The organism is Marinilabilia salmonicolor JCM 21150, from assembly GCF_000259075.1.
Lineage (GTDB): Bacteria > Bacteroidota > Bacteroidia > Bacteroidales > Marinilabiliaceae > Marinilabilia > Marinilabilia salmonicolor.
The window spans coordinates 173,015-229,621 of sequence record NZ_AJKI01000010.1; the positions used below are offsets into that span (position 1 = coordinate 173,015).

General features: G+C 41.9%; 37 protein-coding genes (1 of these 37 running past the window's edge). 11 read left to right on the top strand and 26 right to left on the bottom strand.

Translation table 11 applies throughout. From position 1 onward, the window contains the following. From W7W_RS0106800 to W7W_RS0106855, 10 genes are all read right to left on the bottom strand, one after another. Positions 1 to 1,583 carry the 5' portion of a TonB-dependent receptor gene (locus W7W_RS0106800; protein WP_010663054.1) on the bottom strand. It extends 1,756 nt beyond the left edge of the window, so only the first 1,583 of its 3,339 coding nucleotides appear in the window; it begins with the start codon at positions 1,581 to 1,583; the stop codon falls past the left edge of the window. A 143-nt stretch (positions 1,584 to 1,726) separates the two neighbouring features. Then, positions 1,727 to 2,752 carry a FecR family protein gene (locus W7W_RS0106805; RefSeq protein WP_025006879.1) on the bottom strand — a complete coding sequence of 342 codons (1,026 nt, stop codon included), beginning with the start codon at positions 2,750 to 2,752 and terminating at the stop codon, positions 1,727 to 1,729. 250 nt (positions 2,753 to 3,002) lie between these two features. Next, on the bottom strand, positions 3,003 to 3,572 hold the full coding sequence (locus W7W_RS0106815; RefSeq protein WP_010663056.1) for an RNA polymerase sigma factor: 570 nt from the start codon (positions 3,570 to 3,572) through the stop codon (positions 3,003 to 3,005). Positions 3,573 to 3,878: 306 nt separating this feature from the next. Further along, positions 3,879 to 5,423, bottom strand: coding sequence for an alpha-N-arabinofuranosidase (locus tag W7W_RS0106820; RefSeq protein ID WP_010663057.1), 1,545 nt, complete (start codon positions 5,421 to 5,423; stop codon positions 3,879 to 3,881). Positions 5,424 to 5,814: 391 nt separating this feature from the next. Then, positions 5,815 to 7,149, bottom strand: coding sequence for a family 43 glycosylhydrolase (locus W7W_RS0106825; RefSeq protein ID WP_010663058.1), 1,335 nt, complete (start codon positions 7,147 to 7,149; stop codon positions 5,815 to 5,817). A gap of 80 nt (positions 7,150 to 7,229) precedes the next feature. Further along, the gene (locus tag W7W_RS0106835) at positions 7,230 to 8,900 is read right to left on the bottom strand and encodes a ribulokinase (RefSeq protein WP_010663059.1); all 1,671 of its coding nucleotides are present in this window, start codon (positions 8,898 to 8,900) and stop codon (positions 7,230 to 7,232) included. A gap of 146 nt (positions 8,901 to 9,046) precedes the next feature. Next, positions 9,047 to 9,736, bottom strand: a complete 690-nt coding sequence (araD, locus tag W7W_RS0106840; RefSeq protein WP_010663060.1) for an L-ribulose-5-phosphate 4-epimerase — start codon at positions 9,734 to 9,736, stop codon at positions 9,047 to 9,049. Positions 9,737 to 9,750: 14 nt separating this feature from the next. Next, on the bottom strand, positions 9,751 to 11,541 hold the full coding sequence (locus W7W_RS0106845; protein ID WP_010663061.1) for a sodium/sugar symporter: 1,791 nt from the start codon (positions 11,539 to 11,541) through the stop codon (positions 9,751 to 9,753). A 24-nt stretch (positions 11,542 to 11,565) separates the two neighbouring features. After that, complete coding sequence (gene araA, locus W7W_RS0106850) at positions 11,566 to 13,071, bottom strand: L-arabinose isomerase (protein WP_234408606.1); 1,506 nt, start codon at positions 13,069 to 13,071, stop codon at positions 11,566 to 11,568. Between the two features lie 22 nt (positions 13,072 to 13,093). Beyond that, on the bottom strand, positions 13,094 to 13,786 hold the full coding sequence (locus W7W_RS0106855; RefSeq protein WP_010663063.1) for an NUDIX hydrolase: 693 nt from the start codon (positions 13,784 to 13,786) through the stop codon (positions 13,094 to 13,096). A 636-nt stretch (positions 13,787 to 14,422) separates the two neighbouring features. Here W7W_RS0106855 and W7W_RS0106860 point away from each other — a divergent pair. Next, entirely contained in the window at positions 14,423 to 15,535 is a 1,113-nt protein-coding gene (locus W7W_RS0106860; protein ID WP_010663064.1) for an aldose epimerase family protein, read from the top strand. A gap of 83 nt (positions 15,536 to 15,618) precedes the next feature. Here the strand turns inward: W7W_RS0106860 and W7W_RS0106865 are convergent, their stop codons facing one another. From W7W_RS0106865 to W7W_RS0106880, 3 genes are all read right to left on the bottom strand, one after another. Next, complete coding sequence (locus tag W7W_RS0106865; RefSeq protein WP_010663065.1) at positions 15,619 to 17,475, bottom strand: right-handed parallel beta-helix repeat-containing protein; 1,857 nt, start codon at positions 17,473 to 17,475, stop codon at positions 15,619 to 15,621. Between the two features lie 32 nt (positions 17,476 to 17,507). Beyond that, positions 17,508 to 19,373 carry a right-handed parallel beta-helix repeat-containing protein gene (locus W7W_RS0106870; RefSeq protein ID WP_010663066.1) on the bottom strand — a complete coding sequence of 622 codons (1,866 nt, stop codon included), beginning with the start codon at positions 19,371 to 19,373 and terminating at the stop codon, positions 17,508 to 17,510. 538 nt (positions 19,374 to 19,911) lie between these two features. Continuing rightward, a complete protein-coding gene (locus W7W_RS0106880) occupies positions 19,912 to 20,112 on the bottom strand; it encodes a hypothetical protein (RefSeq protein ID WP_010663067.1) in 201 nt (66 codons plus the stop codon). 283 nt (positions 20,113 to 20,395) lie between these two features. Between W7W_RS0106880 and W7W_RS0106885 the strand changes: the two genes are divergently transcribed. Further along, positions 20,396 to 23,293 (top strand): helix-turn-helix and ligand-binding sensor domain-containing protein, encoded by a 2,898-nt coding sequence (locus tag W7W_RS0106885; RefSeq protein ID WP_010663068.1) that lies wholly within the window; start codon positions 20,396 to 20,398, stop codon positions 23,291 to 23,293. Positions 23,294 to 23,379: 86 nt separating this feature from the next. On the opposite strand, the gene W7W_RS0106890 is transcribed toward W7W_RS0106885, so the two are convergent. The 8 genes from W7W_RS0106890 to W7W_RS0106925 form a co-directional block, all read right to left on the bottom strand. After that, complete coding sequence (locus W7W_RS0106890; RefSeq protein WP_025006878.1) at positions 23,380 to 24,714, bottom strand: DUF5125 domain-containing protein; 1,335 nt, start codon at positions 24,712 to 24,714, stop codon at positions 23,380 to 23,382. Between the two features lie 11 nt (positions 24,715 to 24,725). After that, positions 24,726 to 26,225, bottom strand: coding sequence for a glycoside hydrolase family 30 protein (locus W7W_RS0106895; RefSeq protein ID WP_025006877.1), 1,500 nt, complete (start codon positions 26,223 to 26,225; stop codon positions 24,726 to 24,728). Between the two features lies 1 nt (position 26,226). After that, a complete protein-coding gene (locus W7W_RS0106900; RefSeq protein ID WP_010663071.1) occupies positions 26,227 to 27,624 on the bottom strand; it encodes a hypothetical protein in 1,398 nt (465 codons plus the stop codon). Positions 27,625 to 27,658: 34 nt separating this feature from the next. Continuing rightward, the gene (locus W7W_RS0106905) at positions 27,659 to 29,197 is read right to left on the bottom strand and encodes a RagB/SusD family nutrient uptake outer membrane protein (RefSeq protein ID WP_010663072.1); all 1,539 of its coding nucleotides are present in this window, start codon (positions 29,195 to 29,197) and stop codon (positions 27,659 to 27,661) included. Between the two features lie 11 nt (positions 29,198 to 29,208). Then, complete coding sequence (locus W7W_RS0106910) at positions 29,209 to 32,187, bottom strand: SusC/RagA family TonB-linked outer membrane protein (protein WP_010663073.1); 2,979 nt, start codon at positions 32,185 to 32,187, stop codon at positions 29,209 to 29,211. A gap of 653 nt (positions 32,188 to 32,840) precedes the next feature. Further along, the gene (locus W7W_RS0106915; protein WP_025006876.1) at positions 32,841 to 33,224 is read right to left on the bottom strand and encodes a response regulator; all 384 of its coding nucleotides are present in this window, start codon (positions 33,222 to 33,224) and stop codon (positions 32,841 to 32,843) included. Positions 33,225 to 33,463: 239 nt separating this feature from the next. Further along, positions 33,464 to 35,440, bottom strand: coding sequence for a sensor histidine kinase (locus tag W7W_RS22835; protein ID WP_025006875.1), 1,977 nt, complete (start codon positions 35,438 to 35,440; stop codon positions 33,464 to 33,466). A 455-nt stretch (positions 35,441 to 35,895) separates the two neighbouring features. After that, the gene (locus W7W_RS0106925) at positions 35,896 to 36,702 is read right to left on the bottom strand and encodes a M48 family metalloprotease (protein WP_010663074.1); all 807 of its coding nucleotides are present in this window, start codon (positions 36,700 to 36,702) and stop codon (positions 35,896 to 35,898) included. A gap of 225 nt (positions 36,703 to 36,927) precedes the next feature. Here W7W_RS0106925 and larE point away from each other — a divergent pair, with 225 nt between their 5' ends. Continuing rightward, positions 36,928 to 37,764, top strand: coding sequence for an ATP-dependent sacrificial sulfur transferase LarE (gene larE / locus W7W_RS0106930; RefSeq protein ID WP_010663075.1), 837 nt, complete (start codon positions 36,928 to 36,930; stop codon positions 37,762 to 37,764). Positions 37,765 to 37,839: 75 nt separating this feature from the next. On the opposite strand, the gene W7W_RS0106935 is transcribed toward larE, so the two are convergent. Both W7W_RS0106935 and W7W_RS0106940 read right to left on the bottom strand, forming a co-directional pair. After that, complete coding sequence (locus W7W_RS0106935) at positions 37,840 to 38,679, bottom strand: T9SS type A sorting domain-containing protein (RefSeq protein ID WP_010663076.1); 840 nt, start codon at positions 38,677 to 38,679, stop codon at positions 37,840 to 37,842. A 147-nt stretch (positions 38,680 to 38,826) separates the two neighbouring features. Then, positions 38,827 to 39,642 (bottom strand): class I SAM-dependent methyltransferase, encoded by an 816-nt coding sequence (locus tag W7W_RS0106940; RefSeq protein WP_010663077.1) that lies wholly within the window; start codon positions 39,640 to 39,642, stop codon positions 38,827 to 38,829. A gap of 287 nt (positions 39,643 to 39,929) precedes the next feature. Here W7W_RS0106940 and W7W_RS0106945 point away from each other — a divergent pair, with 287 nt between their 5' ends. Further along, a complete protein-coding gene (locus W7W_RS0106945; protein WP_010663078.1) occupies positions 39,930 to 41,096 on the top strand; it encodes an ATP-grasp domain-containing protein in 1,167 nt (388 codons plus the stop codon). A gap of 16 nt (positions 41,097 to 41,112) precedes the next feature. Here W7W_RS0106945 and W7W_RS0106950 read toward each other — a convergent pair whose 3' ends face one another. Further along, positions 41,113 to 42,060, bottom strand: a complete 948-nt coding sequence (locus W7W_RS0106950; RefSeq protein WP_157202451.1) for an alpha/beta hydrolase family protein — start codon at positions 42,058 to 42,060, stop codon at positions 41,113 to 41,115. Between the two features lie 531 nt (positions 42,061 to 42,591). On the opposite strand from W7W_RS0106950, the gene W7W_RS0106955 reads away from it, so the two are divergent. Then, positions 42,592 to 43,653 (top strand): endo-1,4-beta-xylanase, encoded by a 1,062-nt coding sequence (locus tag W7W_RS0106955; RefSeq protein ID WP_025006874.1) that lies wholly within the window; start codon positions 42,592 to 42,594, stop codon positions 43,651 to 43,653. Positions 43,654 to 44,019: 366 nt separating this feature from the next. Here W7W_RS0106955 and W7W_RS0106965 read toward each other — a convergent pair whose 3' ends face one another. Further along, complete coding sequence (locus W7W_RS0106965) at positions 44,020 to 45,534, bottom strand: peptide MFS transporter (RefSeq protein ID WP_010663081.1); 1,515 nt, start codon at positions 45,532 to 45,534, stop codon at positions 44,020 to 44,022. 308 nt (positions 45,535 to 45,842) lie between these two features. Here W7W_RS0106965 and W7W_RS0106970 point away from each other — a divergent pair, with 308 nt between their 5' ends. The 6 genes from W7W_RS0106970 to W7W_RS0107005 all read left to right on the top strand — a co-directional run bounded on the left by W7W_RS0106970 (position 45,843) and on the right by W7W_RS0107005 (position 55,813). Then, complete coding sequence (locus tag W7W_RS0106970; protein ID WP_010663082.1) at positions 45,843 to 47,348, top strand: bifunctional ADP-dependent NAD(P)H-hydrate dehydratase/NAD(P)H-hydrate epimerase; 1,506 nt, start codon at positions 45,843 to 45,845, stop codon at positions 47,346 to 47,348. 479 nt (positions 47,349 to 47,827) lie between these two features. After that, positions 47,828 to 48,919, top strand: coding sequence for a DUF4831 family protein (locus W7W_RS0106980; RefSeq protein WP_010663084.1), 1,092 nt, complete (start codon positions 47,828 to 47,830; stop codon positions 48,917 to 48,919). A gap of 414 nt (positions 48,920 to 49,333) precedes the next feature. Further along, positions 49,334 to 50,794, top strand: coding sequence for an aminoacyl-histidine dipeptidase (locus tag W7W_RS0106990; RefSeq protein WP_010663085.1), 1,461 nt, complete (start codon positions 49,334 to 49,336; stop codon positions 50,792 to 50,794). A 667-nt stretch (positions 50,795 to 51,461) separates the two neighbouring features. Further along, positions 51,462 to 53,159, top strand: a complete 1,698-nt coding sequence (locus W7W_RS0106995) for a chloride channel protein (protein ID WP_234408603.1) — start codon at positions 51,462 to 51,464, stop codon at positions 53,157 to 53,159. Between the two features lie 238 nt (positions 53,160 to 53,397). Continuing rightward, complete coding sequence (glyA, locus tag W7W_RS0107000) at positions 53,398 to 54,678, top strand: serine hydroxymethyltransferase (RefSeq protein ID WP_010663087.1); 1,281 nt, start codon at positions 53,398 to 53,400, stop codon at positions 54,676 to 54,678. A gap of 322 nt (positions 54,679 to 55,000) precedes the next feature. Next, on the top strand, positions 55,001 to 55,813 hold the full coding sequence (locus W7W_RS0107005) for a sulfite exporter TauE/SafE family protein (protein ID WP_010663088.1): 813 nt from the start codon (positions 55,001 to 55,003) through the stop codon (positions 55,811 to 55,813). Between the two features lie 48 nt (positions 55,814 to 55,861). Here W7W_RS0107005 and W7W_RS0107010 read toward each other — a convergent pair whose 3' ends face one another. After that, positions 55,862 to 56,428, bottom strand: coding sequence for a YdeI/OmpD-associated family protein (locus W7W_RS0107010; RefSeq protein WP_010663089.1), 567 nt, complete (start codon positions 56,426 to 56,428; stop codon positions 55,862 to 55,864). Positions 56,429 to 56,607: the final 179 nt, after the last annotated feature.

The window sequence follows — 56,607 nt, forward strand, 5'->3', positions numbered from 1 at the left end:
AGCCAGGCAATAGGGTTACCATCAGATATGGTAGCATATGTACCATCTTCATTTTTATAGGGAATCCATGGAGCAATACGGTACGCCTGACGAATAATCTGATCCAGTCCTCCGCCAACATAAGCATTATTAGGCTGTGTCAAGGTCTGACGGGTATAAGAAAGATTGACATTTGTTGTCAGCCATTCATATGGATCATTCTTCAGATTGGTACGTACATTATATCGTTCTTTTCCTGTATGTTCCACAATACCATCCTGCTTCTGATAATCAACGGAAGAACGGTATTGAGATGTTTCTGAACCTCCGGAAACAGATACATTATGCGATGTCTGAAAGCCTGACCCGGAATAAAGTAAATCGAGCCAATCGGTATTTGGATGGCCGTAAGGATCCTGCCCGTTACGAAAAAGTTCAATATCTGCATCTGTAAACCGTGGATCTTTCCCTTCGACCTGCAGGGCCTTATTGTACAACGAAGCATATTCTGCAGACCCCAGATATTCAGGCAAATCGGTGGGAGCCTGCCAACCGAAGTCACCGGAGTATCGCACCATTGGCTCCCCGCTTTTTCCGGTTTTTGTCGTAATCAGGATAACTCCGTTAGCAGCTTTTGAACCATAAATAGCAGCAGAAGCCGCATCTTTCAACACAGAAATGGAAGCAATATCCTCGGATGAAAGCTCATCCATACTTGATTCCACTCCATCCACAATAACCATTGGGGCAGCATTGTTTAAGGTACCTACTCCGCGCACCCGAATGGTACCTCCGTCACCTCCGGGCATACCACTTCCCTGATTCACATACACTCCCGGAAGCAAACCTGATAAGCCGGAGGAGACATTACTCATGGGACGATTTTCCATCAACTTGCTATCAACGCTGGCCACAGAACCAGTAAGGTTGACTTTCTTCTGTGTCCCGTATCCGACAACAACAACCTCATCCAGGCCTACCATGTCTTCTCTCAGGGAAACGTCGATCTGGCTTTTATCGCCTATGGCAACTTCTCTGGATTCCATACCAACAAAAGAAAACAACAAAACATCAGCATCACCAGGAATTTTAAGCGAATAATTCCCTTCTACATCAGTAATGGTACCCTGAGTAGTTCCTTTAACAGAAACGGTTGCTCCGGGAATCGGTTCCCCCTGACCATCAACCACTCTTCCAGTAATAATTTTCTCAGATTGCGGGACATCTTCCGAAGAAGCTTTTCTCTTTGAAAGAATAATCTGGTTATCGACTACTTTATATGAAATATCCCGACCATAAAAAAGAGCATCAAGAACTTCAAAAATATTCTCTTTTGAACACTTCACAGAAGTGTCAAAATCCATGTCAACAAATTTTTCATTATACAGAAAATAAAACTGACTTTGATTTTCAATCTCATCAAGAACAGTTTCGGCATTTACATTCTCAAGATCAATAGTAAGCATTTTAACCTGAGCGTAAGATTCCTCTGCAAACAACTGGGTAACACCGACTAGTAGAAAGAAGAGTGTGATTCGCATAATACGATAGATTTTAGTAAGGGCACACTTGTTCCCTATTCCTCTCTTAGGAATTTTTTTCATAGCTTTGTAATGATTTTAAGTACAACATTGGGGATTTGGAAGTTGCCGCTTCCTCTTCCCCTTTTTTTAAAAAACAAATCTTTTAAAAGTTCACGAAATTAACTACTGTTCAACTTTGAAGTTACATTCATAAAATTTTCAATTTATTGATGTTGAATGATTACTTTCTTTCTCGAAAAATTGCCTGCACTATCTTGCTTATTATCTTCAATTACATAATCTATTGGAGAAGTCAGTTTTAACAACCTCAAAACATCTTCAAGTTTTTCATCCTTGAACGTCCCCCTGAAAGTGTAATCATAAATGGTGCTATCCTCCACAACCACATCCACATTAAACCAGCGTGACAATTCTCTGGCTGTTCGAACCATATTTTCTCCCCGAAGCAATAACTTTCCATCAATCCAGGAGGAATATATTTCAGGCTCAACCTGTTTCCGGGTTAGCTTTCTTTTTTCATTATCAAAGACCAGTTGTTCACCAGGTGTCATTTGAAATGATTGTTCGCACCTATCAGGTTTAAATTCCACGACACCTTCTTCCAGAACTACCTCTACAATATCTTCTCCGGGCCACATTTCCACGTTGAAACGTGTCCCAAGAACTTTCACTTCAGCATTGTTTCCTCTGACTGTAAAGGGGTGTAACGAGTCACTTTTCACATCGAAAAAGGCATTTCCTTTTACATTGACATTCCGTTTTTTAAATGGGATATAATAACTTAATTCAGAACCACTATTCAGCCACGTAATGGTTCCATCAGGCAATTCAGTTCTAACTCTGGCTCCCATAGGGGAAATAATTTCCACCAATGTTGGTTCCGATTCAGGCTTCTCAGCAAAAAAGAATAGTAAAGCATTTATGACCAGAAGTGGAAGGACCAGAACTGCAGCTATTCTGCCAAGTAATTTCAACGTCCTTGTCATTTTTTTACCACCTGAAGCGTTCTCCGAATCAGATCTAATCAAAAAATGAATTTTCTGCAGGATGGGAGATAAATCTTTATGAGGGTTCACAAAGGAAGTTGTATCCCAGTCCTGCGCCATGCGCTTCTTCAGATCAGGAATGCCTGCCTCCTCCCTGAACAACTGAAAAAACTTACGCTTTGATGATTTGTCGCCTCTGCCAGCCAGATAATCATCAAATATTTGTTGTTGCTTTTTATTCATCAGCATAAAAATCATCTAAGTTATTGGTCTGATGGAACTCGTCCCGGACAATCGAACCTCGTTTCATTCGGAAAATCTCCAGGTCTTTAAAAGTAATACCATTTTAAAACCAAAATCTCCCGAAAAAAAATCACATTTTTTTTATTCTTTTAAGAAATGTGTTGTTCAACAAGAAGAATTGAAGCTGATGTAAACAGCCTAAGCACCTGAGAGCAATAGCCATGACTAACCTCCAGGGCTTAGAAGTACCCTAAAGCAGAAATAAATAGAAGAAAAGCCATGACAAAAAACCGGATTTCTTAAGATGAAGTTTCAAAAATCCTATCACTTCCGAAATCTGGTTATCTACTGTCTTGGAGGTAACACCAACAATCTCAGCAATTTCCTTAGATGATTTACCTTCAAATCTACTTAGATGAAAAATACGTTGCTTCTTTTCCGGAAGTCTTTGGAGTAGTTGAGTAATCTGGTCCAGAACTGAGCGAAAAGTAAGGGAAGTCTCCGTAGTATTATCCTGATATTCAAAATATTGAAATTCCTCTACATCCAGATAAACACTTTTATACTTAAAATAATCTCGTATCTGGTTAAAGGCAATGGTAAAAAGGTAAGCACGAAAGTTTTCCTCCTCATTAATTTTCTCCCGGTTTTTCCAGATCTTAAGAAAGACGTCCTGAACCAGCTCTTCGGCATCAGTATCTGATTTCAGGTATTTATAGCCAAAACCATACAACCGAGATGAATAAAGATAAAACAACTCATTGAAAGCTTGAATACTTCCTTGTTTGAGCTGTTTAATAAAAATCTGTTCCTGAGTCATTCATTCACCTATTTACACTGCAAAAATGTAAATTTAAATTAAAGAACCCAAAAAGAAATATTCCCTCTGAACTATGTTTAAGAGGAGACCGGAAGCCCCAATAACCACACATACTCCTAATAAATAGATGCTTACATCAGGAAAAATCCTCCATTAAAAAATCATTCAAAAACAATAATATTCCACAGAAGAAGAGCGACCGGGCTGAAACATATTACTTAATACAAATTTTCAGATAACTCTCCATACTAAAAAAAGCCTCCCCGGATAATCCGAAGAGGCTTTTTTCACGTTTTACTAAAAATCTTATTGCAGTTGCAGTGTGGCAACTGAATGTGCAGGCAGTGTTACTGTCAGCACGCCTTTTTTAATTTTAAAATCAGAGAACTCAACAGGTTTCACCGTTTCCGGTTCATCAAATGAGTTGTAAGAATTAAAGTCCGGGGCGGTCAACACAGAAGCAGACAATACCTTCGTCAGATTTCCGTCTTCCACATCCACTTCAATTACCTGCTCTTTTGTTGCATCCAGGTTACTAAGACTGATGTTCACTTTTCCGTCCTTCCTTGAAGCGGTTCCACTCACAGCCGGAATTGCTTCTCCACCCATCTTATAGCTGCCGGTTTGAAGCAACTCAGGAATATACGTTGCATCCTGATGCACCTTGTACATATTAAAAACATGGTAGGTTGGCGTCAGCACCATCTTATCCTCTTCAGTAAGGATCATGGCCTGCAAAACATTTACAACCTGGGCAATATTAGCCATCTGGACACGCTCTGCATGCTGATGAAAAATATTAAAAGTTACCGCAGCAATCAAGGCATCACGCATGGAGTTTTGCTGAAATAAATGACCAGGTTCGGTGCCGGGTTCCACATCGGTCCAGATTCCCCACTCATCAACCAAAAGCGGAAGATTTTTTTCGGGATCATACTTATCCATGACATTAGAGTGCTTTGTAACCAGCTCATCCATGAACAAAGCATTTTTCAGACCGCTAAAATATAGATCTTCACCAAACCCGGTAGCAGCAGACTTATTGTTCCAGTCGCCTGTAGCAATGGTATAATAATGCACCGAAAGCGCATCCATATTTCTGGCAGCCCTCTCCATCAGCACATCTGTCCAATTGTAGTCGCCACCATTGGCACCACAACCGACGCGGTCAAATTTTCCACCACCATAAAGTCCGGCATAGAGTGAATACTGGCGCAGGAGATCACTGTAATATTCGGGACGCATATCTCCGCCGCAGCCCCAACTTTCGTTACCAATTCCAAGGAATTTTACATCCCAGGGCTCTTCACGACCATTTTCGCGACGCCAGTTGGCCATTGGAATATCCTCATCAGAGGTCATGTATTCAATCCATTCTACCATTTCGGTAACTGTTCCACTTCCCACATTTGCAGAGATATATGGGTCGGCACCAATCATCTCACAAAGGTTCAGAAATTCATGTGTACCAAAACTGTTATCTTCAATGGAGCCACCCCAGAAATAGTTCTTAATTTTAGGACGCTCACCCTTCGGCCCTACACCATCTTTCCAGTGATACGTATCGGCAAAACAACCACCGGGCCAGCGAAGAACCGGAATATTCAGTTCTTTCAGAGCATCCAGGATATCTTTACGATAACCGTTAACATTGGGAATGTCAGAATCGGGTCCCACCCAGATTCCATCATAAATACAACGGCCGAGGTGTTCGGCAAAATGACCATAAATATTTTTATTGATGGTCTGTTCTGCATTGTTAAAATCCAGATTCATTTTATTCTGGGCACCAGCAGGCAAGGCCAAAACAAAAGCGAAAAACAATGCAATGAATAGATTCTTTCTGTTCATCTCGAATTGGTTTTAATTAGAAATATCTTGTTTTGTGTAATTCTACTTAGTGTTTGTCTATAAAGTCCAACTTCTGCGTTGTTGCTCAAAATCTAAATCCTCAAACACATTAGTATTCTGCGGTTTAGATTTTTCACACGCCTTGAATTTGAACTTTCTAATTCAAACACGTGAAAATCGCTTAGTTTATGGACAGGCACTTCTTAGTGTCGGTCTATAAACTAAGCAAAATTTGTTTCTAGTCTTGTGTTTGTCAAGAAAGTGCCAGTTACAAAGCCTGCCCCGATTTTTCTTTGGGGGCTTGTGAAGCCTTAAAATACGCAGTTTACTTGAGTAAATGAGGAATTTTCGGGCAAACGTAACGCAGTAATTGGTAATTTATGGACAAACACTACTTAAACTGAATCCAATCTAATACTAATTCCGAATCTCCGGTATTGAAAATGTATAGATCATGAATCCCTTTCGGACCGTCGGAAAGCGTTACCTTTTTTAACTGAGATTCATCCGCATTGTCAAACCCGACACCTGTCAAAAGAGGACCATCCGGTGCATTCAAACGAATTTCAAAGTCTCCGCCTTTTCCTGCATATCCTTTAACAATGAGTTCTTCAAATTCGCCTTTGCCAAAGTCCACTTTATTGTAACTAATCCAGTTGCCTTCTTCAGGCAAAAGCACTTGCCAGCCCTGGTGAGGATCTGTATCATCTACAAACTCATAACTGACATTCTCTCCTTCAGCCAGGCTGTAGCGGTCTGTCTGAATACGGGCCGAAGCAGGTGTAATACCAACTCCGCGTAATGTAGGGACAACCTCCTGAATGGTTCCATCGGCATTAAAAAACAGACTATCCGCTTTGATCGAACGATTTTTATCAAAATCAGGAGACAAATCATTGTGATGATAAAATAAATACCATTGGTCACGATATTCAATAATGGAGTGATGATTGGTCCAGCACTCAATAGGAGATTCTTTCATAATCACTCCCTTAAATTCAAAGGGGCCCATCGGACTGTCTCCCATGGCATAAACCAAGCGTTCGGTTGTTTCGGGCACATGAGGAAAAGTAAAATAATACTTCCCGTTGCGCTCGAAGAGATACGGTCCCTCCTTAAATTTTGCAGGAAGATCCACTACTTCCTGCGGTTCGGTGGCCAGTTCCAACATATTATCCTTCAACTTTGCCATGTACAGCTTTTCGCCACCTCCCCAGTAGAGGTACGCCTGACCATCCCTGTCGATAAATGGATTGGGATCAATGCCAAATACACCTTCCATTGGTTGCTCCTGAGGGATAAAAGGCCCTTCCGGGGAGTCAGCAACAGCCACGCCGACCCTTCGGCCTCTTCCCTCGGACTTATCTTTGGCAGTGGATGGGAAATAGAAATAATACTTACCATCTTTCTCAATGCAATCGGGAGCCCACATACTATAGGTTGAGGGATCCACCCAGGGCACATCATACTGACTAAGAATAACTCCGTGATCTTCCCATTGAGTCAGATTTTCGGAAGAATAAACATGGTAATCTTCCATACAAAACCAGTTGGCAAACCGTCCGGAATCAAGCCTGATATCATGCGAAGGATAAACATATACCTTATCATTAAAAACCCGGGCTGAAGGGTCAGCAGTAAACTCATCCATTATCAGTGGATTTTGTGCCCATGCCATCGCTATTGATAAAACAGTAAAAATCAGAAGAAGAGTTGCCTTTTTCATGATCAAAAAAGTATTAAGTGAATATGGGGTGCGACCTGAGAAACAGGCCAACACCCTTATCAGTATTATAAAGAAAGCTCTTACAATTCTTTCTCGGTAAATGCCCCGAGTTTCTCATATTTCCTGTAAATAGCTTCATACTTCTTCACATTCTCTGCATTGGGGGTATATTCTTTCTCAAATCCCTGTCCCATCTGCTTTTGCGCTTCCTCCACATTATCGTAAATGCCTGCCACAACAGCTGCAAACATACCGGCACCTACTGCACAGGTTTGCTCGGTTGCAGCAACTTTAATGGGCATATTCAATACATCAGCCAGCGTCTGCATCACAAACGGAGATTTGCGGGCAACTCCACCAAGACCAATCACAGCCTTGAGTTCAACACCCTCTTCCCGGAAACGATCCACAATAGCTTTGGACCCAAAAGCCGTAGCTTCAACCAGAGCTCTGAAAATACGTGGCGCCGATGATCCCAGTGTCAACCCGGCTATGGAACCTGTCACTTCCTGACTGGCATCAGGTGTACGGCGTCCATTCATCCAATCTACTGCAAGAATAGTGGATTCGTCAACCGAAATTTTCATGGCCTCTTCACTCAACTCTGGAATAATCTTATCGATGGTTTCCTCAATGAGTTTTTCCCGGGTTTCAGCATCTACCAATTCAGTTTTGCTCAGAATATTATTAAGCGGCCAGGCAACAACATTCTTAAACCAGGCATAGATGTCACCAAAACCAGACTGACCGGCTTCCAACCCCACATAGCCCGGAACCACAGAACCATCAACCTGTCCGCAAATTCCTTTTACCAGCTTATCTCCCATTTGCTCGTAATCAGCAATCATGATATCGCAGGTAGAAGTACCAATGGCACGTGCAAGTACATTGGATGTGGCACCTCCGCCAACAGCTCCCATGTGGCAATCAAAGGCACTGACACCAACCACTACGTCAGTGGATAACCCAAGCCTTTCTGCCCATTCGGGAGTAAGATTGCCCACTTTGGTATCGCTGGCATATGTATCTTTAAACAAACGATCGCGGAAACCTTTCAGCAAAGGATCCAGTTCTGTAAGAAACTCTTCGGGGGGAAGTCCGCCCCAGCTTTCATGCCACATAGCCTTGTGACCGGCAGCACAACGACTGCGCACAACCTTATCGGGCTGTTCTGTCCCGGTTATAAGGGATGGCATCCAGTCGGCATGCTCAATCCACGAATATGCAGCCTTGCGTACTGTCTCATCTTCGCGCAATACATGCAACGCTTTAGCCCATACCCATTCGGAAGAATAAACACCACCTTCGAACTGGGTATAATCAACCTCCCACTTACGGGCAAGTTCATTAATCTCAGCAGCCTCTTTTACTGCTGTGTGATCTTTCCAAAGAATAAACATGGCATTGGGATTCTCTGCAAACTCGGATTTTAAAGCCAGAGGTGTGCCTGACTCATCCACAAACACAGGAGTACTACCGGTGGTATCGAAAGACATACCTGCCACATTTTCGGCCACACCGGCTCCTGCCTCTTTTAGAGCGGTCTTTACAGTATATTCCAATACTTCAATATAATCCAAAGGATGCTGCCGGTAGCGGTTGGCCGCAGGATCACAATATTTACCCTCTATCCAGCGGGGATAATGTTTTACTGCCTGGGAGACTTCCTCTCCGGTTTGGGTATCCACCACCACGGCACGGGCAGAATCAGACCCGTAATCCAGTCCTATAACATATTTTTTTGAACTCATCTTTTTAGTTTTTAGTAAGCAGTTTTTAGCCAATGGTACATCCTTTAACTAAAAACATACTATTTCACAACCAGATAATCTTTATTGAAGAAAAGAACCGGGCCGCGAGTTGGGCCCGGGAGAGAGAAATGGCACCACCACGGAGATTATTTCTGCCCGTAATAGGCATTGGCACCATGTTTACGATCGAAATGCTTTTTTGTAAGAAGCGGATTCATGGTAACATTGGGATTTACAGACTTACTAACAAAAGCCATTTTAGCAACAGCTTCCATTACCACGCTGTTGTGCACAGCCTCGTGTGCATCTTTCCCCCAGGTAAAAGGTCCGTGATTCTTGACAATCACCCCAGGAATATGATTGGGGTTTTTATCTGCAAAAGCCTCCACAATAACTGTTCCTGTCTCCTTCTCATATTCTCCTTCCACCTCCTCTTTTGTCATATCGCGTGTACACGGGATATCACTGGCAAAATAGTCGGCATGAGTCGTCCCTATAATCGGAATATTCACACCGGCCTGTGCCCAGGCAGTAGCATAGGAAGAGTGGGTATGCACCACTCCTCCTATTTCAGGAAAATTCTTATACAATTCAATATGTGTCGGAGTATCCGAAGAAGGTTTCAGTTTACCTTCCACCACGTTGCCTTCCAGATCCAGCACCACCATATCGTCGGCTTTCATATCGTCATAAGCCACTCCGCTGGGCTTGATCACCACCAACCCTTTTTCACGATCAATGGCACTTACATTTCCCCATGTAAAAATTACCAGATTGTGCTTTACCAAATCGAGGTTGGCTTGAAAAACTTCCTCTTTTAACTGTCTTAAATCCATCTTCTTAATGTTTTTTACCAGAATACACCATAAAGCAATGCCAGAATCACAACAACTCCGACAGCACCAATATTAAAGGTTGTTCCTGTTTTGAAGCTTTCTGGATTAATCTCAAGCGCTTTTTTGTCGGCTGCAATAATTTTCTCATTGGTAATAAGAATAATACCAACAAAAATAAAGGCAGCAGCTGTCATAAAGATACTTTCAATTCCAAGATTATTCAGGAAATAAATATTAACTCCTACTCCACCAATCACAGCCGCAATAATTCCAATAATCAACATCACCTGACCTGCACGTATGTATGCTGGCCGAACTGTATGTTTGGTATCGGTAGTCCACGACTTCTTATCAATAAAAGTAACAATAGTAGCTACAAACACAAGCACTAGAAACACATATCCCATGCGCATCATCCAGGGCATCTCGGGGAAGCCGAATTTAAAAGCAAATCCGAGCGGCAATGTCAGCAGGGCAGTCCAGAGAGCAGCTCTGTTGGTTGCCTGACGCCAGAAAAGTCCCATAAAGAACACGATAACCACACCGGGATAGATAAATCCTGTGTATTCCTGAATATACTGGAAGGCCTGCTCCAGATTTTGTAACATAGGAGCAATAAACACAGCGATGGTCAGTGCAACAAGGGCAGTGATACGTCCTACCAGAACCTGAGATTTATCGCTGGCATTCTTGTTGAAATAGGGCTTATAGATATCAACCGTGAAAATTGTCGATGTAGAATTGATCATAGATGCCAGTGATGAAACAATTGCTGCGGAAAGAGCTGCGAATGCGAGTCCGCGAACACCAATTGGCATATAGTTGGCCAACAGATAAGGATAAGCCTGGTCAGCTATTTCCAGATCATTCTTCAGGTAAAAGGCAGCAATACCTGGAATAACCACAATTAAGGGAATCAGCATTTTCAGGTAAGCCCCGAACAACAATCCGCGTTTGGCTTCGGTAACAGATTTAGCTGCCAGACCTTTCTGGATAATATATTGGTTAAAACCCCAGTAACCAAAGTTGGTCAGCCAAATTCCACCAAGAATAATTCCCAGACCGGGCAGATCAAGAAATACATCAGGTCTTGCATCCTGCTCGGCAATCATGTGGAAATGGTCGCGGGCACCATCAAACAAGGTTTGAAAACCCTTTAACGGTCCGGAACCTACGCCACCTACTGCATCTAGGGCCACATAAGTTGTAACCAAACCACCTACCACCAGGAAGAACACCTGAATTACATCCGTCCAGGCAACAGCTTTAAGTCCCCCATAGATAGAATAAATACCGGAAAAAACTGCCAGTCCAATGATGCCGTACATCAACGGTATTCCAAGAATGGTTTCCATGGCAAGAGCTCCCATGTATGTCACCGATGTCAGGTTTACAAAAACATATACCAGCAACCAGAAAATAGCAAACGCTGTACTCACTCCGCGTGAATAGCGCTCAGCAAGAAACTGAGGCATGGTATAAATCTTCTTCTCAATAAAAATGGGAATAAAATACTTGGCGATTACAATCAGTGATGCTGCTGCAATCCACTCATAACAAGCGATTCCGATTCCCAGCGCATATCCGGAACCGGACATACCAATAAATTGCTCAGCCGAAATGTTAGCGGCAATCAAAGAAGCACCAATGGCCCACCATGTCAGCGACTTATTGGCAAGAAAGTAATCCTGAGCGGTTTTTTCAACTCCTTTTTTTCCTCTCGAAATAAAAAGCCCCATCCCCAGGATAACAAAGGCATAGACTGCAAAAATTATCCAGTCCAGTGTTGCGAAAGCTGATTCCATAATTTAATTTATTTTAAATAGATTTTAAATTCCACGATTCAACTTATAAAACATGTCATTCCAACGCAATTCTTTCTTAAACTCAGGAATGGTTGTGGCCTCATCAATCAGCAAAAACTCAATTCCCGCGATTTCAGCAAAATCTTCCAGATATTCAGGAGTCAGGTCATAAGAGAAGCTGGTATGATGTGTTCCTCCTGCCAGAATCCAGGCAGCAGCACCGACCTCAAAGTTCGGTTTAGGCACCCACAATGCACTGGCAACAGGCAATTTGGGGAGTGGTTTAGACTCCACGCATTCCACCTTATTGACAATCATTCGGAAACGGTTGCCCATATCGACAACGGTAGCAGCCACACCTTCGCCAGGCTTACTCGTAAATACCAGACGGGCAGGATCATTTTTACCCCCAATACCCAGCGGATGTACCTGCAATTTGGGTTTGTGCTCTGCAATCAGAGGACAAACTTCCAGCATATGTGCCTGAAGGATAGTACTGTTTTCGCCATCAAAGTTGAGGGTATAGTCTTCAAGGAAAGAGCAACCTTTAGGCAATCCTTGTCCCATAAACCACATGGTACGATAAAGAGCGGCTGTTTTCCAGTCTCCTTCTGCACCAAATCCGTATCCATCAGCCATCAGACGCTGAGATGCAAGTCCCGGTAACTGATCAACTTCATTCAGATCATCAAAATTAGAAGTAAAAGCTTTAGCTCCTTTCTCTTCCAAAAAGCGACGCAACGCAATCTCTATGCGAGCCGCATGTTCTACCTGACCTCTGTTGACACCTCCGGCTTTGCAGTCATCTGCAAAATTGTAATCGCTCTCATAAACCTTTACCAGATCTGCTACCTCTTCATCAGTAACTTTATCTTTAACGGCTACCAGATCAGCAATAGGATAATAATCCACATGATATCCCATTACCATTTCAGCATCCACTTTATCACCATCAGTTACTGCTACATTGTTCATCTGATCGCCAAAACGGATGATGCGAAGATCCTGTGCATCGGCCCAGGCAGCAGAAACACGCATCCATACAGCAATACGCTCCTGAGCTTTCGGATCCTGCCAATGCCCAACGACCACTTTTCGGGGTTTCTTCAGGCGAGCCAAAATATGTCCGAACTCGCGATCGCCATGAGCACTCTGATTCAGATTCATAAAATCCATGTCAATATCATTCCATGGAATTTCCTTATTGAATTGGGTATGGAAATGCAGTATTGGCTTACGCAACTCCTGCAAACCGTGTATCCACATTTTGGAAGGAGAAAAAGTATGCATCCAGGTGATTACCCCCACACACTTATCGTCATTATTAGCTGCTTTCATGGTGGCAGTAACCTCTTTGGCAGAGTTAACTGTACCTTTGTAAACAATCTTAACCGGCAGGTTTCCGGAAGCATTCATACCCTTCACCATCTCATTGGAATGTCCGTCAACTGCCACTACAGCATCCCCACCGTACAATAACTGGGCGCCGGTTACAAACCAAACTTCATAATCTTTAAAATTTTCCATCATCAAACTCCTTTTAAGTATTAGTTCAGATTTTAATTATACGTTCATGTCCGTTCAACTCATCAGAATTGGGCCTAAAACGATAATTAAAAGCTCCTTTTTTTGACTCCTCAGTATTCTTGGTATTCAATCTTTCCAAAACATTCAGTCCCAAAACCTTTTTCCTAAAGTTACCCGGGTCGAGTTCTCTTTGATAAATAGCCTCATAAAGTCGTCTCAACTGTGTAAGCGTAAATTCATCAGGTAACAACTCCTTCCCAACCAATTCGAGGCTTGCCTTCATTTGCAATCTTTCTTTGGCTTTTTCCACAATTTCCGAATGATCAAAAATCAATTCCGGAACCTCATCCAAAGAACACCATGTGGCCCCCATTTCATCTACCTTCCCTGCATCATGTTTATCAATACGAATCAGCGCATAAAACGGCACCGATATCACACGGGCTGCAGGATCCCTGTCGGGGACTGAAAAGGCCTGAACCTGCTCAAGAAAAATATCTTTCAGTCCGGTACTCTGACGGAGCACCCTGTTCGCAGCAGTCTCCAGAGCCTCTTTCTCTCCACAAAAACCCCCCATCAGGGACCATCCCCCAATCTGAGGTTCAATCGGCCTTTTGTGTAAAAGAAGCTTGAGTTCGTAACTTTCATATCCGAAAATCACACAATCAACAGCCAGATAATGTTTCGGAGCATTTTTATAGTGTCCCTGATACTGCATTTTTATCTAAATTTTAATATATTACGGTTAAGATGATTTTCTCCTTTGGTTATTTTCATTTCCTCTATCTCAATTAATTCACAAATCACCGATTACAATGTCCAACTATCTATCTGCGAAATAAAAAGTGTCCTCATAAAATTTGATTGCGGTTACTTGTATTTCTTAATATTTGAACATCTCACGACGATCATTCATGAATCGAAGATCGACGAAGTCAATAAATCAGGCTAAAAAATGACCTCTTTCAAAAAAATATTAAATTTTATGCTCCAAAATTAAAAAGTAATTTCTACTTTTAAAATGTTTTTAGAGTTTTTTTTAAGAATTGTCAAAAACCTGTTATTTTACAATGGTTCCATAAAGAGTCCAATGTTCTATGAGTTATATCGGCATTTTTCCCAAATAATCTTTATCTGATGAGGGCATGACAAGAAGTTCGATAAAAGTGAATAAAGCAGATTAGCGAGGTAGTCAATCGAAAACAAAATAAACCAGCCCACGCTTTCAGAGCACATTAAGGGACTGCTCTCATTGATATTAAAGCACTTTTGCCATACATTTGGCAATTTACAAAAAAAGCATTACAAATGTTTAACATACTCTTATTACAAAAAACGAAAAATTAAACCATTTATGAAAAGAAAATCATTTCACACTCTGATTGCAGGCATTTTGGGATTGAGTATCCTCAGCTGCAACGCCCCGGCTGAACAAGCCATCAAAAAGGAAAGCTGGGGCCAGACTCCGGATGGCAAAGCTGTTAACCTCTACACATTAAAAAGCAGCTCCGGACTGGAAGTAAAAATAACTGATTTTGGAGGAGTCATAACCGCAGTAAACGCTCCTGACAAATCAGGTAAAGTGGACAACGTAGTACTTGGTTTTGATGATTTGTCGCTCTATCTGGAAAAAAGAAGTTTTTTTGGAGCCATCATCGGACGATACGGAAACAGGATTGACAAAGGACAATTCACCCTCAATGACAGCACCTATCAGTTATCGTTAAATGATGGCCCCAACCATCTGCACGGAGGCACCAACGGTTTTGACCAAAAAGTTTGGGACGCAACGCCCATTGATGCACCTGAAGGGCCTGCACTGAAACTCACTTATCTCAGCAAAGATGGCGAGGAAGGATATCCCGGAAACCTGGAAGTCACAGTCACTTATACCCTTAAGGGGGACAGTCTGATTGTGGACTACCTGGCAAACACAGACAAAGCTACGCCTGTAAACCTCACCAATCACTCATTCTTCAATCTGGCTGGCCGGGGAAGCATTCTTGACCATGAACTCACCATTGAGGCAAACGCATACACTCCGGTAAACGAAACTTTAATCCCTACCGGTGAAATTAAAGCAGTAGAAGGTACCCCTTTCGATTTTACAGAACCACATCTTATCGGTGAGCGTATAAATCAGGTTCCCGGCGGATATGATCACAATTATGCACTGAATAAATCCGAAAAGGGAGCAATGACCTTTGCCTCTAAATTAAAAGACCCGGAATCAGGACGTACCATGGAAATTTACACTGAAGAACCCGGATTACAGTTCTACTCCGGAAATTTCCTCGATGGTTCACAAAAATCCGGAGACTGGGCTTTCGAGCAATACAACGGCCTTTGTCTGGAGACCCAGCATTTTCCTGATTCTCCAAATCATGAAAACTTCCCGTCAACAATTCTGAATCCTGACGAAACTTACCAAACCAGAACCATTATGGTATTTGGGGTAGAAAAATAAAATCTTTTAATCAACGCAAAAAGGCCTGCCGGATTGGTTCCCGACAGGCCTTTTCTATTTATACGTTGTTCTGCGAGCGCTTGCTACCTTGCTCCGATAAAACTGATTTGAGAATCACTCCATCCTGCAAGTTTTTTTACATTATCAGGAATATCAAAAGCGACCTGATGTCCCTCAAAACCGGGAGCAATTTGTGCATCTCCGGAAAACAATGATCCGTCAAACCCATTGTAGAACTTACTATTCGTCTCAAAAGGTTCATACAAAGCATTAAGATCAGCAGGATCTGAAATCCGCGCCTGACAATCGTCGTTCTGCGTAGGGCTCCATAAAGCCAGCAATGGTGACTCTTCTTTCTCCACCTTCACATACACATTATTGTTGATGGCTTTAAGGGTGGATTTACTGAGTCGATCACACATTTCGGAAGGTTGCCACACATATAGCATGGGCGTTTCCATCCCCACTGTATCTATCATCAGGTTATTCACAAACACATGATTCTCCCGCTCTTCAACTCCGGGGCCACTGGTAACATGCCATCCAAAATGATCGGAACCATCACCACGGGCGGTACGCCCAAAACTGGCACGGCTGTTGATAAAAGTATTGTTATACATCTCGGCTCCGGCAGCATTAAGAATGAGAATACCCTGATTGTTATTAACAAATTCGTTTCCGGCAACAATAACACCCTCAGAAATTTCAAAGAAGAAGCCACTGCGTCCAACCCAAACTTTATCTCCCAGGGCAGCCTGATCAACCTGACCTACATTCTCAACACGATTGTTTACAAAAATACCGTCCACATTGCCTACATCGTACCAGATTCCGTTAGAATTAGGCTGATTGGTTACCAGATTCTCGCGGCAAACAACACGGTGACTCTGATTAAAGATCTTAACGGCAGCAGGGAAATATCCCCGCCAGTTTTCGATGTTGTTATGCGCAAAAATATTACGCTCCAGCAGCACATCATCCGAAGCAACAATATAAAGCCCTTCAGTATTGGTGTCTTCAATTTTACAGTTGCGCATCACCATACTGTCGCCATGAGCAAAGACAGCCACTCCCAAAGCCTTGGTAAAAGAACAATTTTCAAAAACAGTCCCAACAGCATCATTACCATGTGCCTCCTCCGGAGATATTTCCTCAGGGAAAAGCCCGTCAATCAAAACACTGATGTCGGCATACTGAGTAACCTCCAGACCTTTGATCACCGGCCCTCGCTTGTCTGTTTTTTTACCATGTACATCTTCAGGTGTCCTGATAATGGCATTATTGAATGCGGTAATCTCAACCAACTGACCGGATGGATCAGTCCCCAAATATATCTTCTTTGCATCATAATCTACAAAGAAAGTCCCTTCGTTCAGCTCCTCTTTGCTCCCGGCTGATTGCAAGAATTCTCCATTTACAAAAACACAATCGTTGTTAAAACGATGCATCGGAGTGCTCTCTATGTTTCGCTCTTTATTCCACCACGACTGAGGCTCCCCTGGGAAAAATCGCTCCCATTCAGTAACCCAGACTCCCTGGGAATCCTTTTGCCAGTTATCGGCTATGTATGTTCCGTTGAGCACAGGCTTTTCATCCTGATAAGGCTGAATGGTTATCCCCTGATTAAAGGTAAGATCTCCGGCACGATAGGTTCCGCCGCGCATAACAATTGCATCGTTCGTAACCACACGTGTGATGGCAACCTCAATGGTTGTGGGGTGTTCCAGCGTGGTACCATCCGCATTGGCGTCTCCATCAGGAGCAACATAATAGATGGTTCCTGATACGTCAGGAATTTCATAAGTTGTATCATAAGGTCCGTAAACGACCTCCTCTTTCTCTGCACCTTTATCAGCCGGGGCAGGCGTTTGGCATGCAAACAACCCTGCAACTGCCAAAGCTGCAAAACCCAATGGAGTAATAAATGAACGTGTCTTCATTACTTTAAATTTTTAAAATTTGAGAAACCGTATTACCTGGCACCAACAAAAGAAGCATCTTCGCTGGTCCATCCGGCAGCATCCTTGATATTCTGAGGAATTTTGGAAGCCTGAACATGTCCTTCAAAAGAAGAATTAACTTCAAGATTCTCCGGATTTTCATTCGTAAAAAGAGCTCCGTTATAACCATTGAAGAACTTACTATTGGCCTCAAAATGTCCATACAACTCATTCAGTTCCGCCGGGTCACTTATTTTGGTCTGACATTTTTCATTATCGGCCGGACTCCACAAAGTAATGGCAGCATCTTCTTCTTTGGTTGTCTTCACATAGACATTATTATCAAACTTTTGCAGTGTGGACTCATTCAGGCGTTCACACATTTCAGAGGGCTGCCATACATATAATAGTGGAAATTCCAATCCCATGGTGTCCACCATCAGATTGTTCACAAACTCATGATTTTCGCGCTCATCCACACCCGGTCCTGTATTGATATGCCATCCAAAGTGGTCGGGATCTGAACCGCGCTCATCTCTACCAAAACTGGCACGACTGTTCACAAAGGTATTGTTGTAAACCTTTGCGTCTGAGCTATTCAGAATAAGCATTCCCTGATTGTTATTCACAAAATCATTTCCAGCTACAGTAACTCCCTTTGAAATCTCAAAGAAGAAGCCGTTACTACTGGGCCATACCTGATCGTCACGGAAAGGCCCCTTAGGACTGCCTACACTTTCTACGCGGTTATTAACAAAAATTCCATCAACATTGCCCACATCATACCATAGTCCATTAGAATTGGGATGATTAATGATCAGGTTTTCCTGGCAAACAACCCTGTGCGACTGATTAAAAATCTTCACGGCTGCGGGATAAAAACCGGTCCATTTTTCTATATTATTGTTTTGAAAGACATTACCTTCCAGCAAAACATCATCAGAAGCAACTACATAAAGTCCCTCAGTATTGGTATCTGTAATTTTACAATTACGCATCACCATGCTGTCGCCAATGGCAAAGACTCCAATACGCAAACTTTTGGAAAAAGTACAGTTTTCAAACACGGTTCCAACAACATCATTCCCATGTACTTCATCAGTGGAGTGTCCCTGAGGATAGAATCCATCGATATGAATCATGGTATCCGGATATTGAGTAACTGTCAGACCCCGGATAACCGGCCCCTTCCCATCATTCTCCTTACCATGTGCCTCTCCGCTGGCCCGGAAAATAGCTTTTCTAAAGGCAGTAATTTCCATCTTTTTTCCGGATGGATCTTGTCCTATGAAAATTTCCTGTGAATCGTAATCCACAAAGAAAGTTCCTTCATCCAGCTCGTCCTTACTGCCTACAGACTGAAGAATGTTACCATCCACAAAAACCATATCATTATTGAAACGATGAAGAGGTGTAAATTCCAGGTTACGCTCAGGTCTCCACCATGACTCTGGCTCTCCCGGGAAAAGTCGTTCCCATTTCGTAAACCAAAGTCCGTTCTCATCCTGCTGCCAATCAGTAGCTTCAAGAGTACCATTCAGTACAGGTTTTTCGTCCTGATATGGCTGAATAGTAATTCCCTGATTAAAAGTAAGATTCCCGCTGCGATAGGTACCCCCGCGCATAATCACTGCATCACCCGTAACCACCTGTGACAAGGCAGATTCAATGGTAGTAGGTGCATCCAGTGAAGTTCCTTTTGCACTAGCAACTCCGTCGGGAGCCACGTAATAAACTGTTCCGGAAACATCCGGTAAATCATAGGTCTTTTCAACTGGTCCGTAAACCGTTTCATTTCCTGCTGAGTCATCATTTGCCCGAGGTGGCTGGCAAGCCACCAGCCCTAAGACAAACACAAAGGCAGGGATAAATTGTGAGAGTAAATACCTGTTTTTCATGCTTATAAAATTTAGTTATTTAATCAAATGAGATTTACGTGCAGGATTTAACCTGCATTTCTTTCACGCCCCGGCATTTGTTTTCACCTTTATTACCTCAAAGAAACAAACATGGGGATTGAAGTGCCCTATTTCTCAAAAGGGCATAAAAAAATTGGAATCGGGAATGAAGGTCTCGCCGGGCAAGTATTCGTATTTACAAAAAAGGAAATGCTAATTTCATTTCTCTTATAAAATAATCAACACCATTGTTTTTAACCGTTATTAATTCAAGTATTTAGCGGAACAACCACAAGCGGAACAGACCAAAACAGAAGCCTTTCAAAGCACTAATATATAAATAAATAATCAAAACTCAACCAATCAGAATTTACAAAATTTTCTCCTAAACTGTTTTATTGTCATCATGGTACATCGGTCCCCAAATAATCTATTCCATTCTACACCTATTTGTTATCTTAAAACAATGGTGGTAATACTTTCACAGGGTATGGTTACCAGTATCTTTTCATCGTTCACTATTTCCTCATGTTTATTTCTATTCAGCCCCGAAGAAGTGGTGTAGGCAACTGCTGAATTTACAGTAGTGGGCCCATTCAATCCCAATGGTCACCGTCCCTCCGGTTGCGTCAAGTATTTCAGGCATTGTTTCTGTATCAAATAATAATACAGCCTCCTCAAGCTCCTCTCCGTTTTCATCATCACTGCAGGATGTGGGGAAAAAACCAAGAAATATCACGGGAATAAAAAGACAATTCTATTTTTGAGGTTAATGACTGACACATCTTCCTTTAAAAGGTATTACAACAAATTTTAACTTCTCAAAACTAAACAACAAATCATTGGCAAACGTGGACGTTTTCGTGTAAAAAGGGGATATTTTATCATCTTTTCATCATCAGATATTCGTACAAGAGTCCGGCCCCCTGAAAGAGATTATTTGTAAGGCGTTCAAAGCAAGGGTTCCGCATTGGAATTACTTTAAATAATTCTTAATTTTGTCATAACAAAAGTTCTCATTTTTGATTTCAGTTTATTTTATGGTAAAAAAGGCATCCATCTTTTCAGCCCGTATCACAAAGCATCTGCTGACAATTTGTTTCATGCTTGCTTTTTCTGCCAACTTATACACACAGGTTATCGGAAACCCTCCGGTAACTCACTACAGCCACGATGATTTCAATAGTGATGCTCAGTTCTGGGATGCTTGTCAGGACACCCTCGGGGTTATGTACTTTGGCAACAATTATGGAGTTTTACGATTTGATGGAGAGAGATGGGACAAAATCTCCTTGCCAAACAACAGCGCTGTAAGAAGTCTGCATTGCTCAGAAAATGGAGTAATTTATGCAGGAGGGTTTAACGAGTTTGGGACAATTAATACAAATACAGACGGTAGTTTTTCCTATCATTCACTCCGTGACGTTTTGCCACCAAAATACTCGGAGATAGGAAATGTATGGCAAATTCTGGAGTTAAATAAAACCATTGTCCTACGCACTTATGACTATCTTATTTTATTGAATAACAGCAATGTTGAAATCATTGAAGCCACAGATGCATTCAATTTTTCGGAAGTCGTTAATAATAAATTATTTGTTCTGGACCGGGATCTCCTTTTCGAGATGGACATCAACTCTTCTCAATTCACAGAAGTCTTCTCTACCAGAGATATTTTTAATGAAAGTTTGCTCAGAATTCTACCGGGTCAAACAAAAGAAACCGTTTTTTTATTGACCAAGGAAGGCTCTTTCTTTGAAATATCATTACTAAATAATTCTGTCCGTAGATTACAACGTCTGATACCTCGCGAATCAGAACAAGTGTTCACGTCTGCCATTCAAGCACAATCGGGCAATATATATATTGGAACACTGAGCAATAAACTATCCTCCTGGAAGTTTCAGAATAATAAATTCATCAGAATCCGAACTTTCAATAATCTACAAGACCAGACGGTTCTCAACCTCTATGAGTCAAATGAAGGAGTCATTTGGACATTACTTAACAAAGGGTTAGATTATTTTGACCCCAACGCACATTTGACAAACATCTTTCAGGGGTCATCAATATATGACGCGGTAATTTTCGACAACAGACTTTTCATCGCAACAAATCAGGGCGTTTTTTACTCTACAAAGCAATACTCTGACAGTATTATATACCAAAACGAATTTCAGAAAATCCCGGCATTGGACGGACAAGCCTGGTCTCTAAAAACAGTTGACAACCAACTGTTTTGTGCACACGACCGGGGTCTTTTCGAAATTAAAAACAATAGAACCAATCCAATTCAAGACTTTCAAGGCGTTTGGAAGTTATTCCCCGTTTCCGGAATAAGTAATCAATTCTTCGTCTGTACCTATAATGGTTTAGGATTGATACAAATAAAAGATGGCCGTACTACTGTATTATCAACTTCGCTTCCGGGCTTTGAGGATTCCACCCGTGACCTGATTGGTATTCCGGGGGAAAATGATTCATATTGGATATGTCATGGCTATAAAGGCGTTTTTAAAATAAAAACCAACAAAGATTGTTCACGTGTGGTTTCCACCGAACATTTTAATGAGCAAAACGGACTTCCATCCACGTTCAACATTAATGTTCATCGATGGAATGGACAAAACATTTTTACCACCAACCAAGGGCTGTTTAAATTTGATAAAGGGACCAACACATTTCTGCCTCATAAAGCACTAAACTCCTTGCTTGGCAAGGAGAAAAACATCAGACAACTTGTACAACAAGGAGATTCCACCTGGTGCGTAATTGATGATCAGGTGGCCTATTTTACTCATCAAATGGACAAAGTCACTACCAATCCATTTCTTTCTCTAAAGGGCACCCTTAACAGAGGAATGGAATGCATTGTACCTCTTAAAAACACTCATGAAGTTTTACTTGGAACTACCAATGGTCTCTTTGCCTTTCACCCCGGAGCAAGATCTCAGTTGAATGCAGAAAAAGTACGAACCCGTCTTTCCAGAACATCCTATACCATAAATGATTCAGTCATCACTTTTGCAATTAGAGACTCAATAAATCTACTGACATTCCCAAACAACGTCCACAATATAAGCTTTTGGTTATCTGCCCCCCACATTCGCGATAAAGCCAATATCCGGTATAGTTATCTTTTAGAAAACAAAATGACAGAATGGTCTGAATGGCAAGAGGAACCATTTATTAACTTTTCTTTTCTAAAAAGCGGAGATTATCTTATCAAAGTTAAGGCACAAAGTTTATCGGGAGAAGTGGCTCAAACAACCCAGTTGTCTTTTACCATTGAGTCTGCATGGTATGCCACATGGCCATGGATTCTCTTTTGGGTTTTAATTTCCGTGGGATTAATTATTGGTGGAATCAGACAAATACAGGTAGTCATTGTTCGGGAAAAAGAAAAAACCCGGTTAGAAGAACTAAAACGTCAGGAGCTCCGGGATATGGAGCGGGAAACTCAACTGGTTCTACAGGAAAAAGAACGTGTGGAGGCGGACATCATCGAGAAAAGTAAAGATTTAGCCAATAATGCCGTATTAATTGCTAAAAAAAGGGAACTCCTAATTGAGATTCAGAATAAACTCAATGAGCTAAGAAAAAATGCCAGAAATGATTATACCCGCACCGGAATATTGAGTATCGTCCGAAGCATTGAAGTCAACCTGAATGATGAACAACAATACCAACTTTTCGACACCAATCTGGAAAGAGTACACCAGGAATTGTTCAACGAATTAAAGAGACGACACCCCAATATCGCCAATAAAGAATTAAGAATTTGTGCATTTATTAAAATGGAACTTACCAATAAAGAAATGGCCAGTATATTTAACATTTCGGTTCGCGGAGTGGAAACCGCCAGATACCGTCTGAGAAAAAAATATCCTGATATTGATGACTTAATTGGCCAGGTTTGATAAAACCACTTTCATAAAATAGCCGGCTGAAAAAGATATATTTCCAGCCGGCTAACATTCATTCATAAATAAATTGGGTTAACCAATTACTCCTGAGTAACAGACAATACCGCATCTTCCAATCCTGCAGTGATATCTACCTCAAATACATAAGTAGCTCCCTGAGTCAAAGTAACACCATCTGCCAAACCAAGGTTTCCTGGATCACGACCATTTTCGCCATCACCTACCAGCACAATATCACTCGTAGTAGAAAGGGCGGCATTCGTATATTCACCACCCCATCCTTTCTGATGGAAAAACTTAAAATTGATGGAGTTGGCATCAATAGACTCGCCACCAACAACAGTCACCTGGTAAACTTTTGGAGAAATCTGGGCCAGACACAGCGCCTTATCTGTATTCCAGCCTACCTGATTGGCAAGAGAGGGTTTTCCAATTCCTTCACCAATAATCCAAAGAGCTCCTGATCCGTCACTTTGCAGCGAAGCAGGTGAATTTCCATCAAGTGCTTCTACGTTGAAATAATTCAGGGCCAAATTAGCTGTAACTCTGTATTTCCCGTCAATGGGAACAAAATTATACATGCCAACTTCCTGCTCTTCAAAATAATCTGCATCAATCCACCATTGGTCAAGATTTCCAAGTCCTTCTATCTGGATTTCCTGGCCCTGGGTCAACTCAATATCAAGCTGGAAATTCTCTTTATCAATCATATTCATTTTTTCTCCATTGAACAAGATTTCAAAAAATGGTCCGGCTTCATAATTAAATGTATTGAATGTCACAGAATATGTACCAGATACCGGACTTACAAAAGGGATGTAATCCGTTGATCCTTTTGTTATCTCACCTGCCTCCCAGCCAAAGACCATTTCATTTCCTTTATTATCAACAACCGGCGTTTTAATGTAAGCCGGTAAATCGGTAGAAGGGAACGGTTCCGTAGCAGCATATTCATCAGCTTCTCCTGTTGGAACCATAGGAAAGGAACCATCTTCGGTCACCAAAATCAAATAAGGATATTCAGCACGGGCAACAGGCACATCAAAAGTTTGGGTGACACTGTTAAGTGTGGTGTTTACTAATTCAAATTCCAGAGTGGCCGTTCCGTCAGGAATATTTTGTTCGAAAGGCACGTGAATAGTTCCCAGATATTCACCGTTTTCTTTGGTTCGGATTTCGGTTCTCGAAACTTCTTCCTCTCCAAAATACAAAACGGCCGTTAAGGTTGACAGAGGTACCTGGTCGCTTACTGTTGCAGTAAATGGCAGATCGTCGCCAAAATGAACATTAACAAACTGATCTTCAATTTCTAAAACAGGATTGCCTTCCGGCTGAATTTCAGTAGCCTCTTCTTCGGTACAAGAAAATGCTAACAACCCGATTAAACCGATTATTAGATATTTTATGTTTTTCATTGCGTTTGATTTTATTTTTTCCATCGATATGAAATAACTGATTTAGCTGGCACTTCGTAACTAAAATGATTGTTTCCGTCGTCGATGGTAATCATTTTTGAAAAAGCATTGCTGTTAAGTAAAACAAAAGCGTAAGTTCCGTCAGTGTTTTCAAAAGCTGAATAAATAAATCCTGTATCTGAAAATCCTGATGTACCGATACGTACAGCTCCGGGTTTTACCACCGACGCCAGATGGCTGATAATGTAGTAATGTGAATTTCGTGTAATAGATGAATAGTTCGATTTGTCAATATCCACCGCTCCATAACAAGTCTGGCACCCTCCTTCACGGTTGGGCCCACGATCACTGTCGAGCATGAGATTCCAGACAATTACACCTTTGCACCAGTTATTAACCGTTCCGAGTGCAACTTCACGCATATCATCAATTAACCGCAATTCCAGATTTCGGCCATCGTTCCATGTTCCAATAGATGTTTCGGTAAAAATAAGCTCCCGGTTGGGATATTTACTGTGAACATCAAGCAATTCGCTTTTATCACCCCCATAATTATGAAAAGCTGCACCAACCACTAATTCATCGTCAATCCCGGCATCGTAAATTTTTACCGGATAATTTTCCTGTTCGGGCATGTCGTCATAGTTGTAATTATGATCGAACAGATAAATTTTAGTAGTGAATGATGCTTCCCTGAACTGAGGAACCAAATGATTTTTAACAAAATCGAGTTGTTCTTCCCAGCCCATAAAAAGCGATGCAGAGTTTCCCCGGTTCAACGGTTCATTTTGTGGCGTTACCGAGAAAATATCAATTCCCTGCTGTTCGAACGCCTGAATCCATTTCACAAAGTAGGTGGCATAATCGGCATAATAAGCCGGGTTCAGGTGCCCGCTGGTCCACGAGTTGTAAGGTTCGAGATCCTGAAGATTGTTCACTTTCATCCAACGCGGAGGTGTCCATGGAGATCCCAGAATTTTAATATTTGGATTAATTTCCAGAATTTCTTTCAGAACAGGAATAACATATTCTATTTCTTCTGATGTTAAACCGAAATTTTCAATACCTGGTGTATCGCAACAGGTGTACTCGCTGAGCGAAAAATCTGAACAACCGATGGCAATTCGAATATAGCTGTGTCCCATCCCCTCGGTATGCGAAAAAGTTTGCGTCAAAAACTCAGTCCGGTCTTCCTGTGTCATCTGCATTAAGTTGTAGCACGACGAACCGGTAAGAGCTGCTCCAAAACCATCCATTGTCTGGTACTGTGTTTCGGGTTCCAGCCTGATTGTCGTTGGCGACATATTGCTTTTATCGCTGAAATCAACCGCTTGCTGATTTAAATCCTGCGACCTTGTATTTGTGGTAATGTACATGGCCACATCCCCTGTCTCGGGTACTTCAATTTCCGGATCATTATCCGGCTCTTCAACTTCTTCTTTCTGGCAGGAGGCACAGCTAAACCAGAAAACCCCCATTAAAGCTATAGTTAAAATGTGTAATCTCTTCATATTAATAAAGTGTTATCTGCTCAATGTGAACTGTATTATCATTCAAATTAATTGTGAACCTGTAATTGGAAGGAGTAATTACCGGATCATTCTCCCCGTTTGGAATTGTCCAGTCGCTATCGCCGGAAATAATTTGTTCACCGGTAAATGTAAAATCACCAGCTTTCTTTTCATTCCCCCATCCGGTGTTTTCGAACGGTTTAAAACCTGCGTAAAAATCGTTATCCCCGGGTGTGTAAAATGTTCCCTGATATACACCCTCGTCGATTCTTCGCAGCAGCACATATTTCATTACATGGTCAAAGCCCCAGTCGGTGTGAGTGCGCTGATGTCCCGGATATACTGAAGCTATTTCTTCGGAAGATACCTTGGTAGGATACCCCAATCCATAACCACATGCCAGCAAATAGTCCGGGAAAGATGGGTTATCAACACCTACAAAAATATTTTTCCGGACAGGGTTGTAATAGATCGTGTATTCTCCTGTTTCGCCCAGAAATGTCACTTTATTTTGTGCCGTGCGCTCAAAGAAATCAGGATTGTAAACGTTTTGAGTGTTGGCAAGTGAACCGAACAAACTGTAGGTTTTTCCGTTTTCGAGGGTACGACTAAGTGTTCTGAATGATTCGCTGTTAATATCCTCTGTTCCGAAGCCACTCAACGCCAGGTCGTCCTCACCCAACATACTTCCTGTAGTTTCTACCTCAAAGGCAAAAATATTGTAAGAGAAAACTTTGGTATAATCGGCATCAGGTGTGTAAGCAAATGCTGACTCACCATCATCATCAATCATTGCAACCTTTCCATTCACATTTCCAAACACAGCCCCGCTGTAATCGATGGAATTGTCTTCGTTAAGGCGTTCCGCAATTTTAAAATGAAATGATGTTTCGAGCGTGAGATCATTACCCTGAAAAATATTGCCTCCCTGAGAATTAAGAATATTTACACCCCCATCCTCAGTAACCATATATAGCTGATTGTAGATAGGGCGGTTACCCGTTAAACCATCAACCTGAGAGGTAGATGAACCTTTCAGGATATTGCTGGCAACAAGATTTACCTGAACATCTGAATTATCCTGCTGATTGGGCAGTAACGACACAAACACATTTTTGCTGACTTCGTCACTTTCGCCAGCCAACAGAACTTCACCTGATGCCACTGTGCGATTACCTGATACCACTTCGTATGTAAGAGTGGTGAGCTCGGTGGCAGGATCCGAAACACTGGCAGTAAGGGTAATAGAGTCACCAAAAGTAAAGTTTTCCGGAGTAACTGCTGCCGATTCGATAACCGGAACCGATTCTTTCCGGGGACCGTATTCGTCGTCCTCGCACGAGGCAAATACCAGTGCAAAGATTCCCGGAATTATGAAATATTTAAAAAGTGAATTCATGTTTTTCTTTTTTAATAATGATTGCACGACAATATTAATAACCAGGATTTTGAACAAGATTAGGGTTCTGGTCGATTATGTCCTGAGGAATTGGCAATATATATGATAACTCTGTGTAAGGATACACCAAATCTAACCGTCCTTCATCTGTTTCATACACAGCATTCACCACATCTTCCACTTTATTAAGACGAACCAAATCGAACCAGCGCTGGCCTTCCATTGCCAATTCAAGACGGCGTTCTTTCAGGTAGGCATTTAGAATGGCTTCTTCGCTTGCAGTTGCCGATGCCGGCAAATCATTCAAACCTGCTCGTCGACGGGTTTGGTTGATGATTTCAGCAGCACCTGTAAAGTCTCCTTTGGCAATTAAAGCCTCGGCTTTTAGCAGCAAAACATCGGCATAGCGCAATTTGATAATGCTGTTGTAAGCACTTCGGGTTTTATACATAAAGGCATAGTGGTCGGCAGGATAATAAAGGTTCCAATCTGCATTGTAGAACACAACGGTCTCATCAAGTCGTTCATCGCCGGGCTCGCTCTCAAATGCCCTGATTAAATCACGCGAAGGGGTGATCCATTTTAACCACGTGAAGTAGAAGTTCCAATCGTTGAGAGGACGACCAAACATCCAGGTTACCCAGTTGGTATTTCCAGGAAAATACTGGGCTTCGTAAATGGTTTCCTTTGAGTTACGTAATGCTGCATCAATGGCTCTGTTGTCGTTCGAAGGCGGCTGATTCGGATCGCTAAGTAAAACACCGAACAAATCGCTGTATTCTTCTTCTAACTCAAAACCATCAGCAGCTAGTTCATCGGCATATTGAATGACTTTATCATAGTCGCGCAGTGGTTTTTCAGCATAAACTTTAGCCAGCAAAGCCTTTGCCACGGATTTTGAAAATTGGGTCTTATCTTCCGGATCATTTCCAGGAGCGTATTCCAGTCCCTCCAGAAGATCGGTTTCGATTTGTTGATAAATGGTCACCGCATCGGTTTGTGGCGGAAAGTAGGCCGGATAAACATCTTCTACGGTTTCTGAAGTAATGTCGCCGGCTTGTTTGGTTACCAACGGAACATTTCCCCATATCCTTACCATATCGAAATAGATCATTGCCCGAAGTATTTTGGCTTCAGCCTTAAACTGTTTTTTTTCGTCTTCGGTTAGGGCCGGATCGTTAACTTCGTCAATGTTTTCAATTAGTTTGTTGGTCTCGGCAATATTTGCCATGTGCCCGTTCCAGTCACGTTTAAGGTTAATGTTCGAACCCTCTATGGTATTCACCTCAAATGGTGTTGTTTCAGCACCTGGTGAACCGGCATAAGCATTGTCAGCATGCACTTCGGCAAGCAGCAGCATATCAAGATACCAATGCTCCTGACCATTTTCGTACAAGTTTAGCAATGTTTGCCTATGCTCTAATACGGCATCTTTATCTTTAAATTCAACCTGAATACTGTCCGATGTAACTCCTTCTGTAACATCCGAATAAACTGATAACGGGTCGTAATCCAGCTCACAGGAAGCAATTAAAAAAGCAGTACAGATTAATAAAATATATTTTGCTTTCATTTTGTAACTTATTAAAATTCAACATTTAAACCAAACAGGAAAGTTTTACTATGCGGATAGGTTCCCCAATCAATGCCTTGTACAGCACCACTGTTTCCCCATTGGTTTACTTCGGGATCCATTCCGCTGTAGTCTGTAAATGTATACAGGTTGCTGGCTGTCACATACGGTTGCAATTTTGAAATCCCCAACCGGTCGAGCAAACGACCTTTGAAACTGTAAGAAAGTGTCACGTCCTTAATACGGAGATAACTGCCATCTTCAATAAAGAAAGTCGATGGCTGCAGGTTATATCCGGCTTTTGGCATATCTGTGATCTGTCCGGGTGTGCGCCATCGTCTGAGTACTTCTGTCGATTGGTTTTTCAAGTCGTACATTCCCATAATATCACCCTTCGAGGCATTGAAAATATCGTTGCCAACGGCTCCCTGCAAGAATACGTTCAGGCTAAATCCCCGGTAAGAAAAAGAGTTGGTTAGCCCGTAAACGAAATCGGGATTCGGATCACCAATATAGGCCTTGTCGGAAGCGGTTATTCTTCCATCTTCATTAATGTCGCGGTACATAAGTTCTCCGGTTTCGGGATCAACGCCATCACTGATATATCCGTAAAACCCACCCAGGGGCCGCCCTGGTTCATTACGGACTATCCGTGTCTGATGGAATGCATCGGTTGTTTCTGCATCGTAATAAACCTGTTGTAATTCGAGGCTTTTCAATTCATTTTTATTGAAAGACATGTTAAAATTCGTATTCCAGTTGAAGATACCTGTGAAGTTCCGTGAATCTACCGAAAACTCAAATCCACGATTCTCCATTTCGCCTTCGTTGCGTACAATATTATTGGCAGCAGCAGCTCCTGCAGGTAATGACACGTTCATCAACATGTCGGTGGTAAGCTTTTCATAATAATCCATGGCCAATACCACCCGATTATTGAGCAATGTTGCATCGAGTCCAATATTTAACTGAGTAGTGGTTTCCCATGTGAGGTCAGAAGTTCTAAGGTTTGCCTGGGTTATAAGCGGAAGTGCATCCTCCTGTCCGGTCTCGAACCATGCCTGACGGCTGATGTTGTAGCGCTGCAGATAGGCATAATCGCCAACTCCGGACTGGTTACCTGTCTGTCCCCAACCACCACGGATTTTCAAATCATCAAGCCAAGATAACCCTTGCATAAAATTTTCCGAAGAAATTCTCCATGCCGCAGAAGCAGAAGGAAAAGTTCCCCAGCGGTGATCAGGATGCAGTTTTGAAGAGCCATCCTGACGGACATTAAAAGTCAGCAAGTACTTACTTTCGTAATTATACGCCAATCGGCCAAACATTGACATAAGACCCCATTCTGAAGCAGTTGATCCTGTGTTGTCCCATGCAATTTTATTGGCCACATTGAGCGTTTGAATGGTATTGTTCCTGTAATGCGATCCATTAATGTAACTTTGCGACCATTTTGAATCGGTCCAGGATGTACCAGCCATTGCTTCCACATTATGACTTTGGGCAAATGTTGTACTATAGGTAAGAACATTGTCAAAAATAAACAGCGTATTTTCGTTGCGGGTATCCCATCCATTTCCCCAGTCGTCTCTGTCTGGTCCATGAACTGCCGGAGTAAAACCTGTTATGGTGCCGTTACGTCTGTCTATGGTCATCGAGCTTTTCAGGTTAAGATCAGGCAGAAAAGTAATGGTAGCGTTACCAGTCGCAATGAGTCTGTTCTCTTTGTTTTGGTTATTTTTCTCATTTTCGATTGCTTCAATCGGGTTGGTAATATTCTGACCAAAGAAAACGCGGTTATATAACCCTGTTTCTTCATCTTTAATAGTGGCTGAGGAAGGCAGGTTTATCACTGACAAAACCACGCCGCCACGATTTGATCCCTGACCGGTTGTAATACCATTGCTGGTATTGTCGGAATACGATACATTTACTCCAAATTTTAGCCAGTCGCGCACCTGGGTTTCCAGGTTACTTCTAAAATTATAACGCCTAAAGAATGAAGAACTGATTACGCCCTTCTCGTTTAAGTAACCTCCCGAAATAAAGTAGTTCGACTTTTCATTGCCATCGGATACCTGTATCTGGTAGTTCTCAGTGATTCCGGTTCCATAAACTTCATTAAACCAGTCGGTCTTGTCGATGATGCCAGCAGGTATAGCCCCTGGCCGCAGTTCGTCCATTAATTCTTTGTATTGAGCTGCATTTAACGACTCAATTTGGTTGGTTACCTGGTTAACACCGTACTGAACATTTGCAGCAACTTTCGCACCTTCACCTGCCTCTTTTGTCGAAATTAATACAACGCCATTTGCAGCTCGAGAGCCATAAATGGCTGCAGAAGAGGCATCTTTAAGAATTTGAATATTGGCAATATCCATTGGAGACAAAAAATTGATGTTGTCAACCGGAACGCCATCAACCACATACAATGGGTCGTTACTTCCATTAAAAGAAGTTGCTCCCCGAACCCTCACTACCATGCCTGCTCCGGGCTCTCCACTGGGCTTGAAAACATTTACTCCAGCCGCTTTCCCCTGGATGGCCTGAGCTGCAGAGACAATAGGCCGTTCGTCCACATCATCAACCGAAACACTCGACACGGCTGTAGTTACATCTTTTCTGGTTACCGATCCATAACCAATTACCACCAACTCATCAAGAGTGGCAATTTGTTCTTTCATCTGAATGTCAATAACATTTTTTCCTTCCACAGCTACCTCTGTGGTCTCCATTCCGATAAAAGAGAAAACCATTACAGCATCAGCAGGGACTTCCAAAGAATACTGTCCATCCACATTGGTGATGGTTCCATCTGTTGTCCCTTTAACTATAACAGATGCTCCCGGCAGCGGGTCTCCAAAATCATCTGTCACGGTTCCCCTGATTTGTGTCTCCTGAGCAGATAGCTGCTGCAAAGGGAGGAAAAGACAACTTAGCAGGAGCAAACTCCAGATTAAATTACCTTTTAATAACTTCGCTTTCTTCATTTTTTTACAATTAGTTATACAAAACTTTTTGAGGTTTTTGAAGTTGAACACGGATATGTGAACAACTATTAAAATTGTAAAAGCGAAGTAAATTTTATTTACAGGCCTTTTAAAGAAAAGGGTTACATCTTAGTTACATCAAAAGAGGATTCAGGCAACTTCTTTAATACGTCACCCAGAATCAGGACGCTGACTTCCAATAAATTAAACTTATTTCCCCCAAATAAAAAGAGAAGAATAAAACGAGCATGATATTATGCTTACATAATATCACAAAAGAATATGTTTAAAAAATATTATGTGAGAGCGAAGCGGTTCATTCGTTCTGAAATTTTTAATTAGTTTTTTTTATCAGTTAATTACAAAGTTTCAAACGAATGACAAGAACATAAATTTTGGAATACCAAATTCCCAAAAGAGCATGAACAAGATTCATCAAGGATTCCATCCTACCACAGAAAATACATGTTAACCAGGTGAAATCTTTAAATAATCCCAACTCTTATACAATAAAAGACCCCAGGAAAAGTGAGGAAATAAACGCAGAGACGGAGAAGGTACAAAACCAAATAGTTCTCCTGTTCTATCTTAAAGTTCATAAAGCAAAGCCGGCCCCGAATTGCCAACTTAAAAAAATCAGACAAATTACATCATTACAAAAACCGTTTCACTATAGCCAACAGATCCTCACGACTAACAGGTTTGGTGATGTAGGCATTAAACCCAGCGTCCAGAATGGACTCTTTATCACCGGCCAGAGCAAAAGCGGTTTGGGCAATTAGGGGAAGATCCGGATTAAAGCTTCGAATCTCTCTGGCAGCTTCAACCCCGCTTTTTTGGGGCATCTTAATATCCATAAGCACCACACTCAGGTCAGGATTGTTACGTACTGTCTCCACAGCGTCAATCCCATTGTCAACGTGAATTACTTCAAAGCCTTCTCCAGAAAGCACTGCTTTGAAATAGGATACACTCAGTTTGTCATCCTCTGCAAGAAGAATAATCTTTGAAGCATCATTTTTAGTTGAAGTTTGCATATTTTTAGAGTTTATTTGTTAAGGTCTGATTCTTCCAAAAATCCTTTAACATGCTGTTTTATTCGAAAATATTTTACTCTTAAAACCATATAAAACTCGTATGAAAGAATAACATACATATTCTTGTGCATTCCATCCGTCGCCGAAGAGGAACCACTAAAACTTCAGCAACACGCGGTTTGTTATTCCATTGTCATGGTCGTTTCAACCATTCCCTTTAGTAATATTGTTAACCTGATCTATTGGGATTGATTTGTTTTAATGGCCTCGACCGGGCGATAGGGAATCGAAAAATAAAAGACACTTCCTTTTCCCTCTTCCGATTCCACCCATATTTTTCCCTTCAAATGAGCAATATATCCTTTAATGATGGATAATCCCAAACCGGTCCCCTGATAAGGTTTAGTCATATTCAGATCGGCTTGCACAAAACGATCAAACACTATATCCATTTGACCGGGGGCAATTCCCACTCCTGTATCCTTCACATAAAAAATCAGGTTTTCTGCCTCCACATAACTTCCAAACACAATCTCCCCCTTATTGGTAAATTTTATGGCATTAAAAATCAGATTTGAAAGCGCAGCCTCAATTTTTGCACGATCCGCATAAATCAGGCACCTGTATGGTTCCGGCATCTCAGACACCCTTAACTCCAGTTCTTTTTCCTGTGCCTGAGGTGAAAAAAGACGAAGAGCATAATCCAATAGTTCCCGGACATTTACCTCCGAGCATTCGGCAAAAATCTGCCCCGATTCAATTTTTGAAATCTCTATCAGATCATTGATGGTTTTTAAAAGCCGCTCACCGCTATGATTCACCATATCAATGTAAGAGTCCTTTTCTTCATCTCCAAGTCCCGGCATTTTAAGCAACTCCATAAATCCCAGAATACCGTTCATAGGGGTACGAATTTCATGACTGACGTTGGCCAGAAAAGCTGTTTTTAAACGGTCACTCTCTTCAGCTTTCTCTTTGGCAATTACCAGATCATCAATCATCTTCTTCTTTTCAGTGATATCTTCTCTGATGGATACCACATGAGTGATTTCGCCAGAAGCCTGCCAAACAGGAGAAATTTTAATATATTCCCAGTACAATTCACCGTTCTTCCGCTTATTCTTTAACTCCCCGCTCCACTCATGCCCCTCCAGCACCGATTGCCATAATTCATCCAGAAAGAGAGGGCACTGCAAACCTGAATCTACAATACTCATAGTCTGTCCTAAAGCTTCCTCTTTTTCAAAACCTGTAATTTTCGTAAAAGCTTTATTGACATATTTAATTTCTCCAGGACAGTCGGTAATGACAATGCTCAAAGGACTCTGTTCAACGGAATGACCCAAAAACAATAGTTGCGACTCTATCTTCTTCTGATGCGTAACATCACGAATAATCATACTACTTCTGGGTTCTCCATGATGATTAAGGAAGACCGATGACGTTAATTCTCCCTCAAACCTGGTGCCATCTTTACGAACAAAGAATAATTGCCCTTTAACATTACCTTCTTTTTCTCTTATGGCTATCAACTCCATCAATCGTGGGTCATCCTGATCCACCAGTCCTTTTCTGCCTGCTCTCACAATTTCTTCTTCGGTCATTCCAAACATCTGACAAGCACGTTTGTTGGCAGAGAAAATGGAGCCCGACGGACTGGTTAACAAAATAGCGTCCATACTGTGCTCAAGAATCATGCGATTTCGTTTTTCACTCTCCTCCAATCTCTGCTCATACTTCTTTCGCCTCTTAATCTCCTTTTGCAATTGCTGAACGTATTCGTTGGAATCTCCAGATGAATAAATATTTTCTTTTTTTTCCTCCAGGGAGGGTTGTTTTTTTTCATTCCCGGCTAAAAACAAAGAGATGATATCAACCGATGACTGAATTAAGCATTGCTGCTCTTCCGAAAGAGTCGCCGACAACCCGAGATGGATAAAGTTCCCTTCAGAAAAATTAAAATAATAATCTACCTGGTAGTATTTATCTCTGTTCCCAACCGGATCATTATCTTTCACTGCATTCCGCTGCTCACGGGCAATTTTCCGGGATCTAACTTCTGCAGTTGTCAATATGCTACTCTCGTTGCATTCCTCCTCTCCCAATAAAGTTATCAAGCCACGAATTAAACCTTCAACAATATCCTCTCTGCTTTTTAATTGTACCAGAGAATTCACCAAAGACATTAAAGAAACAGAAAAACCTGTATAACCCATTCTTAAAAATTGAATTCAAAAGAGCGGAAAACACCGCATCCTCTACTATTAAATAAAAACTCACCAAACAACCATTGCTATGATTGTTGTTTGAAGAAGATAAATATCAAAAAAATCTGCAAACCAATATTACGATACAAAATTAATTTGGATTCAAAAAAAACACTATTTTAGACAGTTAAGCATCGGACAGATTAAAAGAGCAAAAAAAAGCAAAAAAAGCAATGAAATATTTTGCACCGTATCGAATATTACCATATATTTGTATCGGGTTAGGGTTAAGGTTAAAGGGTTGTCGGTTTTACCGGCAGCCCTTTTTTAATACTACATTATCTCAACCCCACACCTCCACAACACACTGATTAACAACAAAAAAGCCCACCGGTGCAGCAACCACACCAATGGGCCTTCAATGAATGCAAACGCATGCATTACTATGCAATAAAGGAAATACATTAAGGCAAACTGTTTTTCAGCTCCTGATATCTTTCCTCAAAAAATTCACCGGATTTTCCACCCAAATTTTGATGATGTTCATTTATTTTCTGAATACGATCCGATGGGTTGGGATGCGTCTGAAAATAAACCATCCAATCGGGGTTATCAGATTCAGTCCCCATTTTTTCAAAAAACTCAGCCACTCCTCTGGCATCCCAATCGGTATGATAAAGATACCTGACAGCCGACTCATCAGCCTCATATTCGTCATCGCGGCTAAAAGCTAATGCAGTTGCCTGTCCTCCCAACTGCAAAAGAAGATCCTCCACCACAGTAGTCTCTTCTCCTGCAATCACCGAAAGCAGGGTTTGAACTCCGTACATTTTGGTCATCCTGTTGGTTGAATGTCGCTTGTCCGCATGAGCAAACTCATGGGCCATAACACCGGCCAAAGAAGCTTCATTGTCCAGAAATTTTATCAGCCCCGAATAATAAAAAGTTGTTCCACCCGGCACAGCAAAAGCATTCAGAACATTCTGGTCTATAATATAAACATCCCAATCAAATTCATCGGCATATTTAATCTCTCCGGTGGCAAGCAGTTTATCACGCATACCTTCGATATATGCATAAGCTTCAGGATATTCCTCTCTGCTTAGAATCGGATACTCAGAGGGGGTGGAAAGGATCTCCTGAGTCATTTGTTGTCCAAATTCAACATCCTGGCTTACACTGAATAGATTAATTTTCCCCTCTTCGCAAGAGAGCGTTAACGCTGACAAAAAAAGCATTGCAGCAACCAGTTTTAAATTTCTGATGTTCATCCTCTTAAAATTTATTTCACAATCTGTTTGATTAAAACTTATCACATCTTTCCTTAATACTTCATACGGACATATCCGGTCATTTCAAATATTCTGCCCCCCCATATGATACCACAAAAGGTCTAAAATAAAAACAATTATTAAACCAAAACCATGGAACTTTGATATTTTTCCTTTATTTTTCCTACCAGTTTAATAGCATATCTAAAAAAAATAAAATAAGCTATGACCAACTCTCTCAATACAGAACGATACGAAGAAACAAAGAAATGGTTCACCAACCATTCAGGAATTCTGGTTGCCCTGTCGGGTGGTGTTGACTCTTGCCTGGCTGCCTTTCTTAGCCGTCATTTTCTGGGAAAGGCAAAGATGGTAGCAGTTATTGGAGATTCTCCGGCTCTTAAACGCAGAGATTTGCAGCAGGCAGTGGCGTTTTGTACCGTGCATGATATAAGCTACCAGATCATAAAGCCCGGCGAAATAAATGACCCCCGATACAATTCAAACCCTGAGGACAGATGTTTTTGGTGCAAGAATTCTCTTTACACAGCAATGAGGAATCTAAAAGAAGACAAATTTCCGGACTATACGATTATTAATGGAAGTAACAAAAGTGATTTAGGAGATTACCGACCGGGGCTGAAAGCTGCTGATCATTATCGTGTGCTTAGTCCACTTGCAGATTGCGGCTTTGAAAAAAAAGACATCAGGGAAATGGCAAAACACTTTAATCTGAATGAATGGAGCAAACCGGCAAGCCCTTGTCTGAGCAGTCGGTTCCCCTACGGTGAAAGCATCTCAATCAAAAAACTACAAATGGTTGAAAAAGCGGAAGCATTAATAAATGAAGAGGGTTTTTCTGATGTGAGAGCGCGATATCGAAATGGGAACGTTAGCATTGAAGTACCCGGGGATGAAGTAGCCCTATTAAAAAAGGCCCTGCCCCGGCTCACTCCGTCGTTACAAAAAATTGGATTTGCTGATGCCTTAGCTGATGAAGAAGGCCTGATTTCAGGAAAATTAAACAGAGTGCTCTTCAATGATAAGAAACAACTCCCGTAAAACAGTCCAATAATAACATTTCCGGGCAAATACGACCTGTTTGCCCGGAAAAAGTTCCATTTAAAAGACCTGTAGTTAATGCAAGATAACAATACGGGTACATGTTTCTCTTCCGGTAAGGTAAGTCATCCGGATAAAATAGATTCCTTCGTTCAGGTCATTTACAGAAATAGAAAACTCGTTATCTCCCGACAATTTTATCTCTCTGACTTTAGTCCCTGTCATATTTATTAACTCAACAAATCTCAGCCTTTCATCACATCTGCCATAGAGGGTTTCGGAAGCAGGAATGGGCCATAATTGCAAGTTGTGGTCATCAGGAGAAGTATTACTATTAGCAACATAGGAAGTCCATTCAAAGTCATCCACCATTATTCGTTCCGTACCTTTTGTTGGAGTCAGTCTGATAAGAATATTATCGTTACTACTATTGACATTTCCACTAAAAATTTTCCAATCACTCAGGTTATCAAGTGTTTCATTGGTTACCTGAGCCAACTCTTCCCAGGTAGTACCCCCGTTGGCAGAATAAGTCAACTGGTAATGTGGTCCGGGATCATCATCCCAACGTCTGATTTTCAAACTAAAATTTCCCACGCCCCCTGACGCAATGGTAATCCGCCAATCAACGGCAGTCACATTTTTAAGTTTCCAGGCATAATTACCCAGGGCTCCGGGTACACCATCCTGATCACTACTTGTAATTCGGCAGGCTTCTCCACCGGTTGCACGAAAAAGACCATCCTCATAAGCGTGATCAGTAGCATAGCCAATAATGGATGTACCACTTTGACTACGAATCCACTTATCATCATCATTAAAATCAATTAAAGTCTGCGAAAAAGAGGATGAAATACACACCAGCAGGAAAAAAAGTGAAGAGATAATTCGGCGAGTCGGGTAAGTACAATTCATAACTTAGGGTTTTTGGGTTAAAAATTAAGGCAACAAATGCTTCTGATTTTGATTTATCAGCATAAAACTAAACATTCCAGTCTGAAATGTCAAGCAATCATACACATAGCACAACAACTATGTAAACAACCCAAATAATCGGAGATCCTACAAAACCGGCTTTCGGATAATCCATAGATCCTGTGGAAGTGAACGCCCCGCCAGGGGAGAAGGCACTTCATGATCCAACACTTCAACATTTGCATTTGCAAACATCTCAAGCATAAATAAATCTGGATGAAAGGCAGAATAAGTACGATGTCCTTCTTTCACCTTACCACGAACAATTAATTCTCCTGCATCAAACCGTTTACATTCATCCGGGGTAAGTTTCTCCCTGAAATTCTGCCCCTGTGTCGTAAAAAGCATTACACCGCCTGGCTTCAAAACCCGATTCAGCTCTTCAAACCATTCGTGATGCTTTGCAGCGGATAAATGAGTAAAAACTGACAGCCCGTATATTACATCAAAAAAATCATTCGGATAAAGCAATTCTGCATCCAGATTGTTGTTATTGAATTCAATTCCGGGAAGGTTTTTGCGACACCACCCAATACTTTTTGAATTGTAGTCGGTACCATGGCAGGACCATTGTCCATCCAACAAATCCGGAAGATGACGAATAACACGGCCCGGACCACACCCCCAATCCAAAATATTCCCATTGTCCCGGCAAACATATGGTCTGAACTTCTCAACAACCCACTTGGCAACACCCCTGCTTTCAGCAAAGTATTTATGGTAATTAATTTGAAAGGACTCATAAATTAAGTAATCAGGTGGAAGTCCAACCTCCGGATTTGCCACTTTGAACTTCCGGTTAATCTTCCTGTTTTTAATCAACTGAAAAACATACCTTACACGATCAGCAAACCTGATAAGCCTCAGGCTTCGAATAATGTTAGAAATCTGTCCTTTTTGCATATCGGGTTGATTATTTATGGTCCATTTTTTCAAACCTGCTTTATTCCCAAAAATACATTTTCTCCGCCTTTAGCCTGAATAATTCACGGATTTTCGTTAAGGGATGCTCAAATACCAAAAAAATCAAGAAACCCCCAGGCAAATTTGAGGAAGAAAATAGTGATCTATTTTCAAATCAAATATACTGAGGACTCTTGAATTTTGCTGGTAATAGAGTATCGTAATAGATAATTTATGAATTAATCAGGTAAGCGACTATCTTTGACTCACGGTAAAAAAATATGAAGATGATTATACTCAACCAGCCATATGTTTCTCAAATACTTGAAGACACCATTGCTCAAAACAACTATCCGGTGCTGAACAACACCGCATCCGAAGAGCTAACTACCAGAAAAGACCTTCCCCTTTTGAGTGACAAGGCTTTCACAGAAGCCATTCGTAACAAAAAGTTACCATTGCTTTATACCAATTCGGAGGACTCAATTGAGTGGATAACTCAAAATCTGAGATTCACCCGACTCCCTGAACTAATTATGGTTTTTAAAAACAAAGCACGTTTCAGAGAGCGCATAAGGTCAATGTATCCTGATTTTTTCTTTAAAGAAGTCTCCTTCGAGAAATTAGATCAGTTGCGTTCACAAACACTTCCCTACCCTTTCATCATCAAACCTTCTGTAGGTTTTTTCAGCATTGGGGTGCATGTAGTAAACAATGCTTCTGAATGGGAAAAAGTGGTGGCTAAGCTAAAATCTGAAACCGACTCCCTGGGACGCAACTTCCCCGGTGAAGTGATCAATGGCTCCAACTTCATTCTTGAAGAAATAATCCCGGGAGATGAATATGCCGTAGATATCTATTACGATAAAAACGGAAAACCTGTTATTCTGAACATCCTGAAACATTTATTTTCTTCTGCCGAGGACGTAAGCGACAGGGTTTACATTACCTCCAAACAAATTATTGAAGAACACATTGAATCATTCACACAGTTTCTGAGCAAAATGGGAGACCTCATTGAGTTACGTGGTTTCCCCATGCATATTGAGTTCAGAGTAGATTCAAACAACCATATTATTCCCATTGAAGTCAATCCCATGCGATTTGCAGGTTGGTGTGTAACCGACATTGCATGGTATGCTTTCGGAATAAATGTTTATGAATTTTTCTTAGAGCAAAAGCAGCCCGACTGGAACGTCATTCTGAAAGATAAAAACGATGATATCTTCAGCATGGTGGTTGCAGATTTGCCTAAGGACATACCTGTTGATAATATAAAAAAGATTGATTACGAAAAATTCCGTACATATTTTGAAGATCCACTGGAGTTGCGCAAGATCGATTACAAAAAACATGGGGTTTTTGCGTTTCAATTTGCCCGGACAAGCTACAAAAACAGAAAACTGCTGGAAGATATTTTGCAATCGGATCTTAAAGAGTTTCTGATATTATAGACAATGCGCAATAAAACTACTCCAATTTTTCTTTGAAAAAAGCCAGCACTTCATCCTTTATTTCCGGAGTCTGTTCATGCCCGATGCCCTGGTAAGTTTTATAAACAGCATTCACTCCCTGTTGTTGGTATATTTCGATACAGTTCTCCCATCTGTCAGGCATCATTTGCTTGCCCAGCAACTGAAAGACCTGCTCTCTCTCCTGAATGCTGTATCCATCTTCGTAGGGAATGGCATCATTGTCATCCATGGCTCCCATAAAAAGGAATTGTGGTGTGGCTGCAAACGCGGATTCCTGAAAACCTATACCTGCCAATGAATCAATATCACTTATGCCCAATGGATAATGAAGTGCAACATCCGCCAATGAATCACAAGGTAAAATCAGAAGTCCGTTAATACCTCCGGCTGCCATGGCTTTTACTTTATCAGGATGCAAGGCCGTAAATCGATTGGCAAAAGTCCCTGAGGCAGAAAATCCTGTCATAAAGATTTGTTCATCCAACTCATAGCCCATCTCTTTCAATGCCAATTTTGCCCTGTCAACCATACGAATCAACTGAAGATCCATGCGCTCCAGGGAATTCCCTTTTTGAAGCAACGCATCCCTGTCCAGGGCATGCGTATAAATTTGCCAATCACTCCTGGATCGGGGAAACACCGGAACCAACAAAGGCTGCTTCATTCTGACAGAAAGATAGTTGCCCATATAAAAATCAAGTTTGGCGATCCGTTCAGCTTTCTCCTTATGTTTGGAAAAGTCATCATCCACAAAACCTGAATTGTTGGGCTCTACAATCAATGTCAACTGCTTTTCAGCAGATGTCCCCTCAGGGATAAATAAGAAAAATGGATAATAGTAACCAGCTTCCGGATTTGCATCAAAAAAGTTTAGGTGGCCGTTATTAACTTTGCTACAAGAGAAAGAAAGCACTGCTACAGTTAGGAAAATCAGTATTCTCATAATCATAAATATTGTTTTAATCCCTGAATAGGATATAAAATGCAGGCCGGGCATAAGAAACACCTATCTTGTCTCTAAAATAGTAAATTAACTTGAACCGACTTTCATAGTTACAATAACCCCGTAAAAAAAATAACCTCAGCGATGTCAATTGTATCTTTAATCAATCAACTCATTTAGCCTGAACTATTCATAAATTATCTATTACAATGTTCAACTACCGGCTAAATACAGGCGTCTTCAATAAAATTGACTTGAAAATAAATTATTATTCCCTTCATCAATTTTCTTTGCGGTTGCCCGTATTTATTGGCATTTAAACATCTCATGACGAAAACTTATGAATAGACCAGGTTAGGAGGAAATTCTTCCCCCACACTCAAATAAAATCCCAGAAATCTAAACTAAAGTCCAGAAAATCACTTTTGCAATAAGAAGAAATATCAAACCCATTTGTTTTTTTCCCGTACTAAATCTACATACTTCATCCTCCCGCCGAAAAATGTCTAATTCTTACAAATGCAATTATCGATGAAAACACTTTTTCTTCTCATGGCTGCCTTAATACTGATGGGTTGCCAAACGAACCAGTCTCCCTCAAATCTTAAGGAAAATGCTACCTTTCCTGTGGGCACTGCCATTAGAGCACACCAGGTGGTCAATGACAGCTCCATGCAAACCATAGTAAATAAAGATTTTAACAGCATCACCCTCGAAAATGGCATGAAGATGTATGCTGTACACCGATCTCCAAACCAATACAACTGGAAACATGTGGATGATGTAGTTCGTTTTGCACAACAAAACTACATTCGTCTTCACGGACATGCTTTCATCTGGCATTCAGGAACTCCCGGATGGATCAGTGAAATGCAACCTGACAGCACCATGCTCGACAAAATCATGGAAGATTACATTCTCACTTATGGAAGCCGGTACAAAGGAAAAGTTGCCGGTTGGGATGTCGTCAATGAAGCGCTGCTTGATGGCACAGGAGAATTCAGAAAATCCATTTGGTACGAAACCATGGGTGAAGGATACATTTCCCGGGCCTTCGAACTGGCACACAAAGCTGATCCTGAGGCGATTCTTTTTTACAATGATTTCAACATTGAGCGGGACACCGTCAAACTGCACGCAATGCTCCGGATGATAGAAAAACTTAAGGCTCAGGATGTCCCCATCTCAGGAATTGGTTTCCAGATGCATATTCGCATGGACACAGACGAGAAAACCATCGAATACGCACTAAAAAAGGCCGCCGAAACAGGTTTGCAAATCCACCTTTCGGAAATTGATATCATTTTCAATAAGCATGACGACACTCCCGGTGGCGGTATTCAGATACACGATGAACTGACTGATGAAATGCTGCAGGCACAAGCTGATAAATACCAATGGCTGGCCGAAGCTTATATTCGGAATGTCCCACCTGAGCAGCGCTATGGAATGACCGTCTGGGGTTTCTCAGACAAATACTCATGGATCCCTTCTTTCTTTGACCTAAAAGACTGGCCCTGTATCTACGACGAAGATCTAAATCCCAAACCGGCTTATTACGGTTTTCTGAGGGGATTAGGGACTTCCAAATAAAATACTTAAATTAAATTCAAAGAGGCTTCACACAAGTGAGGCCTTTTTTTTGTAGTCAGCGAAGAAACAGCCTTGAAGCAACATCGGAATTGCATCACTCTAAATAACTTTTTCAGCCATATATAAGTCATTTTAAAACAACATTGTAATTGAATTTAATATGACTTTAAAATGGGTTAAGTTTGATTTTATATCGATATTGGCGCAGTGCCGGATGAAACCGGAGACGAATGAAACAACAAGAAAAAAGAATCAATGGTGAATTGCTTTCAAAATGTATCTTTGTATTGGCACTGACAGAAAAAAAGCCCGAAAACCTGCTTTCGCAAATCTCCGGGCTTTCCGATATCAAAAATCAACAATTATTTAATCGATGCCCCGCATCATTTTCTTCAACCATGGAGAAATGAGGAACAACAGCAATGCTGCCGAACCGGAAGAAATCACCAGGAAGAGGAAAAGATTCATATCGGGCAGATAATTTTCGAGAATTCCCCGTAATGCACCTGCCAAATAATTGGCCAAGGCAGTAGAGGCAAACCAAAGTCCCATCATCAGTGAGGTAATCTTCGGAGGCGAGAGTTTACTGATCATACTCAATCCGATAGGACTGAGACAAAGCTCACCCATGGTATGCAACAGGTAAACCATCACAAGCCACATGGGGCTTACCAGATTTGATCCGGAGGCACTACTATCAGCAGCATACATCACCACAAAACCAAGTGACAACAAGGCCAATCCAAGTCCAAATTTCACCGGAGTATTGGGATTGCGACGTCCGAGCCACACCCACAACATGGAGAATACTGGTGCCAGACCAACAATCATAATGGCATTAACCGACTGGAACCAGCTTGCTTTAATCTCAAAACTACCAATCATACGGTCGGTGAAGTCACGCGCAAACAGGTTGAATGTTCCTCCTGCCTGCTCAAAACCTGACCAGAAAAAGATGTTGAAGAAACAGAATACCAAAATGGCTCCGATACGGCTCCACTCGGTTTTTCCGGTAGTGTTTTTAATGATAATGTAAGCAATAGCAGTAATGGAAACGATGGCCACAATGCGGATAATCCAGGTAGTAGCCTCTTCGGGAAGTGTCCACCATGTTTTAACAAACAGATAAATGAAGGCAATAATTCCCAAAGACCATCCAAGGATATGAAGCCAGTCCGTGCCATTAAGTTTGGCTGTTTCGGTCTGGAAAGAACGCTTTGGTCCGAAACCAATGGTTCCGAGTTTTTCCTGTTGAAGCCAGAACCAGATAGTTCCCAAAACCATACCAACAGATACAGAGCCAAATCCCCAGGCCCAACCGATGCTTTCTCCAAGCCAACCGGCCAGAAGAGGAGCCAGAAAAGCACCCAGGTTGATACCCATGTAAAAAATAGTAAAGGCGGAATCTTTTCGTGGATCACCATCTGCATACAAGCGCCCAACCATCGTAGAGATGTTCGGTTTAAAGAAACCATTACCTATAATTAAAAGCCCCAGACCTATAAACAACCAATACTCACGCAACTCTTGCAACGCTTCAGGTGCAAGGGAAATTCCGGAATTAACCACATATTCGGAATAGGCCAATGCCGCCTGCCCGAGAGCCATTATAATACCACCAATAATGATGGCCTTTCGCTGTCCCATCAGGCGGTCGGCCAAAATACCCCCGATAATAGGGGTCAGATATACCAGACCGGTAAATATTCCATAAATTTCCAAAGCATGGTTTTCGGCATAAGCGAAACCACCATTTACAATAGTTGACGTAAGGTACAGTACCAGTAGGGCACGCATCCCATAGTAACTAAACCGTTCCCACATTTCCGTGAAAAACAGCACCCATAATCCCTGAGGATGTTTTTGTGATGGTGTGTTCATTCTTTTCTGTTTTAATTTTTAGGTTTATTTGTTTTCTGTCTCTATTTTTTCTTACATTTTGGAAACAGATTTCAATAATTCAAAAACTGTTTGAACGGTGAAAAATATTAATTTTCACGAAACAATTTGGTGTTTTGGCTTGTCATTTTCAAAAAAGATTGGAAAGTCTGTTTTTAATTCGATGAAAAAACAGTCATATCCCTCTCAAGAACAGAACGTTTAATACAACAAGTAAAAGTACAGCCACCTCACCAAATACAAAAATACATTTTGTAACCTAAGTTTAACGTGTCATTTCTCATATTACCATGAAAATTCTCACATCGAAACAAACGGGTGAAACCGACAATTACACCATAAATAATGAGCCGATTGAATCTTTGTCGCTGATGGAAAGAGCCGCAACCATGGCTTTTCGCTGGATCTCTGCTCACTTCCCAGCCTCAGGGTTTAGTGTATTTGCCGGGCCCGGCAACAACGGAGGTGATGCACTGGCTATTGCACGCATGCTTATCTCCAACGGGCGAAAGGTTAAAATCTTTCTTTACAAAAGCCGGAATTTGTCTCCCGATGCAACATCAAACCTGGAAAAACTGAAAAAACTTCCGGGATCTGACATCACCGACCTGTCCGCTGAGGATTTTTCCTTCTCCGGATTTAACAACAGAATAGCCATCGACGGGCTTTTTGGCTCAGGCCTCAACCGCCCACTTAACGAAAGAGCTGCCAAAATTGTCACACACATCAACCAATCGTTCAGGCAAATTATCTCGATTGATATTCCTTCCGGACTATTTTGCGAAGACAACAGCGGAAACAGTCGTGAAAACATTATTAAAGCTACCTACACCCTTACCTTTCAGATGCCAAAGCTGTCATTTCTATTTCCCGAAAACCGGGAACAAACAGGTCACCTGGTGATATTGCCCATTGGACTGAGCCACGAAAAAATTTCTCAAACCCCCACCCTTTGGAAAATCACAGAAAAGAAAGATATACAAAATCTGGTGTCTCCGCCACATCGCTTTGCCCATAAAGGAACAATGGGGCATGCACTGTTAATCGCCGGTAGTTATGGAAAAACCGGTGCCGCACTACTGGCCTCACGAGCTTGTTTGAGATCGGGTGTCGGACTCATGACCACACACGTTCCCCACAGTGCGGTTGCTATTTTGCAGACAGCCATCCCCGAAGCTATGATGAGCGTGGATCGCTCTGACCTGATGTTTACCGAACATCCCGAACTGTCAGCCTTTTCTGCCATTGGCGTTGGACCAGGCATTGGTACCCGTGTTAATACGCAAAGAGCACTGTGCGAGCTCCTTGACCAATCAAAAAATAAAAAAATGGTGATCGACGCTGATGGCTTAAATATCCTGGCAGCCAACCCGGAATGGATGTCAAAATTACCCGAAAATACGATCCTCACCCCCCATCCCAAAGAATTTGAACGTTTGGCAGGAGCTGCAAAGGATGATTATTCACGTTTGCAAAAGGCCATTGATTTTGCACAAAAACATCACATTATTCTGGTCTTAAAAGGAGCTTACACCGCAGTTATTTCGCCCGAAGGCAGAGTCAGCTTTAACCCCACCGGCAATCCGGGAATGGCGACTGCCGGAAGTGGGGACACCCTTACAGGCATCATCCTGGGATTACTGACTTCGGGCATTGACCCGTTCGACGCAGCAAGTGCTGCTGTTTACATCCACGGACTGGCGGGAGACATGGCCGCTCAACGCGGAATGAGAGGACTTATCGCCTCTGACATCATTGAACATCTTCAGCCTGCTTTTAAAGAGGCAACGGAATAAAAAAGAGAATTATGCGTTCATTCTATCTAGAGTCTATCCATAAACTAAGCGTTTTTCAAGTGTTTGAGATAGAAAATTCAAATTCAAGGCGTGTGAAAAATCTAAACCGCAGAATACTAATGTATTTGAATTTAGATTTTGAGCAACAACGCAGAAGTTGGACTTTATAGACAAAAATCACTATCTAGCCTGTATTTATTTAGTAACTTTGGATTTAATTAGTGCCCGTCTATAAAGTCGGGAAAGTTTGTAAAAAGTTATGTGTCTGGTCAGAAAGTGCCAGTTGTCAGGCTTGCGAAGCCGCCAAAAACGGAGTTTACTTTGGTAAATGAGTATTTTGGCGGCAAGTATAACGAAGCAAATGGTACTTTATGGACAGACTCTAATTATATCCGGCCTGTTTTATCGATAAATGCTTATCAGCAGATGAAAATAAACAGATCAGGCCAACAATATCAATTAAGCAGAAAAATAAAATTATGAGAAAAACAGAAAATCTGGCCCTCATCATTGTCCTTATGCTTCTGGCCGCCTGCAATACCCCTTTGACAATTTCCAAGGCTGATTTTGGAGAATCTACCTCATCAGTCCCCCCGGGCAGACTGGTCTATCACCTGCCAAAAACCGTAGTAAACATAGAAGTAACTGCCCGCAAAATCACTGAAAAACGCGGCCCTTATTACCGTTACTCAGAACGATATCTTAACCTTTCTGATATCATCAAAGAAGACAATGAATACTGGGAAATCGTTGAAGCCAGGATCTATACAAGCGGTATTCCGGCTCCTAACCGGATTTACAGTATTGCTGCTGAAGGGACACCTGCCGGGGCTGCTTTAAATCTCACTCCTGATGGTATTTTGCAAGGGTTCAATATGCCTGCTGATGTTTCCTTTCCATCCCCGGTAGGTGCCAGCTCACAAACTTCATCATACAAATCAGAAGAAATAAGCTTTGATGACATCCCTTTTACTGAAGAACAACTCATAAAAACTTCCAGTGCAGCCACTGCAGAGGAAGTCGCTGCTGAAATATACAACATAAGGGATTCGCGTCGCCGACTGCTCGAAGGCGATGTAAAGAACCTGCCTCCCGACGAGGGTTCTTACCAAAGAATCCTTGAGGGATTGAACAACATGGAAAAACAATACCTCTCTCTTTTTAAAGGAAAAAGGCAAACAGAAACCCGAAAACAGGTATTTTCATTTGTTCCGGAGGCGAATGAAGCTGCCAATCAGGTACTTTTCCGGTTTTCTGGTCAAAAAGGCTTTACTCAGATTGATGACATGACAGGCACTCCTGTATATATTGAAGTCATTAGTGAGGAAGTGACTGATTTCCCAGGCATTCAGTCAAATCCCAAGGAACGTACCGGCATGATTTATTGCAAACCGGGAAAAGCAACAGTTAAAGTAATTGACAGGACTAAGCAACTCACCGAAAAGGAAATTTTGATCGGACAATTCGGTTCACTGCACACCATGCCACCATCATTACTTGACAGCCCAAACACCCGGGTGGGAATGGATCCTTCAACGGGAGCGATTTTGAACATCAGTGTTCAGGAGTGACCGAAGACAGAGGTCAGAGGCTGAAGGTTGGTGAATTAGTCAGTAGTTTGCAGTCAGTAGAGAATAGATAACAGACCGAAAGAAGTTGAATCAATGACCAGGCAAACGCGACAAAGCTGATGATATATTTTTCATGGAAGGTCTTTGAAGGTGAGGCTGAGGCTGAAACTGAGGTTAAGGTTAAGAAAAAGCTTAACCAGTCTGGTTTCTGCGCAAGGGGCTAAATCCCAAACTATCCTGACACCCCAACAACTTAAAAAAACACTCAACTCAGAACCCAAAACGCTCAACCTCAACCTCAAACTCAGATCCCAAAGATCTTAACCAAACCATTCACCCGTTAAATTATCAACACGAACCCCTCTTTCAAGTCCCCCTTGGGGGGATTTAGGGGGCCTTTAAAACAGATAAAAAATGAACAAGAACATCGCCAATCTGGAACCTCAGCTATTGTGGTCCTATTTCCACAAACTGACCCAAATACCCAGACCCTCCAAAAATGAAGGCAATGCCATCAGTTTTGTGGAAAAAGAAGGTAAAACCCTGGGGCTGGAGACCATCACAGATGAAGCAGGGAATGTAATTATCCGCAAACCGGCCACTCCGGGAATGGAAAAAGCAAAAGGAGTAGTGCTGCAAGGCCATCTTGATATGGTTCCCCAAAAAAACAGTGACAAGCAACACGACTTTGACAAAGATCCCATCGAAGCCTTCGAGGAAGATGGTTGGGTGAAAGCCAATGGAACAACACTTGGGGCTGACAATGGCATCGGCGTAGCTGCTGCCCTGGCAGTTCTGGCCAGCAATAACCTGAAACACGGGCCAGTAGAAGCCCTTTTCACCATTGATGAAGAAACAGGCATGACAGGAGCCAACGCCTTGCAACCCGGGATTCTACAGGGCGACATCCTCATCAATATGGATTCTGAGGATGAAGGGGAGCTTTACGTGGGATGTGCCGGAGGAACCGACGCCAACGCTATTTTTACCTATATGGAAGAAGAGTTCCCGGAGAACCACGTGCCCAAAAAAATCAGTCTTACCGGCTTGAAAGGCGGCCACTCTGGCATGGATATCGTGCTGGAGCGGGGAAACGCCAACAAACTCCTGTTCAGGCTCCTGAAACATCTGGTAGCGCATGAGCAGGTTCGGCTCTCCACCATTGAAGGAGGCAGTTTACGAAATGCCATTCCGCGTGAGGCTTTCGCCATCATAGCCATCCCTGAAAGCAAACTGGCCGATGTGGAACAGGCCGTGGAAGGATATAAAAACATCTTCATCAATGAACTGAAAAGCGTGGAACCGGGACTCTCCCTTAAACTGGAAGATTCTGACAAACCACATTTTGTCATGGATGAGATGACCCAGGACGACCTGATAAACGCCATTCAGGGATGTCCTAACGGAGTTATCCGCATGAGCACAGAAATGCCCGGACTGGTGGAGACCTCCCTAAACCTGGCCATTGTAAAATCACACAACAAAGAAGTGGAAGTTAAAGCACTCATTCGCTCCAGCGTGGATACCGCCAAAGAGGATGTGGAGTCCACGCTCGAAAGTATCTTTTTACTGGCAGGTTCTCATGTATGGTTCGACGGGCAATATCCCGGATGGAAACCCAACATGGATTCAGAGATTCTCAAAACCATGCAAACAGTCTATAAGGACAAATGGGGCAAAACACCTGATATAAAAGCCATCCACGCCGGACTGGAATGTGGTATTTTAGGAAATGCATACCCCAACTGGGATATGATTTCTTTCGGTCCTACCATTAATTTCCCGCACTCTCCGGATGAAAAAGTGAATGTGGAAACGGTTCAGAAATTCTGGGATTTCCTGGTAAATACATTGGAAAACATCCCTGCTAAGTAGTCTCTGTCCATAAAGTACCACTTACTGCGTTACGCTTGTCCGAAAAGTACTCATTTACGAAAAGTAAACTCCGTATTTTCGGACTTCGCAAGCCTTGTAACTGGAACTTTCTGAACAGACACAGCTCCCGCCAGAAACTTTCCTGACTTTATAGACGGGCTCTAAGTCGAGTCTGTCCATAAAGTACCACTTGCGTCCCCGAAAAATCGGGGCAGGCTTTGCAATTGGCACTTTCTGACCAGAAACAAATTTTACTTAGTTTATAAGCGAACTCTTAGTAAACAACAGAGAAAGCCATTCGAAAAGCCCTCTTTGCCGGCAAATGCTCAGCAAAGAGGGCTTTTCATTCGCTAGTAAGCTGGTGAAAAAATGAGCTAGTGAGCTGATGAGCTCAAACCTCATCTCTCAACCCTCATTCCTCATTCCTCTTTCCAACACTATTTAACACCCCATTTTTGAAAATCATCATTTAAAGGCCTACATTTGCACCGCTATTAAATGAAAATCAGGCAAAAAAAGCCTGACGCATTCATCTTCTGACACCTACAATTTTTTTACACACAAATAATTTTTTGGGGAAGTCCTCATGGAAACAGCTTCAAAACTATTAGGACGCTTTCTTATATGGCGGGTTAAAAACATTTCACAAAAACACTTTACACTGTTTTTGTCCTTTGTCATCGGAATGGGCAGCGGTTTGGCGGCCGTAATACTAAAGAACACCATACACTTCACCCACCAGCTTCTGACAGAAGGATTCACCATGGAGCATGAAAACTGGCTCTACCTGGCTTACCCGCTGATCGGAATTTTCCTTACCGTCGTTTTTTCAAAATATTTCGTAAAGGACAGCATCAGCCATGGTGTCACCAAAATATTACATGCATTCTCCCGCAAAGGCGGATATCTGAAACCGCACAACTCATTCACCTCGATCATTGGAAGTACCTTCACCATCGGATTTGGGGGATCAGTCGGAGCTGAGTCCCCTATTGTACTTACCGGAGCATCCATAGGATCATCCCTGGGACGGATGTTTCACCTCAATCAAAAAACCATCACCCTGCTGGTCGGAGCAGGCGCTGCAGGTGCTGTAGCCGGTATTTTCAAAGCCCCCATCGCGGGAATGGTATTCACTCTCGAAGTGCTGATGCTGGATCTGACAATGGCCTCAGTAGTGCCGCTGCTTATCGCATCTGTTACCGCCACTACGATTGCCACCTTTTTTCTGGGCGAAGGAGCCGAATTTGCATTTCACCTCGAAGAACAATTTGTGCTCAACAACCTCCCCTGGTATGTGGTTCTGGGCGTTATAGGAGGACTTTTGTCACTTTACATGACCTGGGGAAGCATGTACGCCGAAGGAAAGATCCTCAAAATTAAGAATCCTTTTGCACGGCTATTGGCTGGGGGCTTGATTCTGAGTTTACTGATTTTTCTCTTCCCCCCACTTTACGGAGAAGGTTACACCACTATATCGGCCCTGCTCAGCGGAAACACGGATGTAATTGTTGAAAACACCTTTTTTTACTCACTGAAGGAGAACAATCTGGTGATTCTTGGCTTTCTCCTTTTGCTTATCATTTTTAAAATCGTTGCCACAGCTGCAACCAACGGAAGTGGAGGTGTCGGCGGAATTTTCGCTCCCACCCTCTTCACTGGAGGTATTGCAGGTTTTCTGCTATCAAAGCTATTAAAAGATCTGGGCTGGGCCAGTCTCCCAAGCTCGCACTTCACCCTCGCGGGAATGGCAGCCCTTATGGCCGGGGTTATGCATGCACCACTTACGGGAATTTTCCTCATTGCAGAAATCACCAACGGTTATGCCTTGTTCATTCCATTGATTCTGACCTCCACAGTATCGTACCTGACCATCATGTACTTTGAGCCACACTCCATTTATACCAAACGTCTGGCCAAGAAAGGAGAATTGCTGACTCACCATAAAGACAAAGCTGTATTGACACTCATGCGTCTCAATAAAGTAATTGAAACAGACTTCAAAACGGTAAATCCCGACATGTCTCTGGGGGAAATGGTGAAAATAATTGCAAAAGCACGCAGAAATCTTTTCCCCGTGGTACATGAAGATGGCAAACTTCTGGGCATCGTTCTGTTGGACGACATCAGAGAAATCATGTTCAATAATGAGCTCTACAACAAAATGAAGGTGGAAAACTTTATGACGGTACCCCCGGCATTCATCGAAGCCAGCGAAAACATGGATCAGGTAATGCGGAAATTTGAAGAAACGGGCGCATGGAACCTTCCTGTTACAGATCAGGGGCGATACCTGGGATTCGTTTCAAAATCAAAGATATTTTCCGTTTACCGTCGGGTTTTGATTCACTTTTCGGATGAGTGATGAATAGAGAATCGTTTTTAGAGAAAAGCCAATAGAATAAAAGACAGAAAATCTGGCAATCAATTATTACCTTTGGAAAAAATAAACAAAGTAAAATATAGCCTTCTTCCAAAGCTGGTTATTTGATAGATAAAAGGATTATAGATTTTTTCAATTCAAAGCATAAAAGAATAATTCCTCTAATCTCTATCATCTAATTTCTAACCAACTACTTCGAGGCTCCTAACTTTACAAAACAATGAAGAGAGACGAGAAAATTTTCGAACTGATTGAAAAAGAGCACAAACGTCAGCTCAACGGCATCGAATTGATTGCCTCCGAAAACTTTGTCAGCGAACAGGTAATGAACGCCATGGGAAGCTGCATGACCAATAAATATGCCGAAGGCCTTCCCGGAAAGCGTTACTATGGAGGCTGTGAGGTGGTTGATGAAAGCGAAACACTGGCCATCGAACGTCTGAAAGAGCTTTTCGGCGCTGAATGGGCCAATGTTCAACCACATAGTGGTGCCCAGGCAAATATGGCAGTTCTTATGACAGTTTTAAATCCAGGTGATAAGTTCCTTGGATTAGACCTGTCTCATGGAGGCCACCTTTCACACGGTTCGCCCGTCAACAGTTCAGGCCGTCTCTACGAACCCATTGCTTACGGAGTAAAAGAAGATACCGGACGCGTAGATTATGACATGATGGAAAAACAAGCCCTGGAGCACAAACCCAAACTCATAATTGGTGGCGCCTCGGCTTACTCACGTGACTGGGACTACAAACGTATGCGTGAAATAGCCGACAAAGTAGGCGCCATCCTCATGATCGACATGGCCCACCCCGCCGGGTTGATCGCTGCAGGCTTATTGGAAAACCCGGTAAAACATGCACATATTGTAACCTCAACCACACATAAAACACTTCGCGGACCACGCGGTGGAATCATCCTGATGGGCAAAGATTTCGACAACCCCATGGGGATTAAAACCAAGAAAGGTGAAATCCGCAAAATGTCTTCGTTGCTCGATTCTGCGGTATTTCCAGGTATTCAGGGAGGACCACTGGAGCACGTGATTGCTTCCAAGGCAGTCTCTTTCTTCGAAGCCCTACAACCTGAATATAAAGAGTACCAAAAGCAGGTTCAAAAGAATGCCGCAAAAATGGCTGAGTGCTTCATCGAAAAAGGCTACAAAGTCATTTCCGGAGGTACCGATAACCACAGTATGCTGATTGATCTGCGCACCAAATTCCCCGAGCTGACCGGTAAAAAAGCCGAAAACACGTTGGTTCTGGCGGACATCACCATCAATAAAAACATGGTGCCTTTCGATGATCGTTCTCCTTTTCAGACTTCAGGCATTCGTGTAGGAACAGCTGCACTTACCACTCGTGGACTGAAAGAAGAGCACATGGCACCGGTTGTTGATTTACTTGATGAAGTATTGAGCGATCCTGACAATGAGACTACACTCAATTCAGTAAAGGAAAGAGTCAATAAAATGATGAAAGATTTCCCGATGTTTGCGGACTAAGCGAGGGAGTGAATCAAAACCAAGATAACATTCGAAAGGGGTGAGCTGGTCTGTTACGACTATTTCATCCCTTTTTTTATCAACCTCTTTTTTTCAACAGATTATTAACCTACCTTATACATATACCGGATAATGTATAAACAGGCTGAAAGCCTGATAGCAATAGCCCAGGGCAATCCACTGGGACTGGAGTTATCCCCCACGCCCCCTCTCTTTATTGGTCGCGTTGCGACCAATAAAGAGAGTTCTTTGTAACAAACCTTACCATGCTCGTTTTATCAGAAACAACAAAAACGAAATGTAATTTTAACCGGTTATCTTTGTGCTCACAAAAAAAGGGAACACATATACCATTTCCCAAATTACAGAGAATGAAAAAATGGAAATTACCGATGCAATAATATTAATAGCCGCCGGACTTGCTGCCGGAGTAATCAACACCTTTGCAGGCAGTGGATCATTGATTACGCTTCCGCTACTTATGTTCATGGGGCTCCCACCCGCGGTGGCCAACGGCACCAATCGAATAGGCGTGGTGGTGCAAAACCTGGTTGCAACCCGAAATTTCCTTCAGCAAAAGGAGCTTCAGCCCAAAAAGGAATGGTCCCTGATTATCCCGACATTGTTTGGCTCTTTACTTGGAGCGTTGGTCGCGGTTGAAATCAACGAAGACATCCTCAACTATTTCATTGGCGGGCTATTGGTGGTGATGTTCTTTGTGATTTTACTGAAACCAGCAGCATGGATAAAGGGACAAGCCAGCCAGGTTAAAACCACCAAATCCCGCATCATCAACAGTATCATTTTCTTTTTTATCGGAGTGTATGGCGGGTTTATTCAGGCCGGAGTGGGACTTTTTCTTTTGGCCGGATTGGTGCTCAGTGCAGGATACAACCTCATCAGAGCCAATGCTGTAAAGGTGTTAATGGTGCTCTCATTTACCATTGTAGCTCTTATTGTTTTCATTTCTGCCGGACAGATCGCTTGGAGTTACGGCCTTTTGCTGGCAGCCGGCAATGCAGTAGGTGCCTGGTTTGCATCGAAGAATGCAAGTAAAATTGGTACCAAAAACATCCGATATATTCTTTTAGCAGTAGTGCTGATCTCAGGACTGAAAGTATTGGGAGTTTTTTAAAGTTATTTGCAGTGGTGAACCATATCGAAAAAAACAGTATTTTTATTCTTAATAGTATTTATCGATGCCACCAAACCCCTTAATCAGTTTATGGTCTTTCGTCTTTTCCATGAAATGATGTAAGCGTTTCTTAAACTCTTCTGGTCTTTTCCTTGCACTTTCAATGTATGCAATTCTAATTCTTTTGTAAGGTTCTGAAAAATTTTGAAAATTCTCCCAAACATCATTTTCCGATTTTAACTCCCTGATTATGTCTTCCGGAAAACTGAATTCCTTTTGAATTACTTCCTTAACTTCATCCTTCAATGAGTTGTGAATCAAATTGTTTTCAAAAAGCCATTTCAGGCGTTCTACATTCGGTTGTGAGAAAGACGAATTTTTTCTTCGTTTGCAAAATCTTTGAATGGTGGTCTCGCTGTTTAATGATTTGACGGTACTGTCAATCCATCCGAAACATAAAGCTTCTTCAACTGCGTCATTATACAAAATTCTCTCTTTACCTGTTTTCTTCAATGGATATTCCAACCAAATGTCATCTCTCGTTTCAAAATTAGTCTCGAGCCATTTTCTCCAATGATGTCTGCTTTTAAAATATTTGGTGTCTATTCCGGTCATTTGTTCAAATTGTTGCCAACAGATATATCCAAATTAGTCAGTAGCTTATAGGCAGTAGTCTGTAGTGAGGACTTCATATACTGACATACCCAGAGCACTAACAAAATCATATAAATTACCTTAGTACATGACAAAACAGTTAAATAATTGAAAATCAATAAAATAACAGTCTAAAAATT

Coding starts and splice junctions, on each gene's coding strand:
- W7W_RS0106805 (WP_025006879.1), bottom strand. CDS start 2,752: ATGAATAAAAAGCAACAACAAATATTTGATGATTATCTGGCTGGCAGA.
- W7W_RS0106815 (WP_010663056.1), bottom strand. CDS start 3,572: ATGACTCAGGAACAGATTTTTATTAAACAGCTCAAACAAGGAAGTATT.
- W7W_RS0106820 (WP_010663057.1), bottom strand. CDS start 5,423: ATGAACAGAAAGAATCTATTCATTGCATTGTTTTTCGCTTTTGTTTTG.
- W7W_RS0106825 (WP_010663058.1), bottom strand. CDS start 7,149: ATGAAAAAGGCAACTCTTCTTCTGATTTTTACTGTTTTATCAATAGCG.
- W7W_RS0106835 (WP_010663059.1), bottom strand. CDS start 8,900: ATGAGTTCAAAAAAATATGTTATAGGACTGGATTACGGGTCTGATTCT.
- araD (WP_010663060.1), bottom strand. CDS start 9,736: ATGGATTTAAGACAGTTAAAAGAGGAAGTTTTTCAAGCCAACCTCGAT.
- W7W_RS0106845 (WP_010663061.1), bottom strand. CDS start 11,541: ATGGAATCAGCTTTCGCAACACTGGACTGGATAATTTTTGCAGTCTAT.
- araA (WP_234408606.1), bottom strand. CDS start 13,071: ATGATGGAAAATTTTAAAGATTATGAAGTTTGGTTTGTAACCGGCGCC.
- W7W_RS0106855 (WP_010663063.1), bottom strand. CDS start 13,786: ATGCAGTATCAGGGACACTATAAAAATGCTCCGAAACATTATCTGGCT.
- W7W_RS0106860 (WP_010663064.1), top strand. CDS start 14,423: ATGAAAAGAAAATCATTTCACACTCTGATTGCAGGCATTTTGGGATTG.
- W7W_RS0106865 (WP_010663065.1), bottom strand. CDS start 17,475: ATGAAGACACGTTCATTTATTACTCCATTGGGTTTTGCAGCTTTGGCA.
- W7W_RS0106870 (WP_010663066.1), bottom strand. CDS start 19,373: ATGAAAAACAGGTATTTACTCTCACAATTTATCCCTGCCTTTGTGTTT.
- W7W_RS0106890 (WP_025006878.1), bottom strand. CDS start 24,714: ATGAAAAACATAAAATATCTAATAATCGGTTTAATCGGGTTGTTAGCA.
- W7W_RS0106895 (WP_025006877.1), bottom strand. CDS start 26,225: ATGAAGAGATTACACATTTTAACTATAGCTTTAATGGGGGTTTTCTGG.
- W7W_RS0106900 (WP_010663071.1), bottom strand. CDS start 27,624: ATGAATTCACTTTTTAAATATTTCATAATTCCGGGAATCTTTGCACTG.
- W7W_RS0106905 (WP_010663072.1), bottom strand. CDS start 29,197: ATGAAAGCAAAATATATTTTATTAATCTGTACTGCTTTTTTAATTGCT.
- W7W_RS0106910 (WP_010663073.1), bottom strand. CDS start 32,187: ATGAAGAAAGCGAAGTTATTAAAAGGTAATTTAATCTGGAGTTTGCTC.
- W7W_RS0106915 (WP_025006876.1), bottom strand. CDS start 33,224: ATGCAAACTTCAACTAAAAATGATGCTTCAAAGATTATTCTTCTTGCA.
- W7W_RS22835 (WP_025006875.1), bottom strand. CDS start 35,440: ATGGGTTATACAGGTTTTTCTGTTTCTTTAATGTCTTTGGTGAATTCT.
- W7W_RS0106925 (WP_010663074.1), bottom strand. CDS start 36,702: ATGAACATCAGAAATTTAAAACTGGTTGCTGCAATGCTTTTTTTGTCA.
- larE (WP_010663075.1), top strand. CDS start 36,928: ATGACCAACTCTCTCAATACAGAACGATACGAAGAAACAAAGAAATGG.
- W7W_RS0106935 (WP_010663076.1), bottom strand. CDS start 38,679: ATGAATTGTACTTACCCGACTCGCCGAATTATCTCTTCACTTTTTTTC.
- W7W_RS0106940 (WP_010663077.1), bottom strand. CDS start 39,642: ATGCAAAAAGGACAGATTTCTAACATTATTCGAAGCCTGAGGCTTATC.
- W7W_RS0106945 (WP_010663078.1), top strand. CDS start 39,930: ATGATTATACTCAACCAGCCATATGTTTCTCAAATACTTGAAGACACC.
- W7W_RS0106950 (WP_157202451.1), bottom strand. CDS start 42,060: ATGAGAATACTGATTTTCCTAACTGTAGCAGTGCTTTCTTTCTCTTGT.
- W7W_RS0106955 (WP_025006874.1), top strand. CDS start 42,592: ATGAAAACACTTTTTCTTCTCATGGCTGCCTTAATACTGATGGGTTGC.
- W7W_RS0106965 (WP_010663081.1), bottom strand. CDS start 45,534: ATGAACACACCATCACAAAAACATCCTCAGGGATTATGGGTGCTGTTT.
- W7W_RS0106970 (WP_010663082.1), top strand. CDS start 45,843: ATGAAAATTCTCACATCGAAACAAACGGGTGAAACCGACAATTACACC.
- W7W_RS0106980 (WP_010663084.1), top strand. CDS start 47,828: ATGAGAAAAACAGAAAATCTGGCCCTCATCATTGTCCTTATGCTTCTG.
- W7W_RS0106990 (WP_010663085.1), top strand. CDS start 49,334: ATGAACAAGAACATCGCCAATCTGGAACCTCAGCTATTGTGGTCCTAT.
- glyA (WP_010663087.1), top strand. CDS start 53,398: ATGAAGAGAGACGAGAAAATTTTCGAACTGATTGAAAAAGAGCACAAA.
- W7W_RS0107010 (WP_010663089.1), bottom strand. CDS start 56,428: ATGACCGGAATAGACACCAAATATTTTAAAAGCAGACATCATTGGAGA.